We start from the raw sequence: 48,734 nt of genomic DNA, 5'->3' as shown, positions 1-48,734 counted from the left end.
GGGTGGTCCGGGGGGGGGGGGGCGCGCAGCGGGGCCCCCCCCCCCCCCCCCCGCCCCCCAACACCCCCCCCCCCCCCCCCGGCGCGGGGGGCCGCCCCCCCCCCCCCCCCCCCCCCACGGCTCGGGCGTGACCAACGGCAACCTGGCCACCGCCGTCGCGGCCCTGGAGGTGGTCACCTCCGACGGCGAGCTGGTCCGGGCCGCCCGCGGCGACGCGGACTTCGACGGCATGGTGGTCGGGCTCGGCGCCCTGGGCGCGGTCACCGGCCTGACGCTCGACGTCCAGCCCGCCTTCGAGGTGGAGCAGCGGGTGTTCGAGGGGCTGTCGTGGGACGCCGTCTCGGCGCACTTCGACGAGATCGCCGCGGCCGGCTACAGCGTCAGCCTCTTCACCCTGTGGGGCGAGGACGTGGAGATGGTGTGGGTCAAGACCCGGACCGACGGCACGCCCGCACCCGACGGCGACCTGTTCGGCGCCGCCCCGGCCACCGTCGACCGCAACCCCGTCATCGGCCTGGACCCCACACCGTGCACCCCGCAGCTGGGCCGGCCCGGCCCCTGGTCGGAGCGGCTGCCGCACTTCCGCACCGGCTTCACCCCGAGCGTCGGCGACGAGCTCCAGTCGGAGTACCTGCTGCCGTCGCGCTGCGCCGTCGAGGCGATCGCGGCGATCCGGACCCTCGCGGCACGGGTCCGGCCGCTGCTGATGACCTGCGAGATCCGCACCGTCGCCGCGGACCGGCTGTGGCTGAGCACCGCCCACGGTGAGGACGCCGTCGCGTTCCACTTCACCTGGCGACGGGACCCGGCCGGCGTCGCCGCGGTGGTGGTCGACCTGGAGCGGGTGCTGGCGCCGTTCTCGGCCCGGCCGCACTGGGGCAAGGTCTTCGCCGCGGGGGCCGCCACGATCGCCCCGCTGTACGAGCGGCACGCCGACTTCGTCGAGCTGGTCCAGCGCCTGGACCCGCGCGGCGCCTTCCGCAACGACTGGCTGGAGGAGAAGGTGCTGGGCGGCTGAGGTGGCTCACCCGCCCACGGAACCGCTCCCCTCGACCCGCGCCGGCTGGGCCACCGCACCGGAGAACCGGGCCCGCAGCACGACGACCGCCACCGCCAGCGCGACCACCGCGGCCAGGAGCCCGACGCCGGTGTTCCCCGTGAGGCCGGAGGCGACGTACCCGACCGCCGACGCCGCGGCGGCGACGAGGGCGTACGGCAGCTGGGTGTTGACGTGATCGATCAGGTGCACGCCCGACCCGATCGAGGACAGGATCGTGGTGTCCGACAGCGGTGAGGTGTGGTCCCCGAAGATCGCGCCGGCCAGGACCGCCCCGAAGACCGGGATGAGCAGGCCCGGGTCGAGGGCCAGGGCGATCTGCCCGGCGACCGGCAGCAGCAGCCCGAAGGTGCCGAAGGTGCTGCCCATCGAGAACGAGATGAAGGACGCCAGCAGGAACAGGACGACGGGCAGCAGCGCGAGGGGCAGCGCCTCGTCGACCACGCCCGCCAGGTACTCGCCGATGCCGAGCTCGGAGATGATCTCTGCGGTCATCCACGCGAGGAACAGCACGGCCGCCGCCATGAGCATCGACCGGACGCCCGCCACAGCGGCCCGGCCCAGCACGCCACCGGAGGTCCTCCGCGCCACGAGGATGGCGGCGGAGACCAGGACGGCGGCCACCGTCCCGTAGAACAGCGCCAGGATCACGTCGGTGTTGGCCAGCACGTCCATGGGGGTGATCGGCCCCTCGGTGCCCGCGATGCCGAACCACAGCGCGCAGACCACGGTGACCCCGAGCAGGGTCGCGATCGGCCACAGCAGGTCACCGACCCTGCCGTCACGGCGCGCCGGCAGGTCCCGGCTGGTCTCCCCGGGCACGGGCCCGCGGGAGTCGTCGAAGAGCACCCCGGTCTCGATCGCCGTCCGTTCGTGCCGGCGCATCGGCCCGAAGTCGATGCTCCAGTACGCCACCGCGACGACGAGCAGGAGGGCCGTGATCGGGTAGAGCATCGCCGGGATCGACCGGAGGAAGGCCTCGTAGCCGTTCATCTCCGTGACGCCGTTCTCGTCGAGGATCCCCGTCATCGTCGCGGCGATGAAGGCGGCCCACCCGGAGATCGGCACGAGGACGATGACCGGCGCCGCCGTGGAGTCCACGAGGTAGGACAGCTTCGCCCGGGAGATGCGGTGCTGGTCGGTGATCGACCGGCTCACGGTGCCGCCGACGAGGCTGCTGAACGCGTCGTCGAAGAAGATCACGACGCCCACGACGATCGGGACGAACTGGGCCTGGGCCCGAGTCCGGACCTTGGTGACCGCCCAGGAGGCGAAGGCGAGCAGACCGCCGGAGACGTAGATGAACGACGTCAGGACGCCGATCAGCACGACGACGGCCAGGATGTACACCTCCTCCGCCACCTCGCCGTCGGCGACGACGAGGCCGCCGGCCACGTCCAGCACCAGCCGCCCGGCGGCCACGACGTCCCACTCGGCGTGGAGCAGCGCGCCGAGGACGATGCCGACCCCCAGCGAGACCAGGATCCGCCGGGTCGTGATGGCCAGGACGATCGTCACCAGCGGTGGGAGCAGGGACAGCAGCGACGGTTCCACGGGATCTCCTCGTCGATGGGAGTGGTGCGGGGCCGGCCGCGGCCACCCGATCCCGGGGGGACGCTCCGGTGCGCGGAGCTGGGTCAGGTCGCGTCGGCGACCAGGGGCGTGACCAGGCGTCCCAGGCCCTGGACCTCGCAGACGACCTCGTCGCCCGGCTGCAGCCACACGGGGTCGGCCATGCCGAGGACCACGCCCTCGGGGGTCCCGGTGTAGACCACGTCGCCGGGCTCGAGCGTCATGACCTGGGACAGGTCGCTGACCAGCTGGGCGACGGAGAACACCATGTCCCGGGTGTTGGAGTCCTGGCGCAGGTCACCGTTGACCCAGCACCGGAGGTCCAGCGCCTGCGGGTCGGGGACCTCGTCGGCCGTCACCAGGTACGGCCCGAGGGGCGCGAAGCCGTCGATCGCCTTGCCGTAGGTCCACTGGCTGCTGCGGGTCTGCAGCTCGCGGGCGGAGAGGTCGTTGCCGGTGGCGTAGCCGAAGACGTGGTCCAGCGCGGCGTCCGTGGTCACCTTCCGTGCCCGCCGCCCGATCACGGCCACCAGCTCGACCTCGTAGTCGGCCTTCCGCGTCGCCGCCGGGATGACGACCTGCTCGCCGGACCCGGCGAGACTGTTGGCGAACTTGGCGAAGTAGATGGGCTGCTCCGGGACCGGCATGCCGCCTTCGGCCGCGTGCTTCTGGTAGTTCAGCCCGACGCAGATGATCTTCCCGGGGTCCGGCACGGCGGCGGCCAGGCGGAGTTGCTCGACCGGGACGGCCTCGGTGGCGGACTCGGCGGCCTGCCGCACCCGGTCCAGCGCCCCGGGGCCGGCAGCGATGAGTTCCCGGGCGGTGGCCGGGGCGTCGGGTGCGACCGCGCGGACGTCGACCACGCCGGCACCGGTCTCGACGCCCAGTCGCACCCCGTCGTCCCCGTGGAAGGACACGAGCCTCACCGGGAGACCTCCGGCGTCCGGGCGGCGGGGCGGCGGGGCGGCGGACAGACGGCTGCGATGGTGATCTGGGTCACCTCGCGCATCGTGTCCAGCCATGCCGGCACGGTCAAGGTCATGGGTCCGGGCCGCGGGCGGACCCACCCGTTCGTGCGACGGTGCGGTGCATGATCGGCCCAGACCACGGCCGCGCCGGCAGCGACGCGGGCGGACGCGAGGGAGGACGCATGGAGGGCTGGCCGGGGGACCTCGATCGGCACGTCGCGCCGGAGCTCGGCCGCTCCGCACTCGTGGTCATCGACACCCAGGTGGACTTCGCCGACGGCGGCGCCAGCCCGATCCCGGGCACCAGCGCGGTCGTCCCGGTCATCGCCCGGCTGCTGCAGGCCTACCGGGACGCCGGCCGCCCGATCGTGCACGTGGTCCGGCTCTACGCCGGAGCGGACGTCGACCTGCCCCGGCGGACGCTCATCGCCTCGGGCGCCCCGGTGGTGCGGCCGGGATCGGCGGGCTCCCAGATCGTCCCGGAGCTGCTGCCTCCCGGGGCGCCTCCCCTCGACCCCGAGCGCCTGCTCGCCGGCGCCCTGCAACCGCTCGCCGACCGCGAGTGGGCGATGTGGAAGCCGCGGTGGGGCGCCTTCCACCGCACCGCCCTCGACGAGCACCTGCGCGGGCAGGCCGTCACCACGGTCGTGCTGGCCGGGTGCAACTACCCCAACTGCCCCCGGGCCGCCGCCTACGGCGCCAGCGAACGTGACTACCGGGTGCTGCTCGCCTCCGACGCCATCTCCGGGGTCCGCCCCCACCACCTGGAGGAGGCCGGACTCATGGGGGTCGTGCACACGCCCGCCGAGGAGGTCCTCCGGCGCCTGGGCAGCGGGGAACGGGGGGTGCACGCCGGCGCCGGGGCGCCGACACGGGCGGACGGACGGTCCGCCGTGGCCGCAGCGGGGGGCGGAGGGGCCGCCCCCGGTGGTCCGCCCGTGCCACTCCGTTAGGTTCCACTCCCAGCAGGCCCCCACCGCGCCCGTCACGGGTGGTGCGGTGGCGGGAGTACCGGGTGAGGGAGAAGGTGGGTCGTGGCCGCCATTGATGCCGTGCTGGACGAGGCAGGACTGAAGAACGCCCGCGTGCGCGAGTTCGTGCACCGGTACGCGGAGCTGACCGGGGCCGAGCGGATCGAGGTGGTCAACGCCTCCGACGACGCGCGCCTGATCCAGGAGTCCCTGGACGCCGGGGAGCTGCTCCCCGCAGGTGAGGGGCGCTACTACTCGCGCAGCCACCCCAAGGACACCGCCCGCTCCGAGGAGCGCACGGTCGTCGCCACGAACGACCCGGCCGACGCCGGCGTCTACAACAACTGGCGCCCCGCCTCGGAGATGCGTCCGCTGCTCGAGGAGCGGATGCGGGGGGCCTCGGCGGGCAAGACCATGTACGTCGTCCCCTACCTGATGGCCCCGCCCGGCTCACCGCTGGAGCCCTACGCCGCCGGCGTCGAGCTGACCGACACCCGCACGGTCGTGCTGCACATGATCCGCATGGCGCGCGTCGGGGTGGACCACATCAACGACCTCGCCGACCAGGACAGCTTCGTCCGGGCCGTGCACGTCACCGGAGACCTGGAGAGCCTCGGCCACGGCACCGAGGACGACCAGCGCTACTTCGTCACCGTCGCCGACGAGCGGACGATCCTGCACTACGGGTCCTCCTACGGCGGCAACGCCCTGCTGGGCAAGATCGCGCACGGCCTGCGGCAGGCGGCCTACGACGGCTGGGCCTCCGGTGAGTTCCTCGCCGAGCAGTTCATGCTGCTGGGCATCACCGACAAGCAGACCGGCCGCACCTACCACATCTGCGGCGGCTTCCCGAGCGCCTCGGGCAAGACCAACCTGGCGATGATGCTGGCGCCCGACGCCCTGGGCGACCGCTACCACGTGTCCTTCTACGGCGACGACATCGCCTGGCTGCGCGTGGACCCCGAGGACGGGCGCGTCTACGGGATCAACCCCGAGTTCGGCGTCTTCGGCGTCGCCAAGGACACCAACGAGAAGACCAACCCCACCGCCGTCGACTCGATCGCCGAGGGCACCGGGACGATCTTCACCAACGTCGCCTACAACGAGACCACCGGCGAGGTGTGGTGGGAGGGCAAGACCCCCCAGCCGCCGGCCGACCCGACCGGCTGGCGCGACTGGGCCGGCCAGCTGATCTCGGAGCGGCCGGCCGACGCCAAGGACGCCCCGTGGGCGCACCCGAACAGCCGCTTCACCACCACCCTGGCCAACGTGCCCAACGTGGCCGAGGACTTCGAGAACCCCAAGGGCGTGCCGATCGACGGCATCATCTTCGGCGGCCGCACCCGCGACCGGGAGCCGCTGATCCGCGCGATCACCGACCTCGCCGAGGGCGTCTACGACGGTCTGACCCTGGGCGCGGAGGCCACCTTCGCCGCCGAGGGCACCGAGGGCGTGCTGCGCTACGACCCGATGTCGATGCGCCCGTTCATGTCCTACCCCGAGGGCCCCTACGCCGCGCACTGGCTGAAGGTGATCGGCGCGGCCACCAACCAGCCGATCTTCGCCCACGTGAACTGGTTCCAGCGGGGTGAGGACGGCCGCTTCCTGTGGCCGGGCTACCGGGACAACCTGCGCCCGCTGCTGTGGCTCATGCGGCTGCGTGACGGCGAGGTCACCGGCACCCGGACGCCGGTCGGGATCGTGCCGACCAAGGAGGAGCTGGAGCTCGAGGGCGTGGACATCACCCCCGAGGACCTCGACACGATCCTCACCATCGACACCGCCCGGTGGCGGCAGGAGATGGCGCACCGCGAGGAGCACCTGTCGGCGTTCCCGGGGCTGCCGGAGGAGATCTGGGAGGCCCACCGCCGGGTCGCGGCCGCCCTCGACGCGCAGGACTGACCACACCCGCACCGCACGACAGCGACGCCCCGCCAGGTCTCCTGGCGGGGCGTCGCTGCGTGTCGGGGCGGCGGGTCGGTCGCCGGCCGGCTCCGCCGGCGGGGTCGGCGGGGTCTGCGTCCGGTCCCGGGGGTGGGCGGGGACCTCAGCGGCCCCGGGCGGCCAGGGCGGCGTCCAGCCGCGGGTAGACCCGGCGGACGTTGCCCTCGAACACCTTCGCGCGGTCCTCCGGCGTCAGGTCCAGCGCCTCGACGTAGCGGCGGGTGTCGTCGAAGTAGTTGCCGGTCCGCGGGTCGATCCCCCGGACGGCGCCGACCATCTCCGAGCCGAACAGGATGTTGTCGATGTCGATGACGTCGAACAGCAGGTCGATGCCCGGCTGGTGGTAGACGCAGGTGTCGAAGAAGACGTTGCCCATCACCGCCTCCTCCACGGCCGGCCGCCCCAACATGTCGGCCAACCCGCGGAAGCGGCCCCAGTGGTAGGGCACGGCCCCGCCGCCGTGGGGGATGACGAAGCGCAGCCCGGGGAAGTCGGTGAACAGGTCGGCCTGCACGAACTGCATGAACGCGGTGGTGTCGGCGTTGAGGTAGTGCGACCCGGTGGCGTGGAAGTTCCCGTTGGTCACCGCGGACACGTGCACCATCGCCGGCACGTCCAGCTCGACCATCGCCTCGTAGAACGGGTACCAGCTGCGGTCGGTCAGCGGCGGCGACGTCCAGTGCCCGCCGCTGGGGTCGGGGTTGAGGTTGCAGCCGACGAAGCCGAGCTCCTCGACGCAGCGCCGCAGCTCGGCCACGGACCGCTCGATCGGGACGCCGGGGAACTGGGGCAGCTGGCACACCCCGATGAAGGAGTCGGGGTACAGCTGGACCACCCGGGCGATGAGGTCGTTGTTGACCTGCGTCCAGCGGGTGCTCACGGCCTCGTCGCCGACGTGGTGGCCCATCGCCGAGGCGCGCGGGGAGAACACGGTCAGGTCGATGCCCCGCTCGGTCATCAGGCGCAGCTGGCTGCCCTCGATGGTCTCGCGGATGACGTCGTCGGGGATGTCGGGGTAGGCCGGGGGCTGCTGGCCGGCGTCGAACGCCGCCCGCTGCTCCTCGCGCCAGGCGGTGTGCGGCTGCGGTGCGGTCGTGTAGTGGCCGTGGCAGTCGATGATCATGCAGGGGTCTCCTCGCGTGGTGGTCCGGGCGCCCGGGCGCCGGTCAGGTGTCCTGGCGGTCGCGCAGCTCCACGAGCAGGTCCCGGGCCGCGGCGGCGATCCGCGGCGGGACGCCGAGCTCGGTGAGCTGGTCGGTGGCGGCGGTCATCTCGTCGGCGCGGCGCCGGGCGTGCCGGTGGGTGCCGTCGACCAGCCGGTCGATGGTCCGCTCGTCGAAGCCGGTCAGCTCGGCGCTGATGTTGTCCCGCAGCCAGTCGGCACAGCCGGCGGCCTCGGCCGCCGCGAGCGCCTCGACCACCGCGGCGGCCAGCCCCTTGTAGAAGACGCTGCGCAGCAGCTTGCGGGAGATGGCCTCCCCGGCGGGGCCGGGCTGGATCGTCACCTGCACGCCGAACCCGGCGAGGACCTCGGCGTAGCGGGCCGCGCCCTCACCGGAGACCAGCATCGGGGTGCGCAGCCCCTTGCCGGGCACCGGCGACATGAGCGCCACGTCGACGACGGGGACGTCGCGGCCGGCCAGCTGCTCGACGAGAGCGACCTTCACCCCGGGCGAGGCGGTGTTCAGGTCGGCCCACACGGTGCCCGGCCGCAGCCCGGGCAGCGCGTTGACCAGCGCGGGAACGGCGTCGTGCGAGCTGTTGGCGCTGAGCACGAGGTCGGCGTCGGCGACCGCCTCGGCCTCGCTGCCGCGCGGCTGCACGCCGTCGACGACGATGCCCTTGGGGTCGTAGCCGCGGACGTCGGCGCCGGCCGCCACCAGGTCGCGGGCGATCTCCGAGCCCGCCTCCCCCAGCCCGAGCACGGCGATGCGGGCGGTCACGCGGCACCGGCCCGGGCGCGCGGGAACGCCGTCCCGTCGAACAGCTTGCGGGCGGTGCGCACCACCCCGGAGCGCAGCACCCGCGGCGGGCCGGCCGAGGCGTCGACGACGACGTCCACCAGCAGGTGGCCGGTGGGGTGCTCGACGTCGACCTGCGACCGTCCCTCGGGCCAGTCGGCGGTGAGCTCGTGCCCGACCGCGCCGGGCAGCAGCATCCCGGTGACCACGCTGACGGCGGCGAGGACGCCGATCGCGGTGTGCGGCTGCACCGGGATGAACGACCGGGTGCCCACCTGCCCGCCGTCCCGGGCCGGGGCCAGCAGCACGGTCTTGGGCACCGAGGACCGGGTGACGTCGCCGAGGCCCATGAGCTGGCCGGCCTCGGTGCGCAGGGCGTCGACCCGCTCGAGCAGGGCCGGGTCGGCGGCCAGCTGCTCGGGCGACTCGGCGCCGGTCAGCCCCAGGGACGCAGCGAGCGCGACGACCACCGGCATGCCGTTGTCGACGCAGGTGACCTCGACCCCGTCGATCGTGTCCCGCAGGTGGCCGGTGGGCAGCAGGCTGCCGGTCGCCGACCCCTCGGTGTCGGTGAAGGCGAGGACCACGGGGGCGGCCGTGCCCGGCACGCCGGCGATCGCCGCGTCGCCGCGGTACTCGACCCGTCCGCCCGGCGTGGGGAACGTGGCGACGGCGGTGCTGTCGGAGTTGACCATCCGGATGCGCACGGTGGTCTCCTCGGCGCCGGCGGGCACCAGGCCGCGCTCGACCGCGAACGGCCCGACGCCGGCGAGGATGTTGCCGCAGTTCTGCTGCTCGCTGACGGTGGCCTCGTCCACGCCGAGCTGCAGGAACAGGTAGTCGACGTCGGCGTCCGCGTGCTCCGACGGCCCGACGACGGCCACCTTGCTGGTCAGCGAGGTGGCGCCGCCGAGGCCGTCGACCTGCCGCGGGTCGGGCGTGCCCATGAGCCGCAGCAGGAGGTCGTCGCGGGCCGCGGGGTCGGCCGGCAGGTCCCGCGCCTCCAGGTACAGCCCGCGGGAGGTGCCGCCGCGCAGCATCGTGCAGCGGATCCCGGTGTCGTCGTAGCCGGGGGCCTCACTCACCGCCGGCCCCCTTCCGGTACTCCTCGTAGGAGACGTACTCGATGCCGAACTCGGGCAGCCGCGCGCGCAGGCCGTAGCGGTCCAGCCCCAGCTCGCCCTGCTGGAAGGCGGCGCGGGCGGCGGCCTCCTTGTCCAGTCGGGCCTGCGAGGCGGTCAGCGCCCGCGCGACGTCGGCGCGGGGCACCACCATCACGCCGTCGTCGTCGCCGAGCACGACGTCGCCGGGGTGGATCGTCTGGCCGCCCAGGACGACGGGCACGTTGATCGCCCCGGCGGTCGCCTTGACCGACCCCTGCGCGCTGACCGCCCGCGACCAGGCCGGGAAGCCCATCTCGCGCAGCTCGGCGACGTCACGCACGCCGCTGGCGAGGACCACGCCCCGCACGCCGCGGTGCGCGAGCGCGGTGGCGAACAGCTCGCCGAACAGCCCGTCGGTGGACGGCGAGTTGGTGGCGACCACCAGGACGTCGCCGGGCCGGCACTGCTCGACCGCGACGTGGATCATCAGGTTGTCACCGGGCCAGCACACGACCGTGACGGCGGTGCCGCCGATCCGCGCACCGGGCCACGCCGGCCGGTACTCCGGGCCGAGGTAGCCGACCCGGCCGAGCGCCTCGTGCACGGTGGCCACGCCGTAGGTGCCCAGGGTCTCGGCCTCGCCGACGTCGGCGCGGGGCGGGTCGGTGACGACGACGGTCCTCATGCCGTCACCGCCTCGGGGGTGGCGCGCACGGGGGTGCAGGTGTGGGACACGGACGGCTCCTCGGTGTGGGGGGCGGGGATCTCAGTCGACGGACTCGGTCAGGGCGACGACGACGCTCTCGAAGTGGCTGCGCGCCGCCGCCTCGGCCGCCTGCGGATCGCGGGCCACGACGGCCTCGACGACCTGCCGGAGCTCGGCGAGGGACTGCTGGGCGCGGCCGGGCCGCAGGGAGAGCTGGAACTGGTGGCGCACGATCTGGGCCTGCAACCGCTCGATCATCCGGCCGGCGGTGGCCTGCCGCGCGGCGGCGCGGATGAGGGAGTGCAGCTCGGCGACGAGCGCGGAGTACCCGAGCAGGTCGCCGTCGGCCACGGCCTGCTGCATGCGGTCGCACTGGCCGCGCAACCGGTCGGCCTCCGGCTCGGTGACCCGCTGCGCGGCCCTGGCGGCCAGCAGGCCCTCGAGCACCATGCGGCACTCGGTGATCTCGACCGCCTCGGCGACGGAGACGGTGCGCACCCGGGCACCGCGGTGGGGGATCCGCTCGACCAGGCCCTCGGCGATCAGCACGTCGACGGCCAACCGCGCGGCGTTGCGGCTGACGCCGAACGCCTCGGCGAGGTCGGCCTCGACCAGCCGGTGCCCGGGGGGCAGGTCCCCGCGGGTGATGGCCTCGCGCAGGCGGCGCTCGGGAGCGTCCCGCCCCTGCGGACCGACGTCCATGGCACCTCCCGTCACCGTCCCCCGGCACCGTACACCAACTGTCGGAAATATTGTCGACAATCCTGCCGACGACGAGACTCGGACCTCCGGCACACTGTCCCCACCCCGAGGAACGCCCGCGAGCGGAGACGACGATGGACCTGCGGCAACTGGAGTACGTGGTCGCCGTGGCCGAGGAGCGCAGCTTCACCCGGGCCGCCGCGCGGTGCCACGTCGTCCAGTCCGCGCTGAGCGCGCAGGTCGCGCGGCTCGAGCGGGAGCTCGGGGTGACCCTGTTCCACCGCACCAGCCGCTCGGTGCGGCCGGCTCCGGCCGGGGAGCTGCTCCTCCCCCACGCCCGGGCGCTCCTGCGGGGCGCGGAGGTCGCCCGGGCCGTGCTCGACGAGTTCGCCGGGGTGGTCACCGGACGGCTGCGGCTGGGCATGGTCGGCACCGCCGGCAGCGGCGTCCCGCTGCTCGAGCAGGCCCTCCTCGCCTTCCACCAGCAGCACCCCGCCGTGGAGATCGCCGTCCAGGACTCCGGCAGCCGGCACATGGCCGAGCAGGTGCGCACCGGCGACCTCGACCTCGCCTTCGTCGGCCTGGCCGCCGACCAGGTGCCGCCCGGCGTCGTCCACCACCTGCTCGCCGACGAACCGCTCGTGGTCGTCGTCCCCCGCACCCACCCGCTGGCCGGTGCCGGCCACCCCGAGCTCGCCGCCCTCGCCGCCGCGGGGCCGTTCGTCGAGATGCGCGCCGAGTCCGGGCTGCGGCTGCAGGTCGACGCCGCGTTCGCCCGGGCCGGGGTCGAGCGGACCGTCGCCTTCGAGCTCGGCAGCTCCGACGCCGTCGTCCGCTTCGCCGGCCTCGGGTTCGGCGCCGCGCTGGTGCCCGCCTCGGCGGCCGCCGGCGTCGCCGACGTCGCCGTCCTGCCCGTCGGCGACCCCGCCGCCCGGCACCCGATCGGCCTCGTGCACCGCGCCCCGGAGCCGTCGGCGCCCAGCGCCCGCGCCTTCCTCGCCCTGCTGCGGGACGGCGCGGGAGGGGTCGGCGCGACCCGGGCCGGGTAGGGGGGGCGGGTCATCCCCCACCAGTGAGGAGCACGACATGGACGTCGGAGGACTCGGCGACAAGGCGAAGCAGGCCCTCGACGGCGAGAAGGGCGAGAAGCTGAGCGACCAGGGGCTGGACAAGGCCGAGCAGTTCGCCGACGACAGGACCGGCGGCAAGTTCGACTCCCAGTCGGACAAGGTCGGCGACATGGCCGACCAGCGCATCGGCCAGCAGGACGCCGGCGGCGCCTGACCGCCACCGACGGCGGGCACCCCGGGGCGGACGGCTGCCGGGGTGCCCGCCGTCGTCGCGTCCACCCCGTCCGGTCCCTTTGTGGGGCGGACTCCATTGACCCTCGAGAACGATGCATCCTACTTTGTGGCGGCGATCACACCCCATCGGGTGACAGACAGCCGGCCCCGATGGTCAGAGCCCCACTTGACGTCGAGGGACCGCGGATGGCACTGGACGAGGCGACGACGGCATTCCTGACCCAGATGGCCGCCGGCGGCGGACCGCCGCTGCACGAGATGACGCCCGAGGAGGCCCGCGGACTCACCGCGGCGCTGCGCGAGCTCTACGGACCGGGGCCGGAGGTGCACGAGGTCCGCGACGAGCGCGTCCCGGTGGCCGGCGGCGACATCCTCGTGCGGGTCCTCACCCCCACCGCGACGCCGCGGGGCGTGCTCGTCTACCTCCACGGCGGCGGCTGGGTCATCGGCACCGTGCCCGAGTTCGACACCCTCGGCCGCGTGCTCGCCGACCGCACCGGGATGACCACGGTGCTCGTCGACTACCGGCTGGCCCCGGAGCACCGGTACCCGACCGCGGTCGAGGACTCGTGGACGGCGCTGCAGTGGGTCGCCGAGCGGCGGGAGTCCCTCGGCGGCGGCCCCCTCGTCGTCTGCGGCGACAGCGCCGGCGGCAACCTCGCCGCCGTCCTCACCCAGCGCGCCCGGGCGGCCGGTGGACCGGACATCGACCTGCAGGTGCTGGTGTACCCCGTCACCGACGCCGCCATGGACACCGAGTCCTACGTCGACCCCGCCAACCAGCTGATGCTCTCGCGCGACAGCATGGCCTGGTTCTGGGACCACTACGCGCCCGACCCGGACTCCCGCCTCCAGCCGGACGCCGCCCCGCTGCGGGCCGCCGACCTCTCCGGGCTGCCGCCGGCGGTGGTCGTCACCGCCGAGCACGACGTCCTGCGCGACGAGGGCGAGGCGTACGCCCGCCGGCTGGCCTGGGCCGGTGTGCCGGTGGACCTGCGCCGCTTCGACGGCCAGATGCACGGCTTCTTCACCATGGTCGGCCTGCTCCCCGGCTCCGCGGCCGCCATCGACCACGTCACCGCCGCGATCGCCGCGCGGACCACCCCGCAGCCCGCCTGAGCCCGCTCCCCGCCCCCACGACGGCTGCCCCGGCCGGCGTGTCCGCTCCCTCCCCACCCATCCCGCACCGGCTCCGCCCAGGAGGACCCATGTCCGCACCAGCAGCCGACCCCCAGGCCGCGACCCCGTCCGTCCCGGCCGCCGTCGACGCCGTCGTCGTCGGCGCCGGCTTCTCCGGCATGTACCTGCTGCACAAGCTGCGAGGCATGGGGCTGACCGCGGTGGTCTTCGAGGCCGGCACCGACGTCGGCGGCACCTGGTACTGGAACCGCTACCCGGGCGCGCGGGTGGACATCGAGAGCCTGGCCTACTCCTACTCCTTCGACCCGGACCTCGAGCAGCGCTTCGAGTGGCAGGAGCGCTACCCGACCCAGCCGGAGATCCTCCGGTACGCCCAGTACGTCGCCGACGAGTTCGACCTGCGCCGGGACATCGTGTTCCGCACCCGGGTGACCGCTGCCCACTTCGACGAGGACGACGGCACCTGGCAGGTCCGCACCGAGCACGGGGACGCGGTGACCGCCCGGTACCTGGTCATGGCCACCGGGTGCCTGTCGGCGTCCAAGCACCCGGAGATCCCGGGCCTGGAGACGTTCAAGGGCGCCAGCTACCACACCGCGCACTGGCCGCACGAGGGCGTGGACTTCACCGGCCTGCGCGTCGGCGTCATCGGCACCGGCTCCTCCGGCGTCCAGTCGATCCCGGTCATCGCCGCCCAGGCCGCCGACCTGACGGTCTTCCAGCGCACCCCCGCGTACTCGCTGCCCGCCCGCAACCGGAAGCTGCGGCCCGACGAGATCGCGGAGATGAAGGAGAACTACCGGTCCTACCGGCAGGCGCAGAAGGAGTCCGCGTTCGGCGTCCCGATCGCGCCGGCGACGAAGTCGGCGCTGGAGGTCACCGCGGAGGAGCGCGAGGCCCGGTTCGAGGAGGCCTGGGAGAGCGGCAGCCTGGTCAACCTGCTGACCACCTACACCGACCTCACGCTCACCCAGGAGGCCAACGACCTCGCCAGGGAGTTCGTCCACCGCAAGGTCAAGCAGATCGTCCAGGACCCGCAGACCGCCGCGGACCTGTGCCCGGAGTACCCGATCGGCACCAAGCGCCCCTGCCTGGACACGGGGTACTTCGAGACCTACAACCGCCCGAACGTGCACCTGGTCAACCTCCAGCGCGAGCCGCTGGTGGAGGTCACCGAGAAGGGCATCCGGACGGCGGCCGAGGAGTACGTGTTCGACGCGATCGTCTACGCCACCGGTTTCGACGCCATGACCGGCTCGCTGACCAACGTCGACGTCCGCGGCCGGGGAGGTGCCTCGCTCAAGGAGACGTGGAGCGCCGGGCCGCGCACCTACCTGGGCATCGGCTCGGCCGGCTTCCCCAACCTCTTCATGATCACCGGGCCGGGCAGCCCGTCGGTGCTGTCGAACATGATCGTGTCGATCGAGCAGCACGTGGACTGGGTGTGCGACGCCATCGCCCACCTGCGCGACCAGGGGCTGCGCACGATCGAGGCCAGCCAGGAGGCCCAGGACGCGTGGGTCGACCACGTCAACCTCATCGCCTCCTACACGCTCTACCCCAAGGCGAACTCCTGGTACATGGGTGCGAACGTCCCCGGCAAGCCCCGGGTGTTCATGCCCTACGCCGGCGGCGTCGGGGAGTACCGGAAGCGGTGCGACGAGGTCGCCGCCAAGGGCTACGAGGGCTTCCTCCTCGGCGCGTGACCACCACCGGCCGGCACGCCCGGGTCGCGGACGACGACGTCCGCGGCCCGGGCCCGGCGCGCCGAACGTCAGGCGTGCCCGGTCTCCCCGGGCCACAGGGAGCGCTCCACGGCGGCGCGGAACTCGACGTAGATCTGCCGGTAGCGGGCCACGGCGCCGGCGCGGTCGCCGCGCTCCAGCAGCTCCAGCACCGCGCCGTAGCCCTCGACCCACGGCCGCCAGGAGTCGCTGTGGGAGTCCATGGCCAGCATGCGCAGCACCCGCACCACCACCAGGTCCAGCATCGACTGGAGCTCCCGGTTGCCGTTCGCCATCACGACGATCGTGCTGAAGTCCGCCCCGGCCGCCGACGCCGTGGTGACGTCGCCGCGGGCGAGCGCACCGGTGTACTCCGTGTAGCGCGTGCGCAGCCGGGCCAGGTGCTCGTCGGTCAGGTTGTCCACGCCCCCGGCGAACCCGGCGCAGGCGAGCAGCTCCATGACGTCGACGAGCTCGAGCGCCGACTTCTGGGTGAGCCCGGCGACCTTCCGGGTGCGGTTGGGCGAGACGTCGACCAGCCCCTCGGCGGCCAGCTGGGTGATGGCCTCGCGCACGGGGGTGATGCTCACGCCCAGCCGCGCCGCGAGCTCGGCGTCCTTCAGCACGGTGCCCGTCGGCAGCTGGCCGGTGGTGATCTCCTGCCGCAGCCGCCGGACGACCGCCTCCCGCCGCGTGAGCGGGACCTCGAAGGACGACGTCACCGGACCCCCTCTCCCGGTCATCGTGCCAGCCGGGCGCCGCACCCGCCCGCCGCCGCACCCCCGTCCCCCGGCCGAACCGCCGCCGGTCCCGCACACCCCGGAGCACCCGACCCGTTGGAGGAGACATGTCCCGCCGGACCCTGATCGACCCCGAGTGCCGCGTTCCGCTCGACGGGCTGCTGGAGGCCCTGCCCGGGGGGTTCAACTCGATCCCCGACATCGTGGCCCGGCGGGCCGCGGTGCAGCAGATCCTCGCGTCCATGGAGGTCCCGGAGAACCCGGACGTCACCAAGGAGGACCGCGTCGTCCCCGGGCCGGAGGGCGAGCCGGACATCTCCGTGCGGATCTACCGTCCGGCCCGCGCGACCGGCACGCTGCCGGGCGTCTACTACATCCACGGCGGCGGGATGGTCCTCGGGGACGTGGCCGGGGAGGACGTCGCCGCCACGACGCTGTGCGAGCAGGTCGGCGCCGTCGTCGTCTCCGTGGAGTACCGCCTGGCTCCCGAGCACCCCCACCCCGCCCCGGTCGAGGACTGCTACGCCGGGCTGGTGTGGCTGGCGGGCAACGCCACCGACCTCGGCGTGGACGCCGACCGGATCGCCGTCTACGGCGCCAGCGCGGGCGGCGGCCTGACCATCGCCACCGCGCTGCTGGCCCGCGACCGCGGCGGCCCCGCCATCCGCTTCATGATGCCGATCTACCCGATGATCGACGACCGCAACGAGACGGCGTCGAGCCAGGAGATCACCGACATCGGCATCTGGGACCGCGCCGGCAACATCGAGGCCTGGGCCTGGTACCTCGGCGGCAAGCCGGCCGACGAGTACGCCGCCCCTGCCCGGGCGGTGGACGTCTCCGGGCTGCCGCCGGCGTTCATCGACGTCGGCACCGTGGACCTGTTCCGCGACGAGGACATCGCCTTCGCCCAGCGCCTGATGGCCGCCGGCGTGCCGTGCGAGCTGCACGTCCACCCCGGCAGCTACCACGCGGCGGAGACCTTCGCGCCCGAGGCGGCGCTGTCCCGGCGGATCTGGGCCGCGCGCCTGGACGCCCTGCGCCGCGCGCTCACCTGATCGCGGTACCCGGGGGCGCCGGGACCGTGCGGTGTCGGCGCCCCCTGCCACGATCCCCCGGTGCTGTTCTCCGACGTGGTCGCCGCCTCCGCCGCCGTGGCGGCCACCCGCTCGCGCACGGCCAAGGCGACGGTGATCGCCGACCTGCTGCGCCGGGCCACGGACGACGAGGTGGGGCCGGTCACCGCGTGGCTGGCCGGTGAGCCGCTGCAGCGCCGGCTCGGCGTCGGCTGGCGCACGCTCGCCCCGCTGACCGGGGACGCCGCCGCCCGGTCGACCCTGACCGTCGCCACGGTCGACGCGGCGCTCGGGGAGCTGGCCACGACCGCCGGCGCGGGCTCCACCGCACGCCGGGAGTCCCTGCTGCGCACCCTGCTGGCGGCGGCCACCGACGTCGAGCAGCAGTTCCTCGTCCGCCTGCTCACCGGCGAGCTGCGCCAGGGCGCGCTGGAGGGCGTCGTCCTCGACGCGGTGGCCACGGCGGCCGGCGTCCCGGCGGGCAGCGTCCGCCGGGCGTTCATGCTGTCGGGCAGCCTGCCGGAGACCGCGGCCACCGCCCTGGCCGGGGGCACGGCCGCCCTCGACGCGGTCTCCCTGCGCGTCGGGCGGCCGGTGCGGCCCATGCTGGCCAGCCCCGGCTCCTCGCTCGACGCGGCCCTGGACGACCTCGGCTCCGCCGTCACCGTCGAGTACAAGCTGGACGGCGCGCGCATCCAGGTGCACCGCGACGGCGAGGACGTCCGGGTGTGGACCCGCACGCTGCGCGAGGTGACCGACGGGGTGCCGGAGTTGGTCGAGCGCGTCCGCGCGCTGCCGTGCACGACTGCCGTCCTCGACGGCGAGACCCTCGCGCTGGACGACGACGGCCGGCCGCGGGCCTTCCAGGAGACGATGAGCCGCTTCGGCAGCGAGACCGCCGACGCGGGCGTGCTGCTCAGCCCGTTCTTCTTCGACCTGCTGCACCTCGACGGCCGCGACCTGCTCGACGAGCCGCTCGCGGTGCGCCTCGACGCGCTGGCCGGGTTGCTGGCCGGCGACGAGCACGCCCCGCTGCGCATGCCCGGCGTCCGCTCCCCCGACCCCGCCCGGGCCGCCGAGGTGCTCGACGGTGCCCTGGCGGCCGGGCACGAGGGCGTCGTCGTCAAGGCCCTGGACGCGCCCTACGCCGCCGGCCGCCGCGGGCGGGCGTGGCAGAAGGTCAAGCCGGTGCACACGCTGGACCTCGTCGTGCTCGGCGCGGAGTGGGGGTACGGCCGCCGGTCGGGGAAGCTGTCGAACATCCACCTGGGCGCCCGCGACCCCGACGGGGGCGCGCCGGTCATGGTCGGCAAGACCTTCAAGGGCATGACCGACGAGCTGCTGGACTGGCAGACGGCCACGTTCCCCGGGCTGGCCCGCGAGCGCCCGGAGTGGGGGGTGCTGCTGCGGCCGGAGCTGGTCGTGGAGATCGCCCTGGACGGTGCCCAGCGCAGCCCGCGCTACCCCGGCGGCGTCGCGCTGCGCTTCGCCCGCGTGCTGCGCTACCGGCCGGACAGGACGCCCGCGGAGGCCGACACGATCGACGCGGTGCGCGCGCTGCTGGCCGGGGGCTGACCGCGCCGCGGGCGGTTCCTCAGTGGTCGGCGCTCGAGTGGAGCGCGGCTCCCCCGACCTCCCGCAGCGCCGACACCGCGAGCACGCGGCCGATGGGGTAGAGCTCCACGTCGGCGTCCTCGGTCAGGTGGTCCACGACGGTCAGCCACCCCGGCGGGCCGAACCGGAGGATCCGCGGCGGCAGGTCGACCACGCCCGTCGGGTCCCCGGCGTCGCGGAGGACGACCCGCCCCTCGTAGAGGTGCCGGTCGTTCACGGTGGTGATGTCCATGGGGACAGCGTCCACGCCGCGGCGTCGTCCCGGGGTGTCCGGGACGACGCCGCGGCGACCGCGCCTCAGGCCGGGGGCTCCCCGCACCACGCCCGGTCGAGCAGGGCGGCCACCGAGGCGACGTCCAGCGGACGCGGGTTGGGATAGGGCGCGGCCACGACCCGCTCGGCGACCGCCGGCAGCCCGTCGCGCGGCACGCCGAGGTCGCGCAGGGTCGTCGGGCCGTCGTGGGCGCGGGCCAGCGCGGAGACCGCCGCCACCGGGTCCGGTCCGGCGACGCGCCGCAGCCGGGCCGCCGCCGCCGGGGCGGCCGGCAGGTCGAAGGCCATGACGTGCGCCAGCAGCAGCGCGTGCAGCTCCGCGTGGGGCAGGTCGAACGCCCCGCCGAGGGCGTGCGCGAGCTGGTGGTGCAGGCCCATCCGGGTCTGCGCCAGGCAGATGCCGGCCAGCCAGCCGGCCGCCTGCAGCCGGCTGCGCCCGGGCAACCCCGCCGGGTCGGCCAGCACCTCCGGCAGCGCACCGAGCAGACCGTCGACGGCCTCGGTGGCCAGCGCGTCGGTGACCGGCGACGCGTCCGGCGCCCACAGCGCCTCGACCGCGTGGGCCAGCGCGTTCATCGCGCTGGTGCGGGTGAGGCCGGCCGGCATTCCGACGGTGAGCTCCGGGTCGTAGACGACGGTGCCCGGGGCGAGCGCCGGGTCCCGCCGCGTGGTCTTGACGCCGTTCTCGGTCTCGCCGAGCACCGGGGTCACCTCCGACCCGGCGTACGTCGTCGGGACGGCGACCTGCGGCACGCCCGTCCGCGCCGACACGGCCTTGGCCAGGCCGATCGCCGAGCCGCCGCCGATCGCGACGACGCCGTCCACGCCGGCCGCGGAGACCAGTGCCATCGCCTCGGCGGTGACCGTCACCGGGGTGTGCACCGCGGGCCGGTCGAAGCGGGCGGCCAGCCGTGGGCCGAGCCCGGCGGCGACCGCGTCGGCGGCCGCGCCGGCCGAGCGGGTCGCCACCAGCAGCACGCGGCCGGCGCCCAGGCGCCCGACCTCCTCGGGGACCTGGCCGCGCGCGCCGGGGCCGATGAGCACCCGGGTCGCCAGTGTCTCGTGCACGGTGACCGGGGTCGCCGTCGTCGTCATGGCCGCCACCTCCGGCAGTCGTCTGCTGCGCTCAGGACCGGTCCCGCCCCACGGTCAGGTCGAAGCGGGCCCGGTGGAACGGGTTGGGCAGGCCCACCTCCGCGGCCCGGGCGGCGTCGTCGACCGGGGCGAAGTCGACCACCAGGCTCTCCTTGACGCCGAAGACGGCGTCGGACTCCAGGTAGGGCGACCCGGCCACGAACAGGTGGGTGGTCAGGGTACGCATGCCGGGGGCGGAGACCTCGACGTGGATGTGGGCCGGGCGGTTGGGGTGGCGCCCGGTCGTGCGCAGCAGCCGGCCCACCGGGCCGTCGTCGGGGATCGGGTAGTAGCGCGGCACGATGGTGCGGAACCAGAAGCCGCCGTCGGCGTCGGTGGTGAACAGCCCGCGCAGGTTGCACGCCGGCACCTCGTCGGGCCGCTGCACGTCGTAGAAGCCCTCGGCGTCGGCGTGCCAGACGTCGACGCTCGCCCCGGCGACCGGGTTCCCGTCGGTGTCAAGGACGCGGCCGGTGACCAGGCACGGCTCGCCGTCGCCGACCTCGGCGATGTCGTCCCCCAGCTCCCGCGGCGGGGAGGTCAGCACGTGGAAGGGGCCCTCGACGGTGGACTCGGTGATGCCGCCGCCGGTGGGGTTGTTGATGGCGTCGACGAGCATCGAGACCCCCAGGACGTCGGACAGCAGGATGAACTCCTGGCGCGTGTCGTCGCACATCTGGCCGGTCTCGGTGAGGAAGCGGATGGCGTCCACCCACTCGTCCTGGGTGAGCGCGACGTCCTTGACGAAGGCGTGCAGGTGGGAGACGAGCGAGGTGAGGACCGCACGCAGCCGCGGGTCGGCGGTCCCGGCGAAGCTCGCGGCGACGATCTCCGCCGAGTGCTCCTCGGTGAACAGGGCGGGCGGCGCGGCGTCGAGGGACGCGGTCATGGTCGGGCCTCCTGGGACGGTCCGGGTGGGGTACGGGGTGCTCAGTCCACCTGCCCGACACGCTCCGGCGCCAGTGCCGCGCTGGTCGCACGGGGTGTCGCCCGCGCGGGCGGGCCGTCGGGCACGGCCCTGCCGGGGCGCGGACGGGCGGGTAGCGTGGGGGTGCGGGCCCGGTCCGGTGCCCGCACGGGGACGCCCGACGGATGCGCGACGCGCGCCGGGCCCCTGCGCCGACCAGGCGCCCACCCGCGGAGCGGCGTCCCGCCCTCCGCCCGCTGACGAACCGAAGGACCGCATGGCTGCACCTGTGCTCACGTTCCTGGCCCCGCCGTCGTCCACCACCGACGGCAGCGCCCCCGACCCCACCGCCGCCGCCCCGGCGCGTTCTGCCGGGCGGCCGCCGAAGGGCGGCGCCGCGCCGGCCGGCGGGCTGCGGATGACCCGCGGTGCGCGGGAGGCCGCGACCGGCATGAAGCTCGCCGACGCCGAGATCCAGCGCTGCCTGGACGCCCCCGACGACGTCACCCCCGACCCCAACGCACCCTCGCGGACCCGCTTCCGCCGCGGCGGGCTGACCGTGCTCGCCGGTGCGGACGGCATGGTGCTGCGGGTCAGCCGCCGCAAGCGCTGACCCCACCGCGCGGCGGGGCCCGGTTGCCCGTCCGGCCGCCGCAACGGGGGTAGCGTCGCCTCCGAGCAGAGGGGAACCCCATCACCACACGCCACGGACGCTGCGCCGAAGCCCATCTCGGGTGCCCCTGCCGGGGCGACGAGACCATCCACGAGGAGCGGTCCCGGGAGATCAGCGACGCCCGGGCGCGGGCCGGTGAGCCGGTGGAGTGCCCGGAGTGCGGTGCCCCGACGACGCCGCTGGCCATCGTCACCTGGGGCAACTGCCGGGCGTGCCGGACGGCCCACTCGCGCGTCATCGACCCCCTGCGCTGGTGACCACCGGCAGCCGGCATCCCACGGCTCCGTGCACCCCCGACGGGTGGGTGTGACCGGATCGGCCGCGGCGGAGGCGCCCGGACCCGTACAGTGGGCTGCGGTCGCTGTTGTGCCTCTGCCTCGTTCTCGGACGTCCGCAGTCGTCTCTGCCTGACGTTCCTCTCGGTCCTGCCGGTCGGTGCGGCGACCCCGCACCGGCACACGTCGGCACGGACACCCCCAGCACGGAAACGAGAGACACATGGCCCAGGGCACTGTGAAGTGGTTCAACGCGGAGAAGGGCTTCGGCTTCATCGCGCAGGACGGCGGCGGCGCCGACGTCTTCTGCCACTACTCCGCCATCGTCAGCGACGGCTACCGCTCGCTGGACGAGGGCCAGCAGGTCGAGTTCGACGTCACGCAGGGCCAGAAGGGCCCGCAGGCGGAGAACGTCCGCCCCGTCTGACCTCCGCTCGACGAGGGCCCCGGCGCACCGCGCCGGGGCCTTCGTCGTCCCCGGGCGGCGCGGCTCACCAGCTGCCGCCGCCACCGCCGCCGGCACCGCTGCCGACCGACGTACCGCCCGCGCCCCCGCCGGTGACCGGCGGGGAGAGCGCCGGGTTGCCCGGCGAGGAGAACGCGACCAGCGCCGGCCACACCGCGACGCCGCTGTGCCGGGGGCCGGGGGTGTACCAGTCCGGCACCGCGTCCAGGCCCGCCTCGGTCAGGTGGCGTGACCACTCGTCGGGCACCCCCAGCGCCACCGCGTACGGCAGGTGGCGCACGGCGAGGTCGGTGCGGGCCGCCGTGGCGAGGTCGGGCGCCGGACCGCCGGGCCGGCGCCGGTCGGCCGCGGCGAGGGTGTCGCGGAACGCCGCCGCGGCCCGGCGCAGCTGCTCGCCGGCCGGCGTGCGCCGCGGCATCCGCCCGGCCAGGCCGAGCAGGACCAGGCCGGCGAGGACCGGCCCCACGCCGGCCAGCGCCCAGGTCGTGGTCACGGCGAGGACGACGGTCGCGGCGACCCCGGCCGCCAGCACGAGCGCCCCGCGGGCGTACCAGCGTCGCCGGACCGCCGCGGGGTCGGCGGGGAACCAGCCGCGCTCGACGACGTCCTCGTACAGCGCCGTGCGGACCCGGGCCTCCAGCGCGCCGAACGCCGGCTGCAGCTCCGACAGGGCCCGCACCTCGCCGTCGGCGAACAGGCCCTCCAGCAGCAGCCGCTCGTAGCCGCGCAGGTCCCCGACGTCACCGGCGGTGCGCACCAGCCGCCAGTCCGCCGGCAGGTCCCCGGCGTCGGCGTCGTCGACCTCCTCGATGCGCAGCAGGCCGCGGACGGCGAGGTCCAGCAGCGTGGCGGTCACCTCGTGCCGCTGGGCGTGGCCGTCGAGGACGGTGCCCAGCTGCCCTGGCGTCGCGTCCTCCGGCGGCGTCAGCTGCGGCCCACCCGGGCCGGGGCCGCCCGCCGGCCGGCCGCGCCGCGCCACGGCCAGCGCGGGCAGGACGAGGGCCAGCAGGCCCGCCAGCGCGACACCCAGGGTGGCCGGGGTGGCCCGGAACGCCTGCGCCGGGCTGAAGGTGTCCTCGTAGAGGGGGCGCGCGCCGGGCAGGGTGCCGGCGGGGAACGTCGCGGCGACGGTCACGCCCTCGCCCGCGTCGAGCCCGGAGGCAGTGGCGCGCAGCTCGCCGGTGGGAGTGACCTCGGCCGCGCAGGCGGTCCGGTCGCCCTGGCCGCCGACGGCGCAGTCGGCGCGCACCGGCGCGGCGGGCCCGGAGAGCCGGACCTCCACCTCGTCGATCGGCACCTCCCAGCCGGTGCCGACCGCGTTCCAGGTCACCCGGTCGCCGTCCTCACCGGGGTCGGCCACCCCGGCCACCCGGTAGCTCAGGACGTAGGTGTGCCGCCCGGTGACCTCGGTGTCCTCGTCGCCGACCCGGATGCCCAGTCCGCCGTCCTCGTCGGTCACCTCGGTGTCCGTCGGCGCCCCGGTGGGGCTCTCGACGGCCACGTCGGTGACCGGGTACACGCGGTCCCGGGTCTGCGCGAAGGGCGCCCGGTCGGGCAGCAGCCGGACGATGCCGTGCCGCTCCTCGCCGGCGAAGTCGTAGTCGATGGTCTCCTCGACGGCCAGCGAGCCGTCGGCCGCGGCCGCCACCCGCACGTCGTAGGAGCGGATGCCCTCGGCCGCCCCGTCGCCGCTGCACCCGGCGAGGACCGGCGCCGCGACCGACAGCAGGAGGCCGACGGCCCACCCGCGGGAGTACACCGACACGTGCTGCACCTCCGGACCCGGCCCCGGGCACCCGCGGCTGCGGGGGCGGCGAGCCGGGCCGATCCTGACACCCGGAGCCGGCGGCCGTCCGCGACCCGCCCGTCCGGCCGCGCCGGTGCGGGTGGCGCGGGAGCGCCCGACCGGAGCAGGCTGGCGCGGCCGGTAGCGACGACGACGCCAGGAGGCCGCGCATGTCCCCGTACGGCAGCCCCGACGACCTCGACGGCGAGAACGACCCCGGCGTCCTCGACGCCGGGGACACGCTGGACGACCGCGGCACCGACCCCCTCGACGAGGGCTGGTCCCCCGCCGAGCGCCCCTGGGCGGTCGACGACTGGGGCACCACCGGCGAGGAGGAGGAGCGCGGCGAGAGCCTCGACGGCCGGCTCGCCCGCGAGCTGGCCGACCTCGCCGCCGACGACGGCGACGGCCTCGGCGACACCTCCGACACCGACGGCGAGCTGCTCGACGACGAGGTCGGCGGGCGGCGGGCCGGCCGGCTCGCCGAGGACGACGACGGCACGGGCGCCGACACCGAGGCCGAGCTGGTCGCCTTCGACCGCGGCATCGACGGCGGGGCGGCGTCCGCGGAGGAGGCGGCGGTCCACCTGGTGGCCGACCGCGAGCCCGGCGACCGGTAGCGGGCGGCCCTCAGCGCAGCCGCTGGGGGATCCCGGCGGTGAGCAGCCAGACGCGGTCGGCGGCGGCGGCCACCCGGGCGTTGAGGGCGCCGAGCTCGTCGCGGAAGCGCCGGCCCGACGGCGTCGCGGGCACCACGCCGCCACCCACCTCGTTGCTCACCGCCGTCACCGCGCGACGCGTCCCCGTCCAGGCCGCCACGAGACCGTCCACGGCCGCCCCGAGCCGGGCGTCCGCATCCGGCTCGGCGGACCACACCCCGCAGGCGTCCATCGTCCCGGCCAGCCACGTGGTCAGGCAGTCCACCAGCACCGGCGGACCGGAGCGGTCCAGGACGGCGGCCAGGTCGAGGGTCTCGACGGTGCGCCAGGTCGCCGGGCGGCGGGCGCGGTGCCGCGCGACGCGCCCGGCCCACTCCGGGTCGCCCGGCTCCGGCACCGGGCCGCAGGCGACGTAGTCGACCGCCCGCACGCGGTGCAGCCGCTGCTCGGCGAAGGTGGACTTGCCCGACCGGGCACCGCCGAGCACGAGGACCCGCCGCGGCCGGCGGCCCCCCAACCAGGCGCGGACGTCGGCTGCGGGCACGCCCGAACCGTACGGTGCGGTGGCGTCAACGCGGAGTTGACGCTCGCCGGTCGTCAACCTAAGGTTGACGGCATGACGCAGACCCCCGCGGCCGGCACCGTCCGGCTCGACGACCTCATCGCCGCGGTCACCCGGGCGCACGAGACGCCCCTGGACCAGCTCTCCGGCGCGGTGCTGCTGGGCGAGCACCTCGGGGAGGTGGCCGACCACCTCATCGGGCACTTCGTCGACCAGGCCCGCCGGGCCGGGGCCTCGTGGTCCGACATCGGCGGCAGCATGGGCGTCTCCAAGCAGGCGGCCCAGAAGCGCTTCGTGACCAAGCCGGGCGACGCCCCCCTGGACCCCAGCCAGGGCTTCAGCCGGTTCACCGACGAGGCCCGGGCCGCCGTGGTCCGCGCCCAGCAGGAGGCCCGCGACGCCCGCAGCGCCACCATCGCCGTGTCCCACCTGGTGCTGGCGCTCGTGGCCGACCCCGACAGCGAGGCGGCCCGCGCCGTCGTCGCGGCGGGCGCGTCGCTCGACGCCGTCCGGCGGACCGCGACCGCGACGCTGCCGCCGGCCGCCGCCGACGTCCCCGAGCTGATCCCGTTCGACGCGCACGCCCGCCGGACGCTGGAGCTCACCTTCCGGGAGGCCCTGCGCCGCGGGGACGACGCCGTCACCGGCGGGCACCTCCTGCTGGCGGTGCTGGAGGCCGAGGACGGCACCGGCGTGCTCGCCGCGCTCGGCGTCACCCGGGCCGCCGTCGAGGAGCACCTCGACCGGGGCTGACCCGGCGGGCCGGGGCCCGGTCAGGCGCGGTCGGGCGGGGCCTCGTACGGGTCGGCCGGTGCCTCGCTGCGCGGCGTCTCCTCGGCCGGGACGTCGGTGTCGCCGCGGGTGGGCACCCCCCGCGCCACGGGCGGGTCCGGCGGCACCGCCTCGGCCGGCGTCGTGGGGGTGCGGGGCCCGTCGGCCGGGCGGCCCGCGGCCGCGTACTCGTCGTCCCGATCCGTCATCGCCGGACCTCCTCGTCCCTGGGGCTGGTCAGGGGCCCGTACCCGCCCGGCCGCGGAGCAGGCACGGCCCGTGGGCCGGCGCGCGCGGCATCGGCGATGATCACCGCATGCCCGTCCCCTCGGTCCCGCTGCAGAAGCTGGGCTTCCTGACCATCGGCTCGTTCGACGGCACCGACCCCGGCCCGGGCCACGAGACGACGCTGCAGGTGGTCGAGCTGGGTGAGCGGCTGGGCTTCGACAGCGCGTGGGTGCGCAACCGCCACCTGCAGTACGGCATCTCCTCACCGGTCGCCGTCCTGGCCGCCGCCACGCAGCGCACCCGGCGCATCGAGCTGGGCACCGCCGTCATCCCGCTGGCGTGGGAGAACCCGCTGCGGCTGGCCGAGGACCTCGCCACCGTCGACGTGCTCTCCGGCGGCCGGCTCAACCCCGGGGTGAGCGTCGGCCCGCCCATGCACTGGGACGACGTGAAGGCGGCGCTCTACCCGGACACCGCCGACGCCGAGGACTTCTCCTACGAGCGGGTGTCCCGGCTGCTGCGCCTGGTCCGGGGGGAGCGGGCCAGCACCTTCGCCGGGCGGGAGGGCGTGGTCGAGGAGTGGTCGGACCGGGTGCAGCCGCACTCCCCCGGCCTGGCCCGGCGGCTCTGGTACGGCGGCGGGAGCCTGCGCTCGGCGCAGTGGGCCGGCGAGCAGGGGCTGAACTTCCTGACCAGCAGCGTGGTCAAGGCCGAGGAGTCCGAGGACTTCGCCGAGATCCAGCGCGCGCACATCCGGGCCTTCCGCGCCGCGCACCCCGACGGCGCGGCGGCGCGGGTCTCCCAGGGGCTGGTGGTGATCCCGACCGACAGCGCCACCGCCGGCCAGCGCGAGCGGTACGCCGCCTACGCCGCCGCCCGCACCCCGCGGACGGCGACGCCGCAGGGGCCGGCCCGGCTGCTGTTCGCCCGCGACCTGGTCGGCACCTCGGAGCAGATCGCCGAGCAGCTCTACGCCCACGCCGGCTTCCAGGAGGTCGCCGAGGTGGTGTTCGCGCTGCCGTTCAGCTTCACCGACGCCGACTACGAGCAGATCCTCACCGACATCGCCACGCGGCTGGGCCCGGCGCTGGGGTGGCGCCCGGCCGGCTGACCGGCCACGCGAGGTCAGGGCGGCCCCCCTTCCGGTGACGGCTCGCGAGGGCCGTTCCGGAACCGGCGGAGAACACAACCCCGGACCCGTGACGGCGACCCGCGGGCTCGGTTGACTGCACGCGACCGAGCCAGCGGGCACGCGCCGGTCGTGCCCCCTTCCCGGAGGGCCGGTGTCCCCATGACGACTCGTCGCACCGCCGTCGTCGGCGGTCTGGTCGCGGTGCTGGTCGGTGCGAGCCCCGCCGTCGCGCACGCCCAGCCCACGGGAGCCGCGGAGGCCACGGTGCCCACGCTGACGTGGGCGGCCTGCGGCACCACGCCCGAGGCCACCGCGGCCGGCGTGGAGTGCGCGCGGGCGGTGCTGCCCATGGACCACGACGACCCCGGCGGGGCGCAGGTCGACATCGCCGTCGCCCGGGTCCCGGCCACCGACCCGGCCGCCCGGATCGGGTCGCTGTTCATCAACTTCGGTGGCCCCGGCGGCCCCGCCGTCGACTACCTGCAGGTCCTGGGCCCGGGCATGTTCGCCCTGCTCAACCAGCGCTTCGACATCGTCGGGTTCGACCCCCGCGGCGTGGGACAGAGCACCCCGGCCGTCGCGTGCGGCCTCCCGCCGGACCCCGACCCGCCGTCGACCTGGCCCGCGCCGAGCCCGCCGGAGATCGACGAGGCCGCGCTCGTGGCCGAGCACCAGGAGTACGTGGACGCCTGCCTGGCCAACAACGGCGAGATCCTCGCGCACCTGTCCACGGCCAACGTCGCGCGGGACATGGACCTCCTGCGGGCCGCCCTGGGCGAGGAGCAGCTGAGCTACCTCGGCTTCTCCTACGGCACCTTCCTCGGCGCCACGTACGCCAGCCTCTTCCCCGACCGGTACCGCGCCCTGGTCCTCGACGCCGCGCTCGACCCCACGATGTGGATCAACGACCCGCCGGCCGACACGGCCGTGACCCTGGCCGGCTTCGAGGACGCCCTCGACCGCTTCCTCGACGCCTGCGCCGCCGACCAGGCAGCCTGCTCCGGCTTCGGTGGCGCGGACCCCTCCGCCGCCTTCGACACCCTGCTGGCCACCGCGGCCACGACCCCGCTGCCGGCGCCCGGCTTCCCCGAGGACCCGCGGCCGGTCACCGCGGACGAGATCCGGGGGGTCACCGGCTCGCTGCTCTACGCCAAGCAGAACTGGGGCCTGCTCGCCGCCGCGCTGGCCGCGGCCGAGGACGGCGACGCGTCGGTCATCCGCGCCATCGTCAGCCTCCTCACCGCCGCCCAGGGCGACCTGGGTGACCGGCTGTTCACCATCAACGCCTCCGAGCAGCGCTGGCCCACCGACGTCGAGTCCTACCTGCGGCGCGGCGCGGAGGAGTGGGCGACCTACCCCCACTTCTGGAACAGCGGCGCCTACCTGCAGATCCGCTACGCGCTGTGGCCCGTCTCCGACGCCGACGCCTTCGCCGGCCCGTTCGTCGCCGACCCGTCGGCCCCGCCGGTCCTCGTCGTCGGCAACACCCACGACCCGGCGACCCCCCTGTCGGGAGCCGTCGCGCTGACCGAGCAGCTCGGCAACGCGCGGCTGCTCACCATGGACGGCGACGGGCACGGCGCCTACGGCGCGAACTCGTCGTGCATCAACAGCGCGACCGACAGCTACCTGATCGCCGGGGTGCTGCCGGCCGAGGGCACGGTCTGCCCGCAGGAGGTTCCCTTCACCGCCCCCGAGCCCGCCCCGGTCTCCGAGACCGCCGCCCCGGTCCTCCCGCTGGCGGTGCCTGCGCTGCCCGGCATCCGCTGACCCCGGACGCCGCTACCCGGCGGCCCCCTCGGGGAGGACGTCGCGGACGACGCCGGCGCTGCCGCCACCGCGCCGCTCGGGCTCGGCCGCGGCCAGCAGCAGCCCGCCGGGCAGGAACTCGACGCCGGTCGCGGCGCCGATCTCGGCCACCTCCGCGAAGGCGTGCCCGCGCGCGGTGAGGTCCGCGCCATGGGCGGCGAGGAAGGCCGGCTCGGCGTCGGTCGTGGCGCCGTTGCGGGAGCTGGCGCGGGGCGCGGCGATCGCCTCGGCCAGGTCGGCGTTGCGGTCCAGCCGGTCGACCAGTGTCTGCAGGACCGTGGTGATGATCGTGGCGCCGCCGGGTGAGCCGAGGGCGAGCACCGGCGCCCCGTCGTCGAGCACGATCGTCGGCGCCATGCTGCTGCGCGGCCGCTTGCCCGGCCCGGGCAGGTTCGGCTCGGGCCGCGCGGGGTCCGACGCGGCGAAGGTGAAGTCGGTCAGCTCGTTGTTCAGCAGGAACCCGCGGCCGGGCACGGTGATCCCGCTGCCGCCGGTCTGCTCGATGGTGAGGGTGTAGCTGGCCACGTTGCCCTGGGCGTCGGCGACGGTGAGGTGGGTCGTCGACGGGCCCTCGGCGCCACCGGCGACGCTCGCCCCCACCGGTGCCGGGCAGGGCCCGTAGGCGCCGTCGGGCACGCCCGCGGTCACCGGCCGGGGCGCTGCCCGGGCCGGGTCGAGCGCGCAGGCCCGCTCGGCGGCGAAGCCGTCGGACAGCAGCTCGGCCAGCGGCACGTCGGTGGTCGCCGGGTCACCGACGTACGCGTTGCGGTCGGCGAAGGCGAGCGCCGAGGCCTCCAGGTACAGGTGCAGGGCCTCGGCCTCGGACAGCGAGGCCAGCGGGAAGCGCTCCAGCACGTTGAGCGCCTCCCCGACCGTCGAGCCCCCGCTGGACGGCGGCGCCATCCCGACGACCTCGAGGCCGCGGTAGCCCACCCGGGTCGGCTCCCGCAGAGGCGCGTCGTAGGCGGCGAGGTCGGCCGCGGTGAGCAGGCCGCCCCGCACCGCGGCGGCCCCGGCGGCCTCCGGCGGGTTCTGGGCGGTGCGGACGACGTCGGCGGCGAGGTCCCCGGTGGCGAAGGCGCGGGCGCCCTCGGCGGCGAGCACCTCGTAGGTGCGCGCCAGGTCGGGGTTGCGGAAGACCGAGCCCACCTCGGGCAGCGCGCCGCCCGGGAGCCACAGCTGCGCGGAGGCGGCGAACCGGCGGAACTTCTCCTCGTTGTCCGCGGTCTGCTGCCGGAAGGTCTCGTCGACGACGAACCCGTCCTCGGCCAGCCGGGTCGCCCCCTCCAGCGCCTCGGCCAGCGACAGCGTGCCGAACTCCGCCAGCGCGCGCTCCCACGTCAGCGGCGTGCCCGGGGTGCCGACCGACAGGCCGCTCTGCACCGCCTCCTGCAGCGGCAGCGGGGTACCGGCGGCGTCGAGGAAGGCGTCGGGCCCCATGGCCTGCGGCGCGGTCTCCCGGCCGTCGATCGAGGACACCGCACCGGTCGAGGCGTCGTGGTAGAGGAAGAAGCCGCCGCCCCCGACGCCGGCCGAGTACGGCTCGCTCACCCCGAGCGCGGCGGCCGCGGCGACCGCCGCGTCGGCGGCGTTGCCGCCGGCCGCGAGGACCTCCAGGCCGATGCGCGTGGCGTCGGGGTCCACGGTGGCGACCGCGCCGCCGGTGCCGATCGCGACCGGCTGCCTGCCGGGGTCCGGGCCCGCCGCGGCGGCCGGTGGGGCGCCCGCGACGGCGCCGGCGGCGAGCACGGCGAGGGCGACCAGGGTGGGGGCACGGCGGGGCATGGCGACTCCCGGGAGCATCGACGGCGCCGTCCCATCGCACACCCGCCCGGGTGCCGCCGCATCCGGGACGGCGGCCCGGGATCAGTCGCGCAGCGCCGCGTACACCTGCGCGGCGTGGTCGAAGACGAAGAAGTGGCCCTCGCCGGGGACCCAGTGCACCGTGCTGCGCGGCAGCAGCGCGGCGAGCACCCGGGCCAGCGCCACCGGCACCTGCCAGTCCTGCGTGCCGTGCCAGACGTGGACGTGCTGGCGCACCGCCGAGAGGGGGAAGCCCCACGGCCGCAGCAGCAGCGCGCGGTCCTCGGCGACCGCGCCGGGCCCGGAGCGCAGTCCCTCGGTGAAGGTGGCGACCAGTACCCGCCGGACGGCCGGGCGCCCGACGACGCGCCGGTCGGCCGGGTTCAGCCGCGCCTGCAGGTAGCGCGGGATCAGCGCCGGGCGGCGGGCGGCCGGCACGAACAGCGGCTTGAGCAGCGCGGCCACCGGCGACGTGCTGCGGGCCGCCGAGCGCAGCTGGTGCGGGAGCCAGTCCGGCCACGCCCACGGCCACGGCACGTCCGGGGGCGGCGCCCCGCCCAGCACCCCGACGCCCCGCACCCGGTCCCCGAAGGCGGCGGCGCAGGCCAGGGCGTAGGCCGCACCGCCGGAGAGGCTCAGCACGTCGAACGGCCCCACCCCGAGGGCGTCGAGCAGCTGGCGGACGTCGTCGGGCCAGTCGGGGATCCGGCGCCCGGGCCGGGGGTCGGAGCGGCCGAAGCCGGGCCGGTCGGGCACCACGAACCGCACGCCCCAGCGCCGGTAGTCCTCCGGGTCCTCGACGTGCCGCTCCAGCCGGGAGCTCGGCGAGCCGTGGCAGCCGAGCACGACCCGCCCGTCCGGGTCGCCGTACTCCGCGTAGGCGAGCACCCGGCCGTCGTGCAGCCGGATCGTGCCCTCCCGGGGTCCCGCGCCGCCGTCCACGCCGCTGCGGTACCCGCGCCCCGCCGGTCGACCCGCCCGTGCGGCTCAGTCCACCGGCCCGGGCCCGGCGGCGACGGGCACGTCCAGGGCCACCTCCCCGGCGGTCTGGAAGGTGAAGGTGACCCGCACGGTGTCGGTGGGGGCGATCGGGTCCGTCACGCCCTCCAGCTGCATCCGCACCGGGCCGGTGACGGCCTCCACCTGCCCGGCGGCCGGCACGTCGATGCCGTCCGGGCTGGCTTGACCGGACTCGTCGAGCAGCTGGACCGACTGCGCCGCCGGGGTGGTGACCCCGACGAGCCGGTCGGCCGCCTCGGCGTCGTTGGTGAGCACGCCGCGCAGGGGCACCGAGTCCCCTGCCGCGACGGTGCCCTCGGCGTCGAGGAAGACGTCGTCCAGGGAGACCTGGCCCACCGTGCCGTCGACACCGGCGGTGTCCGGGGTCTCCTGGAGCGTCTCGGCGTCGTTGCCGGCGTCGCACCCGGCCAGCGCCAGGAGGCCGGCGACCCCGGCGGCCGCCCAGCGGGCGCCACGAGGGGGACGAGGCGGTGGGGGCTGACGCACGGGAGCTCTCCCTCCGTGGGGTCCGGCTGTCGGCCGGACCGTCCCGCCTCCGGGGGCCGGGCACCAGGGGCGGCGGTCCCTCGGACGACCGCCTCTGGTCCCGCACCGTGCTCCCCCGGCACCATCGGGGCCTCGGGAAGGGCGGTGGCGCGGTGGGCATCGAGCTGGAGCTGCTCCCGGCGCTGACCGGCCGCCGGGTCGTCGTCGCCTGGATGCTCGGCGCGTTCCTGGTGACCTTCCTGGCCACGCGGTTCGTCACGCGCGCCATCCGCACCGGCCGCGGGCCCTTCCGGGACGCCAGCGTCGGCGGCGTCCACGTGCACCACGAGGTGTACGGGATCTTCCTGCTGCTCGGCACCGGCCTGGTCGAGCTGACCTACCGGCCCGACGGCGCCTGGCGCAACGTGCTCGCCGTCCTGTTCGGGATCGGCGCGGCGCTCACCCTCGACGAGTTCGCCCTGTGGCTGCACCTGGAGGACGTCTACTGGTCGCGGGAGGGCCGCAGCTCCATCGACGCCGTCCTCATCGCCGTCGTCGTCGGCGCCCTGCTGCTGGTCGGCGCCAACCCGTTCGACGCCCAGCAGCTCACCGGGGAGCTGCCGGTCGCGCTGACGGTCGCGGTCAACCTCGCCTTCGCCCTCGTCGCGATCCTCAAGGGGCGGGCGGTGCTCGGCGTGGTGGGGGTCTTCGTGCCGCTCGTCGCGGCGGTCGCGGCGGTCCGGCTGGCCCGGCCGCAGTCCTTCTGGGGCCGGCGGTGGTACCCGCGCGGCTCGGTCCGGCGGCAGCGGTCGGAGGCCCGCTTCCCGCCGGGGCGGCGGACCCGCTGGGACGCCGTGGTCGACCTGTTCGCCGACGTGCCGCACACGCCCCGCCCCGGCGCCGTGGTCGGCGCGCCGCACGCGGAGCGATGAGGGCTGCGGCGAGCGCAGCGACCCACCGGCGGGCTCCGGCGGGCGGGGTCCCGGCACGCAGGTGGGGCTCCGCTCCCCCGGGCGCGTCACCACCATGGCGGGATGGTCAGCGAGGCCGACGTCGCCGGCCGTCGCGCCGACCAGCGCGCGCACCGCCTGGCCAAGCTCCAGGCGCTGCGGGCGCGCGGTGTGGCGGCCTACCCCTACCGCTATCCCACCGACGCCACGGTGGCGGGCATCCGGTCGGCGCACCCGGGCCTGGGCCCGGACGTCCGGACGACCGACCGGGTGCGGATCGCCGGCCGGGTGGAGCTGATCCGCCGGCAGGGCTGGCTGACCTTCGCGACGATCCGGGACCGCACGGGCGCGGTCCAGCTCTACGTCGACAGCTCGGTCCTCGGCGCGGACCGGCACGCCGAGTTCGACGACGTCGACCGGGGCGACTGGATCGGCGTCGACGGGACGGTGATGACCACCCGCCGCGGCGAGCTGTCGGTGTGCGTGGCGGACTTCGCCGTCCTCGGCAAGTCGCTGCTCGAGCCGCCCGACAAGCACCGCGGCCTGGTCGACGTGGAGACCCGCTACCGGCAGCGCTACGCCGACCTGGAGGTCAACGAGCGGACCCGGGAGGTCTTCCGGATCCGGCACACGGCGGTGCGGGCGATCCGCCGGCACCTGGAGGAGCTCGGCTTCACCGAGGTCGAGGGTCCGGTGCTGCAGTCGATCCAGGGTGGCGCGAGCGCCCGGCCGTTCGTGACCCACCACAACGCGCTCGGCCTGGACCTGTACCTGCGCATCGCGCTCGAGCTGCACCTCAAGCGGCTCGTCGTCGGCGGCCTGGAGCGGGTGTTCGAGATCGGCCGGGTGTTCCGCAACGAGGGGATCGACACCCGGCACAACCCGGAGTTCACGATGCTGGAGGCCTACCAGGCCTTCGCCGACTACACCGACATGATGGACCTGACCGAGGGCCTGGTCACCGCGGCGGCGCGGGCGGCCCTCGGCGAGGACCTCACCGTCCACGTCGCCGGCCACGCCATCGACCTGGCCGCGACGCCGTGGCCGCGGAGGCGCTTCGCCGACATGATCGCCGAGGTCACCGGCGCGACCATGCACCCCGGGATGCCGGTCGAGGAGGCCCGGGCGGTCCTCGACGGGCTGGGCATCCCGTACGAGGCCGGCTGGGGCGCCGGGCGGCTGATGAAGGAGGTCTACGACGAGCGGGTCCAGCACTCGGTCGTCGGACCGGTGTTCTGCCTGGACTACCCGCGCGAGGTCTCGCCGCTGGCGCGGGTGCACCGCGACGACCCCGCCTACGTCGAGCGCTTCGAGCTGATCGTCGCCGGCTTCGAGCTGTGCAACGCCTACTCGGAGCAGAACGACCCGGTCGAGCAGCTGGCCGCGTTCGAGGCCGAGGCGCGTGCCAAGGCCCACGGCGACCCCGAGGCCGGCGACGTCGACCTCGACTACGTCCGCGCCCTGGAGTGCGGCATGCCGTGCACCGGCGGGCTGGGCATCGGCATCGACCGGCTGGTCATGCTGCTGGCCGGCGTCGACTCCATCCGCGAGGTCATCCTGTTCCCCACCCTGCGGCCGGAGACCCCCACCGGCCCGGACGGCGCGGTGCGCCCGCTGGTGGCGCCCACGCCGATCCCCGCGGGCAGCGCCGCCGGGTCGGCCGCCCCGGCACCGGCCGACGGCGGCTCGGTGGTGGCCCTGCCGCCCACGGCCCCCTCCGCGCACCCGGTGCCGGCACCCCCGCCGGCGGGGGCCGGGCACCGGCTGGTGGTGCGGTGGACCGCCGCGCTCACCGCCCTGGCCGGCGTCCTCCAGCTGCTGACCGCGCTGCCGGTGCTGCACGACCGGCTGGGCCTGCCGGCCGCGCTCGGCCCGCTGTGGGTGCCGGTCACCGGCTGGGTCGGGTCGGTCGTCGTGGGGCTGCTGCTCCTGCTGCTGGCCGACCAGCTCGCCCGCCGCAAGGTGGCGGCCTGGCGGCTGGCCGTCGCCCTGTTCGCCCTCGGGGCTGTGCTGCACGTCGCCAAGGGCCCCCACCCGGTCGCGGTGGCCGTCTGCGCCGTCCTGCTGGTGGTGCTGGTCGCGTACCGGTCGGCGTTCCGCGCACCGGCGGACCCGCCGTCGCTGCTGCGGCTGCTGCGGGTGCTCCCGCTGTACCTGGCCGGGGTGCTGCTGTTCGGCCTCGCCACGCTGTGGGCCGAACGGGCCCGCATCGAGCCCGACCCCACCCTCGGGGGCGCGCTGCAGACCGTCCTCGGCGGCCTGGTCGGCGTCGACGGCCCCTACACCTACGACTCGCCGTTCGTCGCGGCCGCCTTCCCCGCGGCGCTGCTCGCCCTCGGCGTCACCGGGCTGGGCGTGGCCGCCGTGCTGCTGTTCCGCCCGCTGGCCGCCCGCCGCCCGCACACCGAGGAGGACTGGGCGCACGCCGAGCGGCTGGTGCACACCCACGGCTGGGACACCCTGGCCTACTTCGCGCTGCGCGACGACAAGAGCTTCTTCTTCTCCAGCGACGGCGAGGCCTTCCTCGCCTACACCTACCTCGACGGCTACGCGCTGGTCTCCGGTGACCCCGTCGGCGCGCGGGAGTCGGTGGTGCGGGTCCTCGACGAGTTCCTCGCGATGTGCGACGAGCGCGCCTGGACACCGGCCCTGCTCGCGGTGCGGGAGGCGAGCATGCCGCTGTACGCCTCGCGCGGGTTCAGCGCGTTCTACCTCGGCGACGAGGCGGTCATCGACTGCCGTCGGTTCACGCTGGACGGCGCGGCGCGCAAGGGCCTGCGGGCCGCCGTCCGGCGGGTCGGGCGCACGCACCGCTTCCGGTTGATCGCCGAGTCCGAGGCCCCGCCGGCCCTGGTCGACCAGCTCAACGCCATCAGCGCGCGCTGGCGCGGCAAGCACCCCGAGCGCGGGTTCACGATGTCCCTGTCCCAGGACGTCCGCGGCGCGGGTGCCAACCCGGAGTTCCTGCTCTGCGTCGCGCTGGACGCCGACGGCCGGCCCGGCGGCTTCCTGCGGCTGGTGCCCGCCTACGGCCCGTCCTTCGGCTACACGCTGGACCTGATGCGCCACGACCCCGGGGCACCGAACGGCATGACCGAGTTCCTCATCGCCTCCACCGCCGGCGCGCTGGGCGCGCGGGGCGTGGCGCGGCTGTCGATGAACTTCGCGATGTGGGGCCGGCTGTTCGCCGACGACGTGCCGTTCACCCCGGCGCAGCGGGTGGCGCGCTGGGCGGTCGGCGCGCTGAACCCCTTCTTCCAGATCCGCTCGCTGCGCGACTTCAACGCCCGCTTCGACCCGGAGTGGCTCCCCCGCGTGCTGGCCTACCGGCGTCCGTCCGACCTGCCGCGGGTGGGGCTGCGCTACGCCGGTGCGGAGGGGTTCCTGGCGCTGCCGGGTCTGGGCGAGCTGCTCGTGCCCAAGGCCGTCGGCGGCGTGCGCTCCCCGTCGGCGCCGGAGGAACGGGCCGCGGCGTGAGGGGGTGCGGCGGGCGCCGTCCGTGCCCGTCCTGCCGGCCCGCCGCCGGGCCGCCGTCCGGGTGGGCCCTCACGCCGCCGCGCCGGCCGGTGCCGCGGCGCGCGCGGCCGACCGGGCCAGCGCGGCGGTGGCGAGGGTCATCACCACGACCAGCACCGCGATGAGCGCCCACTCCGCCCCGTCGGCGCGCAGCCGCTCCCCCAGCACCACCACGCCGAGCACGGCGGCCACCACCGGCTCGCCGACGGTCACCGCCGGCAGCGACGCCCCCAGGGCACCGGCCTGGAAGGCCGCCTGCTGCGCCAGCGTCCCGCCCGCGAGGGTCGCGGCGAGCAGCCAGGTCTCCCAGCTGGTCAGCAGGGCGCCCAGGCCGTCGTCGAGCAGGCTGACCACGCCCTTGGTGAGCGCCGCCGCGACGCCGTAGGCCACCCCGGCGGTCCCCGCCAGCAGGAGCGCCCGTGTCGTCCCCCGGCGCACCGCCGCGCCCAGCAGGCACCCGGCCACCACGAGGGCGAGCACCGTCCCGGCGGGCAGCCACGGCCGCCAGCCGGCGCGGTCGGCACCGGCGGTCGGCTCGCCGGCCACGACGAAGACCGCCAGCGCGAGGACCAGCAGCAGCGCCCACGCCCAGTCCGGCCGGCTCAGCCGGCGCCCGGCCCACCGGGCGCCGAGCGGGAGGGCGAACAGCACGGTGGTGACCAGCAGCGGCTGCACCAGCAGCAGCGACCCCAGGCCCAGGGCCGCCGCCTGGGCGGCGTACCCGGCGGTGTCGCTGAGCGTCCCGGCCCACCACTGCGGACGGCGGACCAGCGACCGCACCAGCCGCAGGCCGCCGGCCTCGTCGTCGGGGACGGCGGACGCCGACCGCTGCTGCACGACCGAGGCGACGGCGAACAGGACGGCGGCGAGCAGCGCGAGCGCCGCGGCGAGGCCGTCCACCGGGCCATGATGCTCGCGGCGGCCCGGCCCCGGGACCCCCGCGGCCGCTCCCCGCTCCGCCTCGTCTGGAGGTCGAGACTGCGTGGACGCCTACCGCGCGGAGGCCTGGTCGGACTTCGCCGTCGCCACGGTCGGCGCCTGCGCCGCGCTCGCCGGCCTGATCTTCGTGGCCGTCTCGCTGAACCTGACGCGCATCCTCGAGTTCCCCCACCTCCCGGGCCGCGCCGCGCAGACCCTCGCCCTGCTCGTCGCCCTCCTGGCGGCCGGCGTGCTGGTGCTCGCCCCGGGACAGCCCGAGGCGGTGCTCGCCGCCGAGATCGGCGGGACCGGGCTGCTGTTGGCCGCCGGCGCACTGCCGCCGCTGCTGCGCGGCCGCCGGGACCCCGCGACCCCGGTGGTGCGGCGGGTCACCCCCGCGGTCATCGTGCTGGTGCCCGCCGCGGCCCTCGTCGCGTGCGGCGCCACCCTGCTCGCGGGCAGCGGGGGCGGGCTGTACTGGCTGGCGGCCGCGGTGGTCCTCGGGACGGCGGGCGCGACCGGCAACGCGTGGGTGCTGCTGGTGGAGATCAACCGCTGATCCGCCCGCGCCCGACCGCCCTTCGCCTCTGTCGCCCGCCGGCGCGACGGCGGCATGGTCGTCTCCCCCGGAGGCAGGGAGGCGACGGCGGTGCGCGCACTGTTCCAGGACCACGACTTCGACGTCGCGGCGCGCGGCGTGCTCGGCCGGGTCTACTCCCGCGCCGCCGACGTCGGGGAGGTGCTCGGCACCGTCGAGCGGATCCACGACGGGCGCGCGCAGTCGTGGGTCGACGAGTGGACCGCCACGGCCGACCGGCTCGTGGCGGAGGCCCGCACCGCGCGCCCGCACTCGGCGGCGGCGCGTTCCCTCCGGGCGGCGGCCTACTACGCCGCCGCGACCGAGGCGGCCGACGGCACCGGCGATCCCGGCCTGTTCGCGCGCCTGTGGGAGCGGCACCGCGACGCCTGGGACGCGTTCGTCGACGGCAGCGCCCTCGACGTGGAGCGCCTGGAGATCCCCTACGAGGGCACCACGCTCCCCGGCTACCTGTTCCGGTCCGGCCCGGCCGGCGAGCCGCGCCGCACGCTGGTCCACAACAACGGCAGCGACGGGTCGGCCGTCGCGGCCTGGACCGAGGGGATCGCCGACGCCCTGGCCCGCGGCTGGAACGCCGTCACCTTCGACGGCCCCGGCCAGAACGCCGCCCTCGTCCGCCAGGGGCTGCACTTCCGGCCCGACTGGGAGCACGTGGTCACCCCGGTCGTCGACGCGCTCACCACCCGGCCGGACGTCGACCCGCGGAAGCTGGCGCTGGTCGGGGTCAGCCAGGGCGGCTACTGGGTGCCGCGGGCGGTGGCGTTCGAGCACCGGATCGCCGCGGCGGTCGCCGACCCGGGGGTCGTCGACGTCTCCGCCGCGATGCGCACCCACCTGCCGCACCACCTCGTCGAGCTGCTGGACACCGGCAACCGGGAGGTCTTCGACAAGGAGATGGCCTGGGGGCTGAGGGTCTCCCCTCGCACCCGGGCCCAGCTGGCGTGGCGGATGCGGCCCTACGGCACCACCTCACCGTTCGACTTCTTCACCGCGGCGCGCGCGTACACGCTCCCCGCGGACGTCGTCGGCCGGATCACCTGCCCCGTCCTGGTCACCGACCCCGAGCACGAGCAGTTCTGGCCGGGCCAACCGCAGCGGCTGTACGACCTGCTGCCCGGGCCCAGGGCACTGGTCCGGTTCACCGCCGCCGAGGGCGCCGACGGGCACTGCGAGCCGGTCGCCGCCGGGCTGCGCGGGGAGCGGCTCTTCGACTGGCTGGACGAGCAGGTCCCGGCGTGACCCCGTCCCCGGGGCCGACGCCCTAGCCTCCGGCCGGTGGCGACCGAACGCGGGCTCGACCGGCTGATCACCTTCCTCGACGCGGTCGTGGCGATCGCGATCACCCTGTTGGTGCTGCCGCTGGTCGACGTCCTGGCCGATGCGGAGACCGACGACGAGCTCGACGACGTGCTGGCCGAGGACGCCGCCCAGTTCGGGGCGTTCGTCCTGAGCTTCGTGGTGATCGCCCGGCTGTGGCTGGTGCACCACCGGCTGGTCGAGCAGGTCGCCGCCTACGACCGGGCGTTCGTCCTGGTCAACTTCGCCTGGCTGCTGACGATCGTCGTCCTGCCGTTCACCACCCAGGTGGTCGCCGTCTACGGCACCGACCGGGCGGCGGTGGCCATGTACGTCGGCACCATGACGGTCAGCTCGGCCCTGCTCACCACGCTGACCCTGCTGGTCCGCGACCGTCCCGGCCTGCGGCGGGCCGGGGTCGCGCCGGCGCGCGCCGCACCGGCGCTGGTCACCACCGGGACCTTCGTCGTGGCGTTCGTCCTCGGGGTGCTGATCCCGGAGGTCAACTACCTCGCCCTCTTCCTGCTGTTCCTCACCGGGCCGCTCGAGCGGCGTCTGCTCCCTCGGCGGGGCTGATCCACCGGCTCCGGCGCCGCGGGGCCGAGGGCGACGGCCAGCGCCGGGAACAGCAGCACGGTGAGCACGCCGGCCCCCACCAGGGCGGCCGCGTTCTCCGGCAGCATCGTGCCGTTGCGCAGCCCGATCTCGGCCAGCGCGACGAGCACGGGCAGCGCGGTCGCCGTCACCAGCGCCGTCTGCCCGCGCTGCCGCCACGGCAGCACCCCGCGGTAGACCAGCAGCGCCGGCAGGCCGCGGACGGCGGCCATCAGGGCGAAGAAGAGCACCACCCGCAGCGGCGCCTCGGCGATCGAGTGCAGGTCCAGGGCCATGCCCGAGTAGACGAAGAAGACCGGGATGAAGAACCCGTACCCGACGGCGTCCAGCTTGGACTCCAGGACCGGGGAGTCCCCGCCCGCCCAGCGCCGCAGGACGACGCCGGCGAGGAAGGCCCCCAGGACGGCGTCGAGGTGGAACTCGTCGGTGACGGCGATCAGCGTGATCAGCAGCAGCACCGTCGCGCGCAGCGTGATCTGGGCGGTCTCGTGCTGCCCGAGCAGGACCACCGTGGCCAGCCGCCCGCCCTCGCGCACCGCCCGGCGGGCCAGCCCGAGCAGCACCGCCAGCACGGCGACCGCCCCCAGGGACGCCAGCGCGGTGAAGCGGTTCTGCGAGCCGAGGAACAGCGCGATCGCCAGTACCGGGAACAGCTCCCCCACGCCGCCGGCGGCCAGCAGGTACCGCCCGAGCCGCCCGGACAGCAGCCCGTTCTCGCGCAGCACCGGCAGCAGCGTGCCCAGCGCCGTGGTGGTCAGGCCCAGCGCCACCGTGACGAACGCCCGGACCAGCCCGCCCGCGGCCAGCAGCGCCACCACGCCGAGGGCGAGGACCAGCGAGACCGACCACGCGACGACGGCCCGGCGGCCGGCGTCCTCCCGGAACAGCCGCAGGTCCACCTCGTAGCCGGCGAGCAGGAACACGAAGCCCAGGCCCACGTCGGCGAGCACCGCGACGCCGTCCGGTGAGCTCAGGCCCAGCACCTGCGGGCCGATGAGGATGCCCCCGGCCAGCAGCAGGACGACCTGCGGGACGGGCAGCCGGGGCAGCAGCCCGACCAGCAGCGGGGCCAGCAGCGACACCGCCAGGACGGCCACGAGCGCGTCGACCACCAGGACGCCGTCCACCCGGGCCCTCCCGTCGTCCGCCGGACCGGGGCCGGCGGGATCGTCCCCGTCAGATGCTGACCGCGACGGTCGCCGCGAGCTCCCGGCAGGCCTCCAGGTCCGCGGGACCGGGCGCGCCGACCAGGCTCAGCGGCGCGGCCACCTGCTTCCACCGCAGCGCACCGGTGATGCGCGCGATGCTGGCGAGGGCGCCCGCGGTGTCGTCGTTGCCGTGCACGTACACCCCGTACGGCAGGCCGGCCGTGGCGTCCAGGCACGGGTAGTAGACGGTGTCGAAGAAGTGCTTGAGCGCGCCGGACATGTAGCCGATGTTGGCCGGGGTGCCGAGCACGACGCCGTCGGCGGCGAGCACGTCGGCCGGCCCGGCCGACAGCGCCGGGCGCACGACCAGTCCGACCTCCTCGACCAGCGCGGCGCCCTCGCGCACCGCCTCGAGCACCGCCTGCAGGGCCGGTGAGGGTGTGTGGTGGACGACGAGCAGCTGCGGCACCGGCGGATCATCCCCCGGCGGGCGGGCCGGTCACCGCGACCGGAAGTCGTGGGCCTCGTCGTAGGAGTGGTCGCCGGCGTCCTCGCCGGGGCCGGCCGGTGGCGGCGGCCCGGGGTGCGGGGGCGGCGGAGGGGCCCCCGTGCTCCCCGCGGCGTCGTGGGCCAGGTCGTAGCCGTAGTCACCGGCCGGGTCCGTGGGCTCCTGGGTCATCGCGGTCTCCTCGCGCTGGACGGCGCCGCCATGCTCGTCCCCTCCTCCCGGCCGGGACAAGCCCGTTCAGGTGCCGATCTCGGTGCGGACGGCGTAGAGCTCGGGGAAGAAGGTGAGGTCCAGCGCCCGGCGCAGGAAGCCCACGCCCGACGAGCCGCCGGTGCCGGTCTTGCCGCCGATCGTGCGCTGCACCGTGCGCAGGTGCCGGAACCGCCAGAACTGCAGGTTGTCCTCGATGTCGACGAGGCTCTCGCACGCCTCGTAGACGTCCCACGGGGCGGCGGGGTCCTCGTAGACGGTGCGGAACACCGGCACCAGCTCCGGCCGGAAGGTCCACGGCTCGCGCACGTCGCGGGTCAGCACGTCGGCCGGGACGGGGAAGCCGCGGCGGGCCATCATCCGGAGGAACTCGTCGTAGAGGGTGGGCTCCTCCAGCAGGCCGGCGAGCGCCGCGCGGGCGTCGGGGTCGGCGTCGAACACCGCGAGGACGCCGGCGTTCTTGTTGCCCAGGATGAACTCGACGGCCCGGTACTGGGCGGACTGGAAGCCCGACGCCGAGCCGAGGACGCCGCGGAACTGGGCGTACTCCCGCGGGGTCAGGGTGGCCAGCACCGACCACTGCTCGGTGAGGGTGCGCTGGATGTTCTTGACCCGGGCCAGGCACTTCAGCGCCGGCGCCGGCTCGTCGTCGGCCAGGTGGCGGCGGGCGGCCCGCAGCTCGTGCAGGACCAGCTTGAACCACAGCTCGCTGGTCTGGTGCTGGACGATGAACAGCAGCTCGTCGTGGTGCTCGGGGTCGCTGCGCGGGTGCTGGGCGCTGAGCAGCCGGTCCAGGTCCAGGTAGCCGGCGTAGTTGGACGCACCGGGCAGCCCGGTGCGGATGGAGCTCTCCAGCGGGCGGACCGCGCGGTCCGGCCCCTCCTCCTCGGGCGCCATGCCGCCAACGTAGCGCCGCACGGCGGCGCCGGGGCCGCGCCGGGGCCGCCGGGCTCAGCGGAGCCGGTGCGCGGCGGCCGCGGCCAGGAGCCCGAGCGAGTTGACGGCGAGGTGCAGCAGCGCGGGGGCGAGCAGGCTGTCGCTGTGCCGCCGGAGCCCGGCGAAGAGGACGCCCGCGGCCGAGGTGCCCAGGACTGCCAGGAGCACCGCCGCCACCCGCTCCCGGGGTCGGGTGGCCAGGCCGTTGAGCGCGAGCGCGTCGAGCGTGGGCCGGACGTGCCAGGAGCCGAACAGGACGGCGGTGGCACCGGCCGCCCGGCGCGGGGAGACCAGCCGCGTGAGGACGGCCGGCAGCACGCCCCGGAACGCGACCTCCTCCCACAGCACGGTGCCGAGCGGGATCCGGACCAGCACCTGGCCGGCGATCCCCCTGCCGTCGAGGCCGGCCACCCGGGCGTCGGCCAGCAGCGGCCGGGCGCCGGGCACGGCCAGGGCGACCGCGTAGCCGCCGGCGACGACGGCGGCGCAGGCCCCGCCCTCGCGCGCCCCCGCGGCGAGCCGGCCCCGGTCCAGGCCGAGGTCCGCCCAGGAGAGGCCGGCGGCCCGCGCGGCCGCCAGCAGCACACCGGTGGCGGTGACGTTCGCCGCCACGTAGCAGCCGGGCCGGGCCGGCAGCCGCGGGACGACGACGTTGTTCCACGCTCCGAGGACGGGCACCAACGCGACGGCGAAGGCCATCGCCGTCCGGCGGTCGGGGGCACCAGCATGCACGGGTGCTGTCCTGCCCCGGGCCGCGTCGGCTCACCCTGGCGGCGCTGGCGGGCGCGTGCGTCGCCACGGTGGCGGTCGGCGGTGAACTCTCCCCGGCCGCGCTGGCGGCCGTCGTCGGGGCCGGTCTCGTCGTGTCCGGGGTGGCTGTGGCCCGGCGGGCCGGCGAAGCGGCGCCACCGGTGGGCCGACGGGGTCTGCCCTGGCTGGGTTGGCTGGCGGCGGTCGTCGCGTGGGAGCTGGTGACGCTGGCCGACGGCGACCTGCCGGCCCTCAGCGACCTCGCCGACCCGGTGCTGGCCCACCCGCTGGCACGGGCCGCCGCGACGGCGTGCTGGCTGGCGGCGGGAGCCTGGATCGCCACCCGCCCGCGCTCGCCGCGGCGGTCGGGGTGAGCGGCGCGACGGTGAGCGCCGTCGGCTTCGCCGTCCTCCTGCTCGCCGCCCTCGCGCTGCAGGTCACCGCCCGGCACGGGAGCCGGGCGGCGACCGTCGCGCAGGCGGTCGGCGCCGCGCTGCGGACGACGCCCGGGCGGGTGGCGGTGCTCGCCGTCTGGCTGTGGCTCGGCGTGCACTTCCTGGCCCGCTGACCGGGCGGCCGCCCGGCCGCACGGTGGCGGGCGGCCCGCCGGTCAGGGGACGTCGATTGTCACCGCGGCCGGTTGCCCGTCGGCGCCGGCCAGCCCGCCGGTGCGGGCGCTGACCACGCGGGAGACGCAGCACTGCAGCCGGTCGCCGGCCTGGTGCTGGGCGTCGCTGAGGAAGACGTCGCGGTGGTCGATGACGCCCTCGACGCCGAGCACCTTGACCTGGCACAGCCCGCACTCACCGCGGCGGCAGTCGAACATCAGGTCCGCCCCGCAGGCCTCCAGCGCCTCGAGCATCGACACGTCGTGCGGCACGACGGTCTCCAGCCCCAGCCGCGGGATGCGCACCGTGAACGCCTCGGGGGCGAACCGGCCGCTGCTGCCGAAGGTCTCGAACCGCAGGTCCGCCGGGCGCCGGCCGGCCGCGGCCCAGGCCGCCTTGATCGCGTCGAGCATCGGCGTCGGGCCGCACACGTAGAGCTCGCCGCCCTCGGGCACGCCGGCCACGAGCTCGGTGACGTCCAGCCCGGTGCCCTCGTCGTCCACCCGCAGCTCCAGGCGCTCCCCGTGCTCGGCGACCAGCTCGTCGGCGAAGGCCATGAGCGAACGGGACCGGGCACCGTAGACGAACCGGTAGTCCGCGCCGCGTTCCTTCAGCGCCCGGCCCATCGCGACCAGGGCGGTGATGCCGATGCCGCCGGCGGCCAGCACGTAGGCGGGCTTGCCGTAGCTGAGCGGGAAGTTCTGCAGCGGCTGGGTGATCGACACCTCCTGGCCGCGGCGCAGCGCGTGGATGTACGCCGAGCCGCCGCGGCTCTGCCGGGCCAGCTGGACGCCGAGCACGATCTCGGTGCCGTAGGCGCCCATCCCGACCACGGAGTACGAGCGGACGTCGGCCCGGCCGTTGACGTAGACGCCGATGTCGACGTGGCTGCCCGGTGGGGCCGGGGCCTCCATGACCTCGGGTTCGAGCACCACCTGGCGCACGTGCTGGGCGACCTCGCAGACGTCGAGCACCCGGGCCTTGCGCCACTTCTTGGCGCTGGTGGCCGCCATCGCCGCCGCCTACAGCCCGCGGCCCATGAGGCCGACGGTCGGCTGCTCGCGGTGCCCGGCGATGCCCCCGGCGACCTCGGCGGCCAGGCCGGTGCCCTCCTCGCGCGCGGTGGTGTTGGCGGCGCCGGTGACCGCGCCCATCGCCACCGCGGCGTCCCCGGAGGTCTCCGCCGGCGGGACGGCGTCGGACCCCAGCTCGGCGTCGATCATGCGTTGCACGATGCGGCGGGTCCACATGCTGCCGGCGTCGATGTTGAGGTTGTAGAAGTCGTAGCCGGGGTTGGCCTCGATACCGCGCTGCTGGGCCTCGAGCATCACCTCGTCCTCGAAGAAGACCCCGGAGACGCCCTCGCGCAGCCGGGTGGTGATGACCTGCTTGTCCAGGCACCAGTCGCGGGCGAAGGCCCACAGGTAGAAGCAGGTGCGGTCGGTCTCCGGGGTCATCGTGTTGATGACCGTGCCGGTGACGCCCTGGCTGCGGTCGCCCTCGGGGGCGCCGGTGCCGGCCTTGGCCACGCCCACGTCGATGGCGACGGTGGCCGGCGCGGTGTAGTGGATGATCTGCCACCGGTCGACCGGGCCGTCGTAGTCGGGGAAGCGGTCCTGCAGGTTCCGCTTCCAGAACGGCGGGGGGTCGATGCCGAGCATCCACTTGGTCACCGTGACCGTGCGCGCGTCGTGGGTGACCTCGAAGTCGGACTCCGACAGCGCGTCGTGGCCGATGCTGGACCCGTGCACGAACTGCTCGTGCGTGAGGTCCATGAGGTTGTCGACGATCAGCTGGTAGCTGCAGTTGACGTGGATGGTCTTGCCATCCCCGGCCCAGTCGGGGTGGTCGTTCATGTGCAGGTCGGGGATGAGGTCGGGGTCGGCGAGCGCCGGGTCGCCCGGCCACACCCACACGTAGCGGTGCCGCTCGACCACCGGGTAGGAGTGCACGGTGGCGCTCGGGTTGATCGTCTCCTGCGCCGGCATGAAGGTGGCGCGGCCGTCGGCGTCGTAGCAGATGCCGTGGTAGCCGCACATGACCTCGTCGTCCCCGCGCAGCTTGCCCATCGACAGCGGCGCCAGGCGGTGCCAGCAGGCGTCGGCGAGGGCGACCGGGCGGCCGCCGGCGGTGCGGTAGAAGACGATCGGCCGGTTGGCGACGGTCTTGGGCAGCAGGTTGCGGCCCACCTCGTGGTCCCACGCCGCGGCGTACCAGGCGTTGGACGGGAAGCTGCGGAAGGCGGCGTGCGCGGGAGCCGCGCCGGGCTGCGACATGGCGTTCCTCCGGGATCGGGAGCTCAGGCGGGGATCGGGTCCTCGTGGTGGGCCGGGGCCTCCCTCACCAGCGCGTAGAGGAAGAAGGAGACGATCATGACGCCGGCGGCGACGTAGACGCCGGTGGCCCAGCTGCCGGTGGCGTCGCGCAGGATCCCGCTGACCACCGGGCTCAGCACCGCGCCGATCTCCGAGACGAGGTTGAGCATCCCGAAGGCCGCGCCCCGTTCGGCCGCGGGCACCAGGTCGCCGGTCATGCCCTGCACGATCGGCTGCAGTGCGTTGAAGAAGACGCCGGAGGAGAACAGCAGCAGGCCGAGCAGGAGCAGGGATGGCTCCCGGCCGCCGGAGATGCTCCAGCCGAAGACCAGCACCAGCACGGAGTAGACGCCGGTGCACACCAGGGCCAGTGGCTTGCGCCCGCGGCCGGTGCGGACGGCGCGGTCGGCCAGCCAGCCGCCGACCGGGAAGCCGAGGATGCCGGCGCCGGCGTTGAACGCCGCGGTGAGCGCCGCCGCGATCAGGCTGCTCTCCGCCGCCTCCCGGACGATCTGCACCGACCAGAAGCTGAAGAACCACAGGTTCCACAGGATCGCGATGTAGGCGACGTAGATCAGCCACAGGTTGCGGTTCAGCAGCGCCGGCCCGCGGCCGGAGCGCTTGACGCTCCGCACGATCACCGCGATGTAGACCAGCGCGATGATCGAGGCGATGGTGGCGGTCAGCCACTCGGGCCACTCGAGGCTGTCGGCGAGCAGGAACAGCGCCACGATGACCACGAACGTCGGCAGCGAGAACAGTGCCAGCTGACCGAACGGTGCCCCCAGCCGCATCGGCCCGCCGAGCCGGGCGCGGAAGAACGCGTAGGCGACGGTGACGACGACGAGCGTCGCGGCGGCGAAGACGAAGAACGGCATCCGCCACGCGCCGTCCCCCATGCCGAGGGAGCCGCCCCAGTCGATGAGCACCGGGGTGAGGACGATGCCCAGGGTCAGGCCGATCGACAGGCCGGTGATGACCACGCCCAGGCCGAGGGTCCGCTGGGCCACCGGCGTGTGGTTGATGATCAGCGTGCGGTCGTTGGAGTAGAAGACGCCCTCGCCCAGGCCGGTCAGCACGCGGGCGGCCACGAACGCGACCAGCCCGGTCATCAGGCCGGAGACCACGGTCAGCACCGCCGCCGCCAGCAGCGAGACGATGATCATCTCCCGGTGGCCGTACCGGTCGCCCAGTCGCCCGCCGGGGTACTGGGTGAGCATGTAGCCCAGGAAGAACATCGAGCCGACCAGGCCGCCGATGGTCGCCGGGTTGCTCGCGTCGCCGATGAACCCGGACTCGGTCTCGATCATCCAGGCGATGACCGGCCCGGTGACCGTCCGGTCGGCGTAGCTCACCACCCAGCCGAGCAGCAGCACGCCCCACAGCGCCCGGTAGGGCACCACGGGGTGCCCGTCGCGGTGGTCCTCCAGCAGCTGTTCGTTCTCGGCGGTGTCCCCTTCGGGGGTGCTGTGCGCCACGACGGCTCCCTCGCCTCGGAGTGCTGCGGCTCAGCCGAACGCGACGCCGACGTCGTCGGAGGGCCGGGGCAGCTCGCCGGGCTCCGGCTCGGCGGCCGGCGGCGCGGCCGGCTGCCCACCGGCCTCGGGGGCCGGCGTCGTCTGCACCGCCACCACCGCGGGGTCGACGCGCATGATCGCGTAGCCGGCGACGGCACCGGCACCGAAGCCGGGCGCGAAGATGCGCACCGGCGTGGTGAGGACGCCGTCGCGTACCGCGTCGTGGATCGCCAGCGGGATGCTCGCCGAGGAGGTGTTGCCGACGGTCTCGATGTTGAAGTAGAGCTGGTCGGCGGTCAGCCCG

49 protein-coding genes (1 of these 49 only partly in view) are annotated in these 48,734 nt (G+C 75.6%); 22 read left to right on the top strand and 27 right to left on the bottom strand.

The features are described from left to right. Positions 1–127: 127 nt before the first annotated feature. A complete protein-coding gene (locus ACI79E_RS14490) occupies positions 128–1,018 on the top strand; it encodes a D-arabinono-1,4-lactone oxidase (RefSeq protein WP_456933257.1) in 891 nt (296 codons plus the stop codon). Positions 1,019–1,024: 6 nt separating this feature from the next. On the opposite strand, the gene ACI79E_RS14485 is transcribed toward ACI79E_RS14490, so the two are convergent. Next, positions 1,025–2,611, bottom strand: coding sequence for a Na+/H+ antiporter NhaC family protein (locus ACI79E_RS14485; RefSeq protein ID WP_456933256.1), 1,587 nt, complete (start codon positions 2,609–2,611; stop codon positions 1,025–1,027). An 83-nt stretch (positions 2,612–2,694) separates the two neighbouring features. Then, positions 2,695–3,555 carry a fumarylacetoacetate hydrolase family protein gene (locus ACI79E_RS14480; protein WP_456933255.1) on the bottom strand — a complete coding sequence of 287 codons (861 nt, stop codon included), beginning with the start codon at positions 3,553–3,555 and terminating at the stop codon, positions 2,695–2,697. A 224-nt stretch (positions 3,556–3,779) separates the two neighbouring features. On the opposite strand from ACI79E_RS14480, the gene ACI79E_RS14475 reads away from it, so the two are divergent. Together ACI79E_RS14475 and ACI79E_RS14470 are read left to right on the top strand one after the other, a co-directional pair. Next, entirely contained in the window at positions 3,780–4,550 is a 771-nt protein-coding gene (locus tag ACI79E_RS14475; RefSeq protein ID WP_456933254.1) for a cysteine hydrolase family protein, read from the top strand. Between the two features lie 81 nt (positions 4,551–4,631). Continuing rightward, positions 4,632–6,470, top strand: coding sequence for a phosphoenolpyruvate carboxykinase (GTP) (locus tag ACI79E_RS14470; protein ID WP_456933253.1), 1,839 nt, complete (start codon positions 4,632–4,634; stop codon positions 6,468–6,470). A gap of 145 nt (positions 6,471–6,615) precedes the next feature. Here ACI79E_RS14470 and ACI79E_RS14465 read toward each other — a convergent pair whose 3' ends face one another. The 5 genes from ACI79E_RS14465 to ACI79E_RS14445 all read right to left on the bottom strand — a co-directional run bounded on the left by ACI79E_RS14465 (position 6,616) and on the right by ACI79E_RS14445 (position 10,984). Beyond that, the gene (locus ACI79E_RS14465; RefSeq protein ID WP_456933252.1) at positions 6,616–7,635 is read right to left on the bottom strand and encodes an amidohydrolase family protein; all 1,020 of its coding nucleotides are present in this window, start codon (positions 7,633–7,635) and stop codon (positions 6,616–6,618) included. Between the two features lie 43 nt (positions 7,636–7,678). Then, a complete protein-coding gene (locus ACI79E_RS14460) occupies positions 7,679–8,455 on the bottom strand; it encodes a DUF1932 domain-containing protein (RefSeq protein ID WP_456933251.1) in 777 nt (258 codons plus the stop codon). Further along, positions 8,452–9,558, bottom strand: a complete 1,107-nt coding sequence (locus tag ACI79E_RS14455) for a 4-oxalomesaconate tautomerase (protein WP_456933250.1) — start codon at positions 9,556–9,558, stop codon at positions 8,452–8,454. Before ACI79E_RS14455 ends, ACI79E_RS14460 begins: the two co-directional genes overlap by 4 nt. Then, a complete protein-coding gene (locus ACI79E_RS14450; protein WP_456933249.1) occupies positions 9,551–10,261 on the bottom strand; it encodes a 4-carboxy-4-hydroxy-2-oxoadipate aldolase/oxaloacetate decarboxylase in 711 nt (236 codons plus the stop codon). The genes ACI79E_RS14455 and ACI79E_RS14450 overlap by 8 nt, the downstream gene beginning before the upstream one ends. Positions 10,262–10,342: 81 nt before the next feature. Further along, a complete protein-coding gene (locus ACI79E_RS14445) occupies positions 10,343–10,984 on the bottom strand; it encodes a GntR family transcriptional regulator (protein WP_456933248.1) in 642 nt (213 codons plus the stop codon). Between the two features lie 134 nt (positions 10,985–11,118). Between ACI79E_RS14445 and ACI79E_RS14440 the strand changes: the two genes are divergently transcribed. The 4 genes from ACI79E_RS14440 (at position 11,119) to ACI79E_RS14425 (ending at position 15,134) form a co-directional block, all read left to right on the top strand. Beyond that, positions 11,119–12,033, top strand: coding sequence for a LysR family transcriptional regulator (locus ACI79E_RS14440; protein WP_456933247.1), 915 nt, complete (start codon positions 11,119–11,121; stop codon positions 12,031–12,033). 37 nt (positions 12,034–12,070) lie between these two features. Further along, positions 12,071–12,268 carry an antitoxin gene (locus ACI79E_RS14435; protein WP_456933246.1) on the top strand — a complete coding sequence of 66 codons (198 nt, stop codon included), beginning with the start codon at positions 12,071–12,073 and terminating at the stop codon, positions 12,266–12,268. A gap of 206 nt (positions 12,269–12,474) precedes the next feature. Further along, a complete protein-coding gene (locus ACI79E_RS14430; RefSeq protein WP_456933245.1) occupies positions 12,475–13,407 on the top strand; it encodes an alpha/beta hydrolase in 933 nt (310 codons plus the stop codon). An 89-nt stretch (positions 13,408–13,496) separates the two neighbouring features. Further along, positions 13,497–15,134, top strand: a complete 1,638-nt coding sequence (locus ACI79E_RS14425; RefSeq protein ID WP_456933244.1) for a flavin-containing monooxygenase — start codon at positions 13,497–13,499, stop codon at positions 15,132–15,134. A gap of 68 nt (positions 15,135–15,202) precedes the next feature. Here ACI79E_RS14425 and ACI79E_RS14420 read toward each other — a convergent pair whose 3' ends face one another. Beyond that, positions 15,203–15,874: a GntR family transcriptional regulator gene (locus ACI79E_RS14420; RefSeq protein ID WP_456933243.1), complete on the bottom strand. Its 672-nt coding sequence runs from the start codon at positions 15,872–15,874 to the stop codon at positions 15,203–15,205. 125 nt (positions 15,875–15,999) lie between these two features. Between ACI79E_RS14420 and ACI79E_RS14415 the strand changes: the two genes are divergently transcribed. Further along, positions 16,000–16,950 carry an alpha/beta hydrolase gene (locus tag ACI79E_RS14415; RefSeq protein WP_456933242.1) on the top strand — a complete coding sequence of 317 codons (951 nt, stop codon included), beginning with the start codon at positions 16,000–16,002 and terminating at the stop codon, positions 16,948–16,950. 60 nt (positions 16,951–17,010) lie between these two features. Continuing rightward, positions 17,011–18,543, top strand: coding sequence for an ATP-dependent DNA ligase (locus tag ACI79E_RS14410; protein ID WP_456933241.1), 1,533 nt, complete (start codon positions 17,011–17,013; stop codon positions 18,541–18,543). Between the two features lie 19 nt (positions 18,544–18,562). On the opposite strand, the gene ACI79E_RS14405 is transcribed toward ACI79E_RS14410, so the two are convergent. From ACI79E_RS14405 to ACI79E_RS14395, 3 genes are all read right to left on the bottom strand, one after another. Further along, a complete protein-coding gene (locus tag ACI79E_RS14405) occupies positions 18,563–18,814 on the bottom strand; it encodes a hypothetical protein (protein ID WP_456933240.1) in 252 nt (83 codons plus the stop codon). 65 nt (positions 18,815–18,879) lie between these two features. Continuing rightward, a complete protein-coding gene (locus ACI79E_RS14400; RefSeq protein WP_456933239.1) occupies positions 18,880–19,950 on the bottom strand; it encodes a maleylacetate reductase in 1,071 nt (356 codons plus the stop codon). A 31-nt stretch (positions 19,951–19,981) separates the two neighbouring features. After that, a complete protein-coding gene (locus ACI79E_RS14395; RefSeq protein ID WP_456933238.1) occupies positions 19,982–20,878 on the bottom strand; it encodes an intradiol ring-cleavage dioxygenase in 897 nt (298 codons plus the stop codon). A 295-nt stretch (positions 20,879–21,173) separates the two neighbouring features. Between ACI79E_RS14395 and ACI79E_RS14390 the strand changes: the two genes are divergently transcribed. Both ACI79E_RS14390 and ACI79E_RS14385 read left to right on the top strand, forming a co-directional pair. Continuing rightward, on the top strand, positions 21,174–21,509 hold the full coding sequence (locus ACI79E_RS14390; protein WP_456933237.1) for a hypothetical protein: 336 nt from the start codon (positions 21,174–21,176) through the stop codon (positions 21,507–21,509). A 558-nt stretch (positions 21,510–22,067) separates the two neighbouring features. Beyond that, on the top strand, positions 22,068–22,271 hold the full coding sequence (locus ACI79E_RS14385; protein WP_135147180.1) for a cold-shock protein: 204 nt from the start codon (positions 22,068–22,070) through the stop codon (positions 22,269–22,271). Positions 22,272–22,335: 64 nt separating this feature from the next. Here the strand turns inward: ACI79E_RS14385 and ACI79E_RS14380 are convergent, their stop codons facing one another. Then, positions 22,336–24,075 carry a DUF2207 domain-containing protein gene (locus tag ACI79E_RS14380; protein WP_456933236.1) on the bottom strand — a complete coding sequence of 580 codons (1,740 nt, stop codon included), beginning with the start codon at positions 24,073–24,075 and terminating at the stop codon, positions 22,336–22,338. Positions 24,076–24,266: 191 nt separating this feature from the next. Between ACI79E_RS14380 and ACI79E_RS14375 the strand changes: the two genes are divergently transcribed. Next, entirely contained in the window at positions 24,267–24,716 is a 450-nt protein-coding gene (locus tag ACI79E_RS14375) for a DUF5709 domain-containing protein (RefSeq protein WP_456933235.1), read from the top strand. A 10-nt stretch (positions 24,717–24,726) separates the two neighbouring features. Here ACI79E_RS14375 and ACI79E_RS14370 read toward each other — a convergent pair whose 3' ends face one another. Continuing rightward, complete coding sequence (locus ACI79E_RS14370; RefSeq protein ID WP_456933234.1) at positions 24,727–25,299, bottom strand: bifunctional adenosylcobinamide kinase/adenosylcobinamide-phosphate guanylyltransferase; 573 nt, start codon at positions 25,297–25,299, stop codon at positions 24,727–24,729. Between the two features lie 72 nt (positions 25,300–25,371). Here ACI79E_RS14370 and ACI79E_RS14365 point away from each other — a divergent pair, with 72 nt between their 5' ends. Continuing rightward, positions 25,372–26,070, top strand: coding sequence for a Clp protease N-terminal domain-containing protein (locus ACI79E_RS14365; RefSeq protein ID WP_456933233.1), 699 nt, complete (start codon positions 25,372–25,374; stop codon positions 26,068–26,070). A 20-nt stretch (positions 26,071–26,090) separates the two neighbouring features. Here ACI79E_RS14365 and ACI79E_RS14360 read toward each other — a convergent pair whose 3' ends face one another. Then, complete coding sequence (locus ACI79E_RS14360) at positions 26,091–26,297, bottom strand: hypothetical protein (protein WP_456933232.1); 207 nt, start codon at positions 26,295–26,297, stop codon at positions 26,091–26,093. 107 nt (positions 26,298–26,404) lie between these two features. On the opposite strand from ACI79E_RS14360, the gene ACI79E_RS14355 reads away from it, so the two are divergent. Both ACI79E_RS14355 and ACI79E_RS14350 read left to right on the top strand, forming a co-directional pair. After that, positions 26,405–27,427, top strand: a complete 1,023-nt coding sequence (locus ACI79E_RS14355; RefSeq protein WP_456933231.1) for an LLM class flavin-dependent oxidoreductase — start codon at positions 26,405–26,407, stop codon at positions 27,425–27,427. 180 nt (positions 27,428–27,607) lie between these two features. Beyond that, a complete protein-coding gene (locus tag ACI79E_RS14350) occupies positions 27,608–29,218 on the top strand; it encodes an alpha/beta hydrolase (RefSeq protein ID WP_456933230.1) in 1,611 nt (536 codons plus the stop codon). Between the two features lie 12 nt (positions 29,219–29,230). Here the strand turns inward: ACI79E_RS14350 and ggt are convergent, their stop codons facing one another. The 3 genes from ggt to ACI79E_RS14335 form a co-directional block, all read right to left on the bottom strand. Then, complete coding sequence (gene ggt, locus ACI79E_RS14345; RefSeq protein WP_456933229.1) at positions 29,231–31,042, bottom strand: gamma-glutamyltransferase; 1,812 nt, start codon at positions 31,040–31,042, stop codon at positions 29,231–29,233. An 81-nt stretch (positions 31,043–31,123) separates the two neighbouring features. Further along, positions 31,124–32,002, bottom strand: coding sequence for an alpha/beta fold hydrolase (locus ACI79E_RS14340; protein ID WP_456933228.1), 879 nt, complete (start codon positions 32,000–32,002; stop codon positions 31,124–31,126). A gap of 45 nt (positions 32,003–32,047) precedes the next feature. Then, a complete protein-coding gene (locus ACI79E_RS14335) occupies positions 32,048–32,566 on the bottom strand; it encodes a copper chaperone PCu(A)C (protein ID WP_456933227.1) in 519 nt (172 codons plus the stop codon). A gap of 152 nt (positions 32,567–32,718) precedes the next feature. Between ACI79E_RS14335 and ACI79E_RS14330 the strand changes: the two genes are divergently transcribed. Then, complete coding sequence (locus tag ACI79E_RS14330) at positions 32,719–33,477, top strand: hypothetical protein (protein ID WP_456933226.1); 759 nt, start codon at positions 32,719–32,721, stop codon at positions 33,475–33,477. Between the two features lie 102 nt (positions 33,478–33,579). Continuing rightward, complete coding sequence (lysS, locus tag ACI79E_RS14325) at positions 33,580–36,972, top strand: lysine--tRNA ligase (RefSeq protein WP_456933225.1); 3,393 nt, start codon at positions 33,580–33,582, stop codon at positions 36,970–36,972. 69 nt (positions 36,973–37,041) lie between these two features. On the opposite strand, the gene ACI79E_RS14320 is transcribed toward lysS, so the two are convergent. Further along, positions 37,042–37,911 (bottom strand): DMT family transporter, encoded by an 870-nt coding sequence (locus tag ACI79E_RS14320; RefSeq protein ID WP_456933224.1) that lies wholly within the window; start codon positions 37,909–37,911, stop codon positions 37,042–37,044. Positions 37,912–37,993: 82 nt separating this feature from the next. Here ACI79E_RS14320 and ACI79E_RS14315 point away from each other — a divergent pair, with 82 nt between their 5' ends. The 3 genes from ACI79E_RS14315 (at position 37,994) to ACI79E_RS14305 (ending at position 40,399) form a co-directional block, all read left to right on the top strand. Continuing rightward, on the top strand, positions 37,994–38,488 hold the full coding sequence (locus tag ACI79E_RS14315) for a hypothetical protein (RefSeq protein WP_456933223.1): 495 nt from the start codon (positions 37,994–37,996) through the stop codon (positions 38,486–38,488). A gap of 90 nt (positions 38,489–38,578) precedes the next feature. Then, the gene (locus ACI79E_RS14310) at positions 38,579–39,766 is read left to right on the top strand and encodes an alpha/beta hydrolase family protein (RefSeq protein ID WP_456933222.1); all 1,188 of its coding nucleotides are present in this window, start codon (positions 38,579–38,581) and stop codon (positions 39,764–39,766) included. A 36-nt stretch (positions 39,767–39,802) separates the two neighbouring features. Beyond that, on the top strand, positions 39,803–40,399 hold the full coding sequence (locus ACI79E_RS14305) for a TMEM175 family protein (protein WP_456933221.1): 597 nt from the start codon (positions 39,803–39,805) through the stop codon (positions 40,397–40,399). Here ACI79E_RS14305 and ACI79E_RS14300 read toward each other — a convergent pair. From ACI79E_RS14300 to ACI79E_RS14280, 5 genes are all read right to left on the bottom strand, one after another. Further along, complete coding sequence (locus ACI79E_RS14300) at positions 40,330–41,565, bottom strand: cation:proton antiporter (RefSeq protein WP_456933220.1); 1,236 nt, start codon at positions 41,563–41,565, stop codon at positions 40,330–40,332. The genes ACI79E_RS14305 and ACI79E_RS14300 overlap by 70 nt on opposite strands. A gap of 49 nt (positions 41,566–41,614) precedes the next feature. After that, on the bottom strand, positions 41,615–42,055 hold the full coding sequence (locus tag ACI79E_RS14295) for a flavodoxin family protein (RefSeq protein WP_456933219.1): 441 nt from the start codon (positions 42,053–42,055) through the stop codon (positions 41,615–41,617). Positions 42,056–42,085: 30 nt separating this feature from the next. Next, entirely contained in the window at positions 42,086–42,265 is a 180-nt protein-coding gene (locus tag ACI79E_RS14290) for a hypothetical protein (RefSeq protein ID WP_456933218.1), read from the bottom strand. Positions 42,266–42,331: 66 nt separating this feature from the next. Continuing rightward, entirely contained in the window at positions 42,332–43,201 is an 870-nt protein-coding gene (locus ACI79E_RS14285) for a tryptophan 2,3-dioxygenase (protein WP_456933217.1), read from the bottom strand. A 54-nt stretch (positions 43,202–43,255) separates the two neighbouring features. Then, positions 43,256–43,972 (bottom strand): CPBP family intramembrane glutamic endopeptidase, encoded by a 717-nt coding sequence (locus ACI79E_RS14280; RefSeq protein ID WP_456933216.1) that lies wholly within the window; start codon positions 43,970–43,972, stop codon positions 43,256–43,258. Positions 43,973–43,974: 2 nt separating this feature from the next. On the opposite strand from ACI79E_RS14280, the gene ACI79E_RS14275 reads away from it, so the two are divergent. Then, complete coding sequence (locus ACI79E_RS14275) at positions 43,975–44,364, top strand: hypothetical protein (RefSeq protein ID WP_456933215.1); 390 nt, start codon at positions 43,975–43,977, stop codon at positions 44,362–44,364. After that, positions 44,361–44,558 carry a DUF6186 family protein gene (locus ACI79E_RS14270; protein ID WP_456933214.1) on the top strand — a complete coding sequence of 66 codons (198 nt, stop codon included), beginning with the start codon at positions 44,361–44,363 and terminating at the stop codon, positions 44,556–44,558. Before ACI79E_RS14275 ends, ACI79E_RS14270 begins: the two co-directional genes overlap by 4 nt. A gap of 42 nt (positions 44,559–44,600) precedes the next feature. Here the strand turns inward: ACI79E_RS14270 and ACI79E_RS14265 are convergent, their stop codons facing one another. The 4 genes in view from ACI79E_RS14265 to ACI79E_RS14250 are tightly spaced (at most 30 nt apart) and all read right to left on the bottom strand, a layout consistent with a single transcriptional unit that may run on beyond the window. Then, complete coding sequence (locus ACI79E_RS14265) at positions 44,601–45,611, bottom strand: PDR/VanB family oxidoreductase (protein WP_456933213.1); 1,011 nt, start codon at positions 45,609–45,611, stop codon at positions 44,601–44,603. 9 nt (positions 45,612–45,620) lie between these two features. Then, positions 45,621–46,874, bottom strand: coding sequence for an aromatic ring-hydroxylating dioxygenase subunit alpha (locus ACI79E_RS14260; RefSeq protein WP_456933212.1), 1,254 nt, complete (start codon positions 46,872–46,874; stop codon positions 45,621–45,623). A 23-nt stretch (positions 46,875–46,897) separates the two neighbouring features. Then, complete coding sequence (locus ACI79E_RS14255; RefSeq protein WP_456933211.1) at positions 46,898–48,391, bottom strand: MFS transporter; 1,494 nt, start codon at positions 48,389–48,391, stop codon at positions 46,898–46,900. A 30-nt stretch (positions 48,392–48,421) separates the two neighbouring features. Beyond that, on the bottom strand, positions 48,422–48,734 hold the 3' portion of the coding sequence (locus ACI79E_RS14250) for a 3-oxoacyl-ACP synthase III family protein (protein ID WP_456933210.1). The gene runs 1,658 nt beyond the window's last position; 313 of the gene's 1,971 nt are visible here — the last part of the coding sequence; the start codon falls outside the window, past its right edge; its stop codon occupies positions 48,422–48,424.

The sequence above is a fragment of the Geodermatophilus sp. SYSU D00079 genome (assembly GCF_054050635.1).
This window is presented reverse-complemented; position numbering and strand designations above follow the sequence as displayed.

Coding starts and splice junctions, on each gene's coding strand:
- ACI79E_RS14475 (WP_456933254.1), top strand. CDS start 3,780: ATGGAGGGCTGGCCGGGGGACCTCGATCGGCACGTCGCGCCGGAGCTC.
- ACI79E_RS14465 (WP_456933252.1), bottom strand. CDS start 7,635: ATGATCATCGACTGCCACGGCCACTACACGACCGCACCGCAGCCGCAC.
- ACI79E_RS14450 (WP_456933249.1), bottom strand. CDS start 10,261: ATGAGGACCGTCGTCGTCACCGACCCGCCCCGCGCCGACGTCGGCGAG.
- ACI79E_RS14445 (WP_456933248.1), bottom strand. CDS start 10,984: ATGGACGTCGGTCCGCAGGGGCGGGACGCTCCCGAGCGCCGCCTGCGC.
- ACI79E_RS14440 (WP_456933247.1), top strand. CDS start 11,119: ATGGACCTGCGGCAACTGGAGTACGTGGTCGCCGTGGCCGAGGAGCGC.
- ACI79E_RS14435 (WP_456933246.1), top strand. CDS start 12,071: ATGGACGTCGGAGGACTCGGCGACAAGGCGAAGCAGGCCCTCGACGGC.
- ACI79E_RS14430 (WP_456933245.1), top strand. CDS start 12,475: ATGGCACTGGACGAGGCGACGACGGCATTCCTGACCCAGATGGCCGCC.
- ACI79E_RS14425 (WP_456933244.1), top strand. CDS start 13,497: ATGTCCGCACCAGCAGCCGACCCCCAGGCCGCGACCCCGTCCGTCCCG.
- ACI79E_RS14415 (WP_456933242.1), top strand. CDS start 16,000: ATGTCCCGCCGGACCCTGATCGACCCCGAGTGCCGCGTTCCGCTCGAC.
- ACI79E_RS14405 (WP_456933240.1), bottom strand. CDS start 18,814: ATGGACATCACCACCGTGAACGACCGGCACCTCTACGAGGGGCGGGTC.
- ACI79E_RS14400 (WP_456933239.1), bottom strand. CDS start 19,950: ATGACGACGACGGCGACCCCGGTCACCGTGCACGAGACACTGGCGACC.
- ACI79E_RS14395 (WP_456933238.1), bottom strand. CDS start 20,878: ATGACCGCGTCCCTCGACGCCGCGCCGCCCGCCCTGTTCACCGAGGAG.
- ACI79E_RS14390 (WP_456933237.1), top strand. CDS start 21,174: ATGGCTGCACCTGTGCTCACGTTCCTGGCCCCGCCGTCGTCCACCACC.
- ACI79E_RS14385 (WP_135147180.1), top strand. CDS start 22,068: ATGGCCCAGGGCACTGTGAAGTGGTTCAACGCGGAGAAGGGCTTCGGC.
- ACI79E_RS14375 (WP_456933235.1), top strand. CDS start 24,267: ATGTCCCCGTACGGCAGCCCCGACGACCTCGACGGCGAGAACGACCCC.
- ACI79E_RS14365 (WP_456933233.1), top strand. CDS start 25,372: ATGACGCAGACCCCCGCGGCCGGCACCGTCCGGCTCGACGACCTCATC.
- ACI79E_RS14360 (WP_456933232.1), bottom strand. CDS start 26,297: ATGACGGATCGGGACGACGAGTACGCGGCCGCGGGCCGCCCGGCCGAC.
- ACI79E_RS14355 (WP_456933231.1), top strand. CDS start 26,405: ATGCCCGTCCCCTCGGTCCCGCTGCAGAAGCTGGGCTTCCTGACCATC.
- ACI79E_RS14350 (WP_456933230.1), top strand. CDS start 27,608: ATGACGACTCGTCGCACCGCCGTCGTCGGCGGTCTGGTCGCGGTGCTG.
- ggt (WP_456933229.1), bottom strand. CDS start 31,042: ATGCCCCGCCGTGCCCCCACCCTGGTCGCCCTCGCCGTGCTCGCCGCC.
- lysS (WP_456933225.1), top strand. CDS start 33,580: ATGGTCAGCGAGGCCGACGTCGCCGGCCGTCGCGCCGACCAGCGCGCG.
- ACI79E_RS14290 (WP_456933218.1), bottom strand. CDS start 42,265: ATGACCCAGGAGCCCACGGACCCGGCCGGTGACTACGGCTACGACCTG.
- ACI79E_RS14285 (WP_456933217.1), bottom strand. CDS start 43,201: ATGGCGCCCGAGGAGGAGGGGCCGGACCGCGCGGTCCGCCCGCTGGAG.
- ACI79E_RS14265 (WP_456933213.1), bottom strand. CDS start 45,611: ATGGCGGCCACCAGCGCCAAGAAGTGGCGCAAGGCCCGGGTGCTCGAC.
- ACI79E_RS14260 (WP_456933212.1), bottom strand. CDS start 46,874: ATGTCGCAGCCCGGCGCGGCTCCCGCGCACGCCGCCTTCCGCAGCTTC.